The organism is uncultured Veillonella sp., from assembly GCF_963551295.1.
Classification (GTDB): Bacteria; Bacillota; Negativicutes; order Veillonellales; family Veillonellaceae; genus Veillonella.
Genome location: NZ_CAUVFT010000006.1, coordinates 1 through 57671 on the forward strand (window position 1 = coordinate 1; position 57671 = coordinate 57671).

Genomic DNA, 57671 nt, shown 5'->3' on the forward strand with positions numbered 1-57671 from the left:
TTCTGAAAAAAATAGAAAATAAAATGTTACAAGTCATAACATTCACATTCTACTCAGTTCTTCAGATTAAGAATCTTTGGGAGTGTCCACGTTTCCTCGCCACATTCTGCATCGAAGTTCTTCGTTTCATGTGTTTGCTACTTCTCGTACGGTGATATTAGCACAACCACTTTTTCGTGTAAACCCTTTTTTCTCAATTGTGTTCTCATTATCTTGTTTTTATAACTTAAAATGCTTGCTAAGTTAGATTTTATCTAGTTTTATAGGATATAATTTTTTTCATAAAAAAATTTAATTTTATATCCCTTTCTATTAATTGAGAATTTTTATTATATTTTTCATTAAGTTAAACTTATTAATATATATATAATTAATAAGAAATTTATCTCTCTATACAGAAAGATTTTATAAATATATCCTACAATATAAGGGATATAATTCTTGATAACCACTAAATTATTCGATTACTTTTAATATTATGTATTTATAAAACATTTTACTATATATATACTATTATATATAAAATAATTCATAATACTTTTATGCAACAAAAAAAAGACTTCCGAAGAAGTCTTTTTTTGTTTGTGAGGAAATTAGAATTTGTAATTTAATTCTGCACGATAGAAATCGGAAAGATCATTACCGCTTTGGTCTTTAGAGTTGAAACCATAACCTGCGGATAAACCTACGTTATCTTGTACTGCGTAGTCTACGCTAGCCATGTAACCTTTGTAACCATTAGATGTATTTGTTAAATCATATGCTTGATCCCAAGTGGAACTTACGATTGGTGCATTAGCTTTTTGGTTGAAGTATTGACCTTTCACATCCCATGTACCTTTTTTAGCGATGTCGTAGTTACCATAGCCAAGACCTGCTGTCCAAGCTTGAGAATTATCTACGTTAGAAGCTTTCAACCATTCACCGCCAGCCCACAATTTATTTTTACGGAAGTCCGCATTGAAACCGTAAACATCTTGTTTATCAGAGTTAACTGTTACACCATTATGGTTCAAGTTACCGCTAGATAATCTGGAGTAGAAACCACCAACGGAGGATTCTTTACCAACTTTACCTTTTAAGCCCACATAGGATACAGATGGGTTATCAGATTTGGAGTTGCCATCAGCAGCACCATCAATCATATAACCATACGCACCTTGTACTTGAACTTTATCATTACCTACGTTCAATTGTGCACCATCAAATGTATCATCGTACATCAAACCGCCACCAATTGTTTGTTGGAAACGACCAGCTTTAGCAGATACGTTGCTACCAAATTTGTGATCTACGTAAGCACGATCGATTGTTGCTTGAGAACCTTTAGTAGAGTCACCAAATTCGTAATTACCTTTTACACGAACAACTGCTTGTGTTTTATCATTTACATTAGCATTGAATTGTACACGTGCACGGCCGTCAGTTAAAGATTTACTATTAGCTTTGTAAACACCTTTGTCTTCAGAACCTTGATAACGGATACGAGCATCACCAGTTACCTTTACATTACCTACACGGTCTTCTAAGCGAGATACTCGAACGCCGAGGTTGTTCAACTCATTAGAGAACTCATCTGCCAAGCGGTTAATCATAGCTTGTTGTTCAGCGTTAGCACGATCTTGGTTAGCCATAGCTTTAGCTACCATTTGAGCCATTTCATAACGAGTGATATTGTTTTGGCCTTTGAAAGTGCCATCTGGATAACCATTAACGATACCAGCTTGTGCTAATTGGGATACTGCTTGGTATGCCCAACTATCTGGAGTTACATCGGAGAATGGATTTGCAGCAAATGCTGTTGTTACACCTAACACTGCTGTTGCTGCTAACATTGTTGCGAATTGTTTTTTCATAATGAATTCCTTCTTTCTTATAAATAAGAATTTATATTTGCAGAAGACATTCACTACATAAGTAGTATCACTATGAAAGATGTATTAGGAGTGTCCATGTTTCCTCAACTAAATTATCTATCTTAGCTCCACTTCTTTGTAGCGTAGCCTTTCTGTTGATGTGAATATACCACCACCCCAAAACTTTGTAAAGCATTTTACACAACTAAATTTTATGAAATTTCTTTCATGAATAAAAATTATACCAAAAACATAGATTATTACTGCATTTTTAAAAATTTAATTTTACAAAATTTCATTTTATAGTCTAAAAAAATAGATAATTTTATTATCTATAACCACAAATTTAATAATTATCACTTATTAAATTCAGCTATGCTTATAATTTATATTAATTCATTTGTTTGAATTATTTATTTTCTATAAGATTGATAAGTGATATATCTAGATTCGACCTAGCCGTCTTGCTAAATTTTATTTAGTATACATTTCACAAGATACAACATAACTTAATCCTTCTTAACTTATAAAAAGCCTATCTACGATGAAATTTATCGTAGATAGGCTTTCACGATTATTAAATTGCGTAAGAAACAAATCCTAGAATATGATCAACAGGAACTGGGCCGATAAAACGACTATCACTAGAGTGATTGCGATTATCCCCCATTACAAATACATGACCTTCAGGAACTGTTACAGGTGTAGACCGAGTATAATTCATTTTTGTATCTTTTGTATATGGTTCTTGTAATTTTTCTCCATTACGCCATACATAACCATCTTTAAACTCTAGTACATCACCAGGTCTACCTATTACACGTTTTACCCATACATCATTTGTTTGAGCGGATTTATTAAAAACAGATGCATAGTTCATCAGTGGTTCTTTTACATCATCCACCCATGTACGAACACGATTAACACGACTATCAATAATAACGATTTGTCCATATTCGGGCATATCATTCATAATATGATGCCATTTGGTAACAATCAAATATTGTCCATTGTGTAATGTATCATCCATTGATTCCCCAGACACTCTAGTAGGTTGAATCAAGAAAATATGAATTACCATAGCAATGATTAATGCCAATGCAATAGCATAAATCCAATCTAATATTTCTTTTACTATTGTACTACCTAATTTATTACTCATAGTTTCCTCTTAATGACCACCTTTCGTAAATCTCCCACCAAAGACATCATGTACGTCTTGGATCGTAATAAATGCTGTAGGATCTACTTCATAAACGGTATCCTTTAATCTTGTAATTTCTAGCCGCGTTACTACAGAATATAATACATGTTTCGGTTGTTTTAAATACCCGCCTTCTCCATACATAATAGTAACACCACGATTAAGATTAGCATTTAATGCATCAGCAATAATCTTGGAATTATCTGCATCGGTAATAATCATAACCCCTTTAGATTCTTCAAGTCCAGTGATGGTCACATCAATCATCTTATAAGCAATAAAATAAGCAATTAAGGAATACATGGCACTATTCCAACTATATACAAAGCCCGCTGCTCCAAGAATAACTAAATTCATGGCCATTACAATTTCGCCTACAGAAAAGGTGGACCGTTTATCAAAGATAATAGCTACGATTTCAGATCCATCTAATGAGCCACCATTACGAATAATAAGCCCTACTCCAATACCTAAGATTATACCACCAAAGATTGCCCCTAAAAATGGGTCAGTTGTAATAGGTGTAAAGCGGTGTGCAATGGTAGAAAATATTGCCATCCATATAATAGAGAACAAAGTAGACAAGGTAAATCCTTTACCAATTACTTTATAGCCTAAATATAAAAAGGGTAAGTTGAAAAGTACTACGAAAATACTAAAGGAAATACCTGATAGTTCCGCAGCCATCAAAGAGATACCAACTATACCGCCGTCGATGATGCTATTTGGTACTAAAAACAAATCTAAGCCCACCGTATATATTAGGGCGCCTAGAATCATCATTACACAGCGCATAATAAGATTTGACCAGTTACGCGTTGAAGTTTCACTTGTCATGATTATCTCCTTTTCCGTATAACTGCTCCATAGCATGTAATCTTTTCTCTTCTAACTCACTTGAACTCATAGTTTCTTCTTTGATTGCCGCTTCGTTCTGAGCTAACTGCTTCGTATAGCGCAATCCAATAACGAGAGCCGTCAAATCATCTACAGGTTCTGGTGGAAATTGCATAGATGTAGGAATAATCTTGCGCCACCCTGTAGGAGGATTATATTGCCAATATAATTTACGGGCCTCCTCTGTACTATGAGATTCGTCGATTAAACTAGTTGTAATTTTATGATTACGTCCAATTTGTTGAAGAGAAGGATACAAATGTTTATGATTTGTACCATTTCCACAAACAATATGAACAATACCATAATATTCAGTTAAAATACGCTCAATATCTTTATTGAAAGTATTTGAAGAAATAATTTTACGGCATATCATCTCACCGGAAGGTGAGAGTATAGCTACGCCAGTTTTCTCATTTCCTGGATCCACTGCTAAAATATATGTATTTTCAGTCATTTGATTATCCCCTTTGTAAGTACAGTAGTTATATTTTAACATAAAAAGAAGGTCTTATGTTGAAAATTACATAAGACCTTCTTTTATAATGTATGAAAACAGCATACCTTCATTATATTAATTAGTTTGCATTTTTGCCTTATCATTGAAATCTGGCATTTGAGTAATACGCAACTTGAGGTGAACAGGACCAGATGAATATGTATCTCCATCAGTATAAGCTTCCACATGAACCTTGCCACGCATAGTACTTATTCTTTTAATAGCTGTAAACAAATCATCACCAGGTATCGTTCCAATATCACCTGATAAGGAATCAGGAATAATCCCCTTTGCCTTAGCACGCTCATTTACTTGTTTCAAGAATTGAAGCATAGACGATTGAGCATTAGTACCCCCATCAATTACCGTAGAGTGAATTACCTCTCCATTTTTATAGATAAATTGTTGTGGATATACTTGAATAACTGCAACTGCAGGTTCACCTGAAATAATATTTCCGGCTGCCACAACTTGAACCACCATAGGAGTCTTGGAATTGATTAGCTTTTGAGTAGCTACCTCAACATTTTGTCGATCTACATACACAACGGATTGACCATTATCTTCTATACCTAAGCGACGTAAAACAAGTTTATTTGTATCATCGATAATATGTTTAATAGCATTATTACTATCTTCTTCACTTAAACCAGGTCGTACAACAGCTTGTGCTAATAGCTGATCTACTTGGAAGAGAATGGTTCCTTCCCGTAAATGAATGATGCCATTCTGCAATTGTTCTTGTGTATTTTGTAGATTCTTAATATGCGCTTCCATCTTAGCACGTGTTGCTTCAAGCTCAGCTACCTTTTGAGACACCTCTGCATAAGAGGCTTGTAAAGATGCCAATTCGGCTTCTGTTGCGTCTTTAGCAGCTTGTGCACTCGCCAATTCAGCTTTTGTAGCCTCTACTTCACGGCGAATTTGTTCGATCTCAGCCATCCGTTCTTCAAGCTCTTGTTTATTTTGTTCTAACAAAGCCTGCCCACGAATCAGTTCTTGCGTCTTTGCAGCAACCTCATTATTCAGCTGCTTTATATCAGCTCGCAACTGATCCATACCGAACAATGCGGTTCGCACACTTTGAGACGTAAAGGTTAATACCCCAACTGTAGCTGCTGCAACCAAAAGGCCTGTCACAATAGTAACTATAATAGATGTGTGCTTAGGTCGTAATCCAAAGAGGGACATACGACGTTTACCAATTTTAGTGCCTAGCTTATCCCCCATGTAAGCAATGAGACCACCCATAAGAGCGATAATTATTAAGATTTTGACACCTACTAACATCATGTCCCTCCTTTCTCCTAAGAATACAATCTGTTATTTCGATACGCGCCAATTCAAATACAACCCTGCAATAATACCTAATGTATCCGGTATTAATGCAGCTAATACGGTTGGCAATGCTCCACCTTTCCCTAAGGCACCAGCAAAGGTCATCACCCCATAATAAATAAAGATGATAAGAATACTAATACCAAAGCCGATAGATGAACTAGAACGTTGTTTTTGAAGGCCTAAAGGTGCACCTACAAGAGCAAATACAAAACTTGCCAACGGAATTGTAAAACGTTGGTACATTTCCATTTCAAGTTTATTAGCATTAGTATAAGCAGCCTTATAAGCTCTGATTTGATGACGTAACTCCTTAATCGTTAATTCCTCAGGTTTACGTTGATCTTGTTGAATATCTTTTGGGGCAGACTTAATCGGCAAGGATTGCTCCTTAAATTTCATGGTACGTTCAACACCATTACCAGCTGATAGATCATAGATGATACCATTCTGCATCACCCAATATTGACCATTCCAGATAGCTGTATCAGCATTTTCAACTTGTTGTAACTTGCCGCCCTCCCCAAATTGTTGAACCGTAATCATGGACAACTGTTTGGTTTCAGCATCATAGCTCTTAGCATACAGCAATGTGCCTAGCTCGTCACCATTCATCGTTTTTAACACAATATGATTTTGTGTTTGAGGTGATGCATTTTTCATAATTTGTTCGCGCACAATCGTTTGATACATATGATTTGTACGAGGTACAACAAATTCATTAAATGCTACTGCCCCAATGGAAATGATGAGGGCAATAATATATACAGGCATGGCCAAGCGTAAAAAGCTTAGACCACCAGCACGCATAACAACGATTTCACTAGTACTACTCAAACGACTAAAAGTCATAAGAGAAGCCAATAGTACTGACATTGGGAATGTTAAAATAACAATACTTGGTAAAGCCAAGACAAATGCTTGCATAACAAGCAACAATGGTGCTCCATATTCAGTAATATATTGAGCAATCCTAAACAATGTGCCTGTACCAATAAAAATACTAGTAAAAGCAAAAACCCCAAATAGGAATGGGCCTACAAAAGCTTTTAAAATATATTTATCTAATAATCGCATAGCCCCTCCTATAATTTAAAGTTATCCCCTAAATAATGTTCACGAGCGATTGGATCATTCGCAATTTCATCAGGGGTACCCTCTAGGAGGATTTTACCATTACTCAAAATATAAGCCTTATCTACAATCCCCAATGTTTCGCGAACATTATGGTCTGTAATCAAGATACCAATACCGCGGTTCTTAACGTGTAAGATAATTTGCTGAATATCAGCAACCGCAATTGGATCGACACCTGCAAAAGGTTCATCAAGAAGGATGAAATTAGGTTCTAAGGCGAGACAACGCGCAATTTCTACACGGCGTCGTTCACCACCAGATAATTGCATCCCCATACGGTCACGGACATGTCCAATATGAAATTCTTCAATCAATGATTCCACGATAGCTTCAATCTCATCAGGCTTTTTTGCCGTAGTCTGTAGCATGGCACGAATATTGTCCTCTACAGACATGGAACGAAAGATTGATGCCTCTTGCGGTAAGTATCCAATACCTTCAGCCGCCCGCTTATACATAGGAATATTTGTTATATCCTTGCCATCAACGGTAATGATACCAGAACTTGGTCTTTCAATGCCTACAATCATATAAAATGACGTAGTTTTACCGGCCCCATTAGGCCCTAATAGACCTACAACTTGGCCTTTATCAACGCGTAGACTTACACCATCTACCACATTGCGTCCGCTAAAGGTTTTAACTAAGTTTTTGGTTTCTATATACATATATTATCCTTATTTATTCGGAACAATGACGAGTGTACTACGTCCACCTAATGTTTCAGCAGAATCATCAGCTAAACGAATTTTCAGTTCCGGTGCATTCAGTACATTACCATTTTGAACGGCATGCGCAGAACCAGATAAGAGTACCACTCCATCATTTTGGTTTGGCGTTTGTGTATATGTAGCTCGGTCAGCAGAACCAGACACGTTTCGTTCGGGATTAGAGAAAGTAACATTACCTTGCGCTACAGCACGAACTTCCTTCATCCATCCTTCTACCTTATCACCGGTTAAGGTTGTCCCTTCAGCAATCAAACGGGCATTGCCTGTAACAAGACCGTATTCAGAGTCAGTATTATACTCAACACTGTCACCAAAGATTTGGCGATCAGCACGTTGTAAATGAACGCTACCATTAGCAGTGAATTTATTATTATTGTAACTGTGAACCGCTTGAGCAGACATGGCCATATCAGAACCAATCATAGATACACCACCATCAAGATTTGCTTCTTGAGTTTTTGTATTGTACCAACCCTTGGCACCAGTCATAGTTTTATCCGCTTGGGTAATAACAACATTACCTGTTGCATCTGCACGACCTGAATTGCCATCATAAGACAATGTATCAGCGCTGATAGTCAACGGATCATTTGCAGCCCAAACTGTAACAGATGCGGTCATGAGTACAGCTAATATAGCCATACCAATCTGTTTTTTCTTATTCATCATATTTCCTCTCAATTACTTCTTTGTTAATTTCGCATGTCCAATGGCTTTAATAATTTTTAAAGACATGTTGCCCTCAAGCTTGTCACCTGTGAGGGTTACATCCTTACTGTTATAAGTGAAAGCCGTTTTAGATGTCAATGTTTTCGTTTTGTTATCAAAATGAAGGGCCTCAGTTTTAAATTCTGCACCTTCCGTATTGGTAGCAGTAACGCCTTGATCAATATCAAGAGAGTTTCGATCACCCGTCAGTACAGCATGAGGAGCTGTAATCGTAGTAGTCACATCATCTTGATAGAACAGACCTTTCAAATTGGTCAGAACGATAGCTTTTGTACGCGGGTCATATTCAATCTTCTCAGCTGATAATGCCCATACTAACTTGCCATCCTTTTCCTCTTGCAAGTCCGCACCTTGGAAATTAACGAGTTGTCCACTTTGATTTTGAGTGGAATTAGCCTCATTAGAGTCTTTCATAATAAATACAATAAGACCGATTAGAGCTAATACTATAGCGACCACAATGGCAATTAACTTTTTATTGTTTTTCATGCGCTCTCTCCCGTATAGCTATCTTCTTATCGTAATCAATAATTTGATCCATCTTAGTCATCCAACGGTGTTGGAACCAAAGCCACTCATCTGGATGTTCACGAATAAATTCTTCCGTAACACGTACACAGGCTTCAGTTAGACGATACATATCAACATCTTCATCGCCAGTTTCCTCATAATGTAATGCTGGCAAGATATGAACGATATGTCCTCCTTCAGGCTTACGAGATGCAAAAATAGGTACTACAGGAGAGCCAAATTTCTTTGCAAATGTTGCTGGTCCCATAACAGCTGATGAATCTTGTCCCAAAAACGGAACTGGTAAACCATTTATATATCCATCTTGGTCAGCTAAGAATCCAAGAAGTTTTTTCTTTTTTAAAGCCTTAGCAGCAGAAACGATTTCGTTGCCACCACTAGCAAATACGTCAAGCCCCACCATCTCACGATATTCATTCATAAGGCGTGTAAATTGAGCATTAGGTTGTTTCTTAACAATTGTAGTGGAAGGATATCCATGAGCTGCCATAGCAGCCCCCATCCATTCCCAGTTGCCTACATGGCCAGTAAGAACGATAACTCCCTTATCTTCAGCAATGGCCTTTTCTAAATGTTCAACACCACGCATCTCTATGTGTTTATTGATAAAGGATTTCGTCAGGTTTGGCATGTATAATACTTCCATAACACTGCGACCAAGATTCTTGAACAACTTATTAATTAATTGTTCCGCCTCTTGATCGTTCATATTCATGCCAATTTTAATATTATTTATGCCTCTAAGCTTTTGCTTCTTCGCTATTAGCCCATATACAGGACCTAAACAAGCGCCTATGAGCAAAATGAGCTTGTATGGTAGTCGACAAACAAGCCAACTAATGCCTTTAACTAAATGGTATTGCCATTCGTTATTCATTCTGCCCACCTCCTTTATTGTCCATGAGCATGGGCCTCTCGCGCATAATCTGCAACAACAGAATCCCATAAACCTTGATTCTTCAAGATATATTCTACAGCCTCTCTAACAGCACCATGTCCACCATTGACGGTAGAAATAAATTTAGCTATTGATTTAACCTCTAATACCGCATTATTTGGTGCCATTGGCAAACCTACGAGTTGAAGAGCTCCTAAATCATTAAGATCATCCCCCATGTAAGCAACCGAATCTAAGTCGATTTGATGTTTTTTACAAAGAGTTCTTAATGCTTCAGTTTTATTAGCATACCCCATAAGAAGTTCATCAAAGTGTAACTCCTTCGCACGATGCTCTACCATCGGAGATACGCGAGCCGTGATAATTGCTAACTTTATCCCTGATTTACGAGCCGCAGTCAAGCCTAAACCATCTTTTACAGAAAAAGCTTTGAGCTCTTCTCCAGTCGATGTGTAAATTAGAGTTCCATCTGATAAAACTCCATCAACATCAAGAACAATCCATTGAATATTCATTATACAATGCCTCTACGCAATAAATCCGTGATGTGAACAATGCCAAGACATACATTATTAGTATCAACCACTGGTAATACGGTGATAGGGCGGGGTTGATTTTTCTCCATCAAATGAAGCGCTTCTGCGGCCAGTTTATCCTTTGTAATCGTACGCGGCATAGACGTCATCATATCCTCTACGGGCCATTCTAAAAAATTGCTGCCAGAATCAAGTCCACGACGCACATCACCATCAGTAACTAGGCCTAACAAATGTCCTTCTTCATCAATAACATTTGTAGCACCTAACCCTTTTTCTGTCATTACAAAGAGTGCATCACGAACAATAGCCCCTTTAAATACTGTTGGATTATCTTCGCCACCATGCATAATATTTTCTACAGTCAACAATAATTTACGACCTAAGGAACCTCCTGGATGGAATACAGCAAAGTTTTCTGGAGTAAAATGATGGCGTTCCAATAAACATACTGCTAACGCATCACCTAGTGCTAGAGCAACAGTAGTACTTGTAGTAGGTGCTAGACCCAATGGACAAGCTTCTCGTTCTACCTCTGCCAACAATACAATATCAGAATTTTTTGCTAATGTAGACTCTGGTTTCCCTACAACACAGATTAATTTAGCTCCTATGCGGCGCAGAGACGGCAAAATACTAATGATTTCTCCTGTTTCACCACTATTAGAAAATGCTAACACTACATCATCTTGAGTAATCATACCGAGATCACCATGCACGCCTTCACCAGGATGCATAAAAAGTGCCGGTGTCCCTGTACTAGCCAAGGTAGCCGCAATTTTACGACCAATATGACCAGATTTTCCCATTCCTGTACATACTACACGGCCCTTACAAGCCAAAATCATATTTACAGCATTTACAAAATTGTGATCCAAACGAGAACTTAATTCTTCAATAGCACGAGCTTCCTCATGAAGCACCTGTGCCGCTTGTTCTAAAATAGTCACAAATACCGCCCCTAACCTTTTACGATTTTATCAATAGCTACTAAATCACGAAGCACAGCTTCAAACTGATCTAAATACAACATATTAGGACCATCAGACAATGCTTCCTCAGGATTATCGTGTACTTCAAAGAATAACCCATCTACGCCACTAGCCACAGCCGCACGTGCCAAATTTGGTACAAATTCACGATTACCACTAGATTTAGTTCCTGCACCACCTGGCAATTGAACGCTATGAGTAGCATCAAAGATTACTGGATAGTCGAAAGAACGCATAATTGGGAAGGATCTCATGTCAACTACGAGGTTGTTATAACCAAAGCTAAAACCACGTTCGGTAAGCATAAGATTTTCATTACCTGTTTCTTTCATTTTATTTAGAACATTTTCCATGTCCTTAGGAGCCATGAATTGACCTTTTTTAACATTTACGCATTTACCAGTTTTAGCAGCGCCGTATACGAGATCAGTTTGACGGCATAAGAAAGCAGGAATTTGTAGAATATCTAATACTTCAGCAGCAGGTTCAATTTGCTCGATAGAGTGAATGTCACTGACAACGGGCACGTTGAGTTCCTTCTTAATAGAAGCAAGCATTTTTAATCCTTCCTCAAGACCTGGTCCGCGGAAAGAACTAAAGCTAGAGCGATTAGCTTTATCAAAGGAAGCTTTAAAAATATAAGGAACACCTAAACGTTCGCATATCTCTTTTGCTCGTTTACCGATAGCCAATGTGCGGTCATAGTCCTCAATAACACATGGACCTGCAAGGACAAATAACCCTTTGCCACCACCCACTGTAATATCTTTAATTTGAACTGTTTTCATTTATTTCTCCTCTTGCTCGTAAATTGCATTAACACGAGCTAAGTCTTCAGGTGTATCAACACCGATAAAGCGTTTATTCGTTAGAATAACACGAATTGTATAACCATTCTCCAAAGCACGTAATTGTTCTAGAGATTCTGTTTGCTCCGCCGGAGTTGGTTCCATCTTGGCGTAGTTCAATAAGAATTCTCTACGATATGCATAGATGCCAATATGTTTTAGTGGCGGACGCACAAAGTCATGGCGAGGATATGGGATTAAAGATCTAGAAAAATACATCGCATCATTACGATTATTTAAAATGACCTTTACCGCTGATGGCTCCTCATACTCTTCCTCTAATAAAGGAGTAGCTACTGTGGCCATCTGTAAGTTTGGATCTTCCTCAAATAGATGTGCCAAGTCATCAATAAGATTTGGATCAATCATCGGTTCATCACCTTGGACATTGATAACAACATCTAAGTCTGTATAATGACTAGCAACCTCTGCTAATCGATCCGTTCCTGTAGGGTGATTAGGATCTGTCATCATAACAGTTCCCCCAAACTGTTGTACTGCAGAATATACGCGGTTATCATCAGTGGCTACAATTGTACATACTGTCTTTGTAGCTTGTGATACCCTTGCATAAACCCGTTCAATCATAGGTTTACCTGCAATATCAGCTAATGGTTTGCCTGGTAATCTTGTAGAACCATAACGCGCAGGAATAACACATCCAAACTTCACGATAAAACCCCATTTCTGTTATTCGTGTATCTTATTATTATACACTAAATCTCTAAATTTTCTATGAATTCTTGTTTCCCAGAAATAAATTCAATCCCTATAGATAGCACCAGAATCGGTATTTTCAAGTCTTCAATTGCATGCAACTGACTCAACTTAACTGCATCCTTTTCTGTAATACAAATAGCATCAGCTTGATGAGCAAATGCTTCTTTCCAAATCTCAACTACATCATCATTTGAAAAGTCATGATGATCCCCAAATGGCACAGTATGGACAACATTATACCCTACATCAGTCAACGTTTGTGTAAAGGATTGAGGGTTTCCGATTCCACTTACAGCCATAATGCGTTGTTCCTTATAAGCATCTACAGAAGCCCCAACAGAGCCATTAGCCCACTCATCTAAGGTATACATAAATTGCGGTTTATGTGTTGTTTCATAAACAGGTACATTGGGAATCATCTGAGTTAATCGCTTTCGAATGCCAGATACAATACCTGGTGCTACTTGATCAACCTTCGTAAGAACGATAATATTAGCGCGCTGTAAACCACTAAGTGGTTCACGTAATAGTCCCCGTGGCAATACATGTTCATAGCCAAACGGATTGGATGCATCGATTAGTACAATATCAATATCTCTTGCTAGTGCACGATGTTGAAAGCCATCATCCATAATAAGACAATCGGCACCTAACTCATTAGTAGCGATTTCTGCAGATTTGGAACGTTCACGTCCAATGATTACATTAGATTTTTGTAAAACCTTAGCCAGTAACCAAGCCTCATCACCACTGATAGATGGCTCGACAAGCATTGTTCCGTCTTTAGAAATAATAATATTTTTGTTATTATCTTCTGCACGGTACCCACGACTAAGAACAGTAGGATGAAGCCCCTTTTGAGTAAGCACATCACAAATAAATCGCACCATCGGTGTTTTTCCAGTACCACCAGCCGTAATGTTGCCAACGCTGATTACAGGCACTGTAACTTTTGTAACGCCTTTACCCTCATCAAATCGAGCATTGCGTATTGATACAGCCTTCTCATAACCTTTACTCAAAAGGCCTAAACTGGAACGAGCTATATCACCTAATACGGATTGATCTTCACCACTAACGATGGATTTGAATAATGCTTCCCCACTCATAGGTGACTCCTCCTATTATGTAATACAGTAGACTAATCTAACAAATTTAGTCTTACTACGGAATAATGTGATGTTTCTCAAATAGCAAGCGCAACTCTTGTGTATTACGCCGCGTAGCACCACGATTTTCTTTAATGATATCTAGACAGTTTTGCCCCATCTCGTTAGCCAAGTCTCTATCCTTACACAAATGCAAGACCATAGCGGTTAGCTCTTTGCCATTCTTCACTTGCTCACAAGCATTTCGAGAATTTAATAAGGCGAAAATTTCTTTAAAGTTAAACATATGAGGACCAACCAAAATTGGCTTACCATGTGCAGCTGGTTCCAAAATATTATGACCTCCAGTTTTAACAAGAGAGCCACCAACAAAGATAATATCGCCTAAGCTATACAGTCGTCCAAGTTCACCAATGGTATCTAAAACGACAACGGGAATACCTTCATGAACGGGCTCTTTCATATCACTACGACAAATAGCACTCAATTCATAACGCTTTGCAATATTTTGTACATCATGACCGCGATAAATCTCGCGAGGTGCAATCAATAAACGGGCTTGTGGATACTCTTTCAATACTTGCTTAAAAGTTTCAAAAATAGCCTCTTCTTCACCTTTGTGAGTACTACCTGCAATAATGATAGGATGATTATTCCCAAAGCCAAACTCATCGAGAAGAGCTTGTTTTTCTTCATATGATACGGTGGCATATGTTTGATCGTATTTCATATTACCTGTTACGGTAATATCAGGTGTATGAGCACCTAAACTTTCAATATACGCCGCATCAAATTTGGACTGCATGCAGAAACGCTCAATAGAGCGTAACATTTCACGCGTAAAAGCACTGATATACTTATAACGTTTCATACTGCGATCTGAAATGCGTCCATTAACCATCATAACTGGAATGTTTTCCGATTCGGCAATACGCAAGAAGTTTGGCCAAATTTCAGTTTCTACGAGTAAAATAGTAATCGGCTTAATAATATGTAAAATTTTACGAGTTAAATACGGCAGATCAAGGGGAAAGAATATAATTCCTTCTGCTTCAGGAATGATACGATGAGCCATAGCATGACCAGTAGCAGTAACTACGGACACAACCACAACAGCTTCAGGAAATTCCTTTTTAACCTCTTTTACCAATGGACTGGTAGCCACAATTTCCCCTACGGAAGCGGCGTGAATCCAAATAGCACGACGCCCTTCAATTTTCTTTAATAGCGAAGCGGGCATATAGCCTGCACTTTGTTTGATACGCTCATAAAAGCCATCTTCAAAGGCAAGTCGGTATAAAATAACCGGAATCAAGCCTATCCAATAAAATATGAGCAATACGTTATATATCCAGTACATGGTTATCCTTTATTGGAGAATTGAACGGAATAAAGATGATTGTACAATCCGCCGTCAACAGCTAATAGCTCTTGGTGAGTCCCCTGCTCTACCAAGCGACCTTGATTAAGTACAACAATTTGATGAGCATTTTGAACAGTGCTCAATCTATGGGCAATGACAAATGCCGTACGTCCTTTCATGAGACGATCTAACGCCTCTTGTACAAGCTTTTCACTCTCAGTATCTAAAGCAGATGTAGCTTCATCTAAAATTAGAATTCGAGGATCTTTTAAAATAGCACGTGCGATAGCAACCCGTTGACGTTGTCCACCAGATAGCGAACTGCCTCGTTCACCTACAATCGTATCGAGACCATCAGGCATTTTTTCAACGAACTCAAGTACGTTAGCCGCTTTAGCCGCTTCATACACTTCTTCATCGGAGGCATCTAAACGACCATACAAGATGTTCTCTTTGATAGTAGCATTGAATAAAACTGTTTCTTGTGGTACAAGACCAATTTGTTCACGCAAGGATTTAAAAGTAACATCTTTCACGTCATAACCATCAATTGTAATAGAACCACCGGTTACATCATAAAAACGAGGTAATAGGTTAGCGAGAGTTGTCTTACCTGCACCGGATGGACCAACAAGGGCCACACTTTCACCAGCCTTAACAGACAAGGTGAAGTTTTCCAATGCAGCCTTTTCACCACCATAGGAGAAGGAAACATTGTTGAATTCTACATTACCTGTAATATTAGGCAATATAACAGCATCGGTTTTCTCCACAACATCTGTTTTAGTATCTAAAATCTCAAATACGCGGTCAGCAGCAGCCAATGCTTTTTGAATATTACCATACACTTGGCTCAAACGTTTTACAGGATTGGACAAGTTAATCGCATAAATCAAGAAGGCAATCAAAGAACCAGCCGTGATGGCACCTGTTACTACGGAGTAACCACCGTACCAAAGGATGACCGCTACAGCGATTGCCGCAGAAAACTCAACCATTGGACTTAACAAACTAGTCAATTTAGTAGCTTTAATAACCGCTTTAAAGTTGCGATCATTTTCATCTTCAAAACGCTTACGCTCAAAATCTTCACGAGCAAAGGATTTTACAACGCGAACTGCACTAATTACCTCTTGTAAAAGTGCCGTAATATCAGCTACACGCCCTTGGACATCATGCCCCGCCACGCGAAGCTTCTTACCAAAAACATTGATAATCACTAAAACTACGGGAACCGTAATAAAAGTAACTAACGTCAATTTCCAGTCAATGAGAAGCATGGACACCAAGGAACCGATAAGTGTTACAGATTCAGTGATAAAAGAAATCAAGTTATCTACCACGGCCGTTTGCAATGCAGCTACATCATTTGTAAGATTACTCATGATAACGCCCGTTTTGCGGCGATCAAAGTAAGATAAACTTAATCTTTGTAAGTGATTAAAAATAGCCTCACGGACATCGATAATCACGCGCTGTCCGATGTAGGACATGTTATAGGTTTGACCATAGGTAGCAAAGCCACGAATTAAGAAGATGAGTATGATAGCACCTACAATGAGGTTCAACATAAACATATTCTTTTCATCTAACACTTGGTCTACTACATTCTTAATCAGCCAAGGTACTACCAAATAAGCTGCAGCGGCGACAATCATGCAGAACACTGCAAAAAGCATCCGCTTATAATAAGGCTTTACAAAATATAAGAGCCTAGAATAACTATTCATTACATTTCTCCTTACCGAGATTATATACAAGATGTGCTACCCGTTTTACTGCACCAGGCTCACCTAATTTATGACGTACTTCGCGCAATTCACTGCGCATAGCTTCATTTTTGTCTACATCGCTGAGCAATGGTTCTATCAAAGACACAATTGCGTCTGGAGTGACAGCATCTTGTAATAATTCGGGAATGACTTCTTTACCCGCTACAATATTAGGCAAGCCCACATGTGTTACATTCACAACCATCTTACCAATACCATACGTAATTGGAGATACACGATACAATAATACCGTTGGCAATTCCATCATAGCCGTTTCTAATGTAGCGGTTCCTGATGCGGCAAGGCACACATCACAAATCTGCATCAAGTCATATGTATGGTCTTCCGTAATCGTAACAGGCACCTTATGAACATCGATAAACTCTTCTAGCTCACTTCGATCAATTGTATGTGCTCGAGGCAAGAAGAATTGAACATCTTCATGCTTCGCCATCAATTGCTCACCACTTTTTAACATCGTATCAAGTAAGGATAAAACCTCTTGTTTACGACTGCCAGGCATGAGCAATACCTTTTTAGCCTCTTTGCGAGCCCCAAAGTATTCTTCGGCCGCATCCTTGGTCATCGTAGGATGTACGATATCGAGTAAAGGATGACCCACAAAATCTACATCACATTTATACTTGCGATACGCTTCAGCTTCAAATGGAAAAATAGATGCGACCTTAGTTACATACTTACGGATTGTATTACCTCGACTACTATGCCACGCCCAAATCGTTGGAGCAATATAATACAAAACAGGAATCCCCAGTTCATGAGCCACCGCAGCTAATTTCATATTAAAACCTGGATAATCTACACAAACGAGAATATCTGGTTTTTCCTTCATCATGACACGTTTCAAGTACGTGCGCAGCTTAAAGAATTTTGGCAATGATTTCACAATCTCTACAATACCAATGACACCAAGATTCTTAATGTCATACACGATACGAACACCAGCGCGTTCCATCAGGGTGCCACCCATACCAAACATCTCTACAGAAGGATCTATTTCTCTCAATGCATTGGCTACACTTGCCGCATGAGTATCGCCGGAAGCTTCACCGGCGGAAAACATGACTTTCATTATGCATCCTTTCTGGAATTTACAAATTCTTGGTCTACAGCACAGATAACAATACCATGACGATCTGCCATATTAAGCACGTCTTGTTGTTGTACGAAAATAGTCTTTTCCGCTTCTACAGCTAGCACCTTACAACCGCTATCAATCATAGACATGAGAGTTTTTATGCCTACTGCTGGCACATCAAAGCGTACGTCTTGATTTGGTTTTTCTGTTTTAACAACAATCGCATCTCCGCGCCCCAGTTCTCCACCTCTCAAGATACACTTGTCAGTCCCTTCAATGGCTTCAATTGCCATGACCGCCTTATGTTTAACAACAACGGTTTGACCAATATCAAGGCCCCCCATTTGTTTAGCTAATTCAAAACCAAAACAAATGTCAGCCCATTGCTCATCTGTAGGTTGTGCTTTTGAAAGCACTCCTACCTTTGGCATAAAAGGTTTCAAGTATGCTGTTTGATCTAATACTTTAAAGCCTTCCCGTTCGATTTCATCAACGATGGCAAGCATAATCGTATCATCTTTACGATTTTTGAGCCGCTTTAAAACGCCTAATGTTTTTAAATCAGGAAATGTAAGGCCTTTAAAGAGAATCTCTTTAGTGACTTTTCCAAGCATAGTTAACTCTTGAACCTCTTCTTTTTTCAAGGTTTTAAAGATTTTACCTAGTTTAGCAACACCAATATCATAGAAAGCATCAGCCTCAGCCTTTAGAGCTGGGTCAATATCAGGTACTACACCGATAACAACCACCTCGTGGCCCAATACATGAGCGGCACGCATGAATTCTACAGGCAAAACACCAATGCCCGCAATTAATCCTACCTTTGCCAAGACTATACCTCCTAGATGGCCTCACGGCCTATATATCAATTAGTAATTTCAAGTTCACTATGAAAATACCTAAAAATAGACATAATCATATACAATATATTTTACTATAAATAGCTACTTTTTACCATTAAAAAGCCAAGGTTTATGCCCTTTTCTTCATCATTTTATTAAAATTTCCTTATTACTTTTAACTACTAAAACATCTATAAATATATCTATCAAAACTTTTTATAATTATGAAAATATAATGCAAATTATCATTAATATAAAACTCAACCAGTTATAATGTACACAAAAAGACCTCGTACATTGTACGAGGTCCTCATAATTAGTCGCGACGAGTACGCATAATTCCCCTATCGGCATTGCGTAAGAAGCGTAATAAATTTTCAATTTCTACGGAAGAGTCCAATTGTAATTCCATTTCTTCAATTGCTTTGGATAAGCTGAATCCAGAACGATAAATAATGCGGAATGCCTGTTTCAAATCACGTCGTACATCTTCGGAAATCCCTGCACGAGATAATCCTACAGAGTTAAGACCGATAACACGTGCCGGTTGACCATCAGCAATTACGTAAGGCGGGATATCTTGTACCACCTTAGCCATTCCGCCAACCATAGCGTTACGACCGATTTTAACAAATTGATGAATACCAGCAAGACCGCCAATAACTACACGATCTTCAACGATAGCGTGACCTGCAAGGCCTGCACAGTTACTCATTATTACATTATTACCAACGATACAGTTGTGAGCCACATGTGTACATGCTTGAAGTAAGCAATTATTGCCTACACGTGTTTCTTCACCCTCACCAGTAGCGCGGCTAATAGTTACGAACTCACGAATAACCGTTTCATCACCAATATTACAATAGCTTTTTTCGCCTTTAAATTTTAAATCTTGCGGTTCCAACCCAATAGATGCGTTAGGATAAATTTCACAACGCTTACCAATGGTTGTCCAACCACCAATTACAACATGTGCACCGATTTGTGTGCCATCGCCAATCTCGACATGTTCGCCGATAACAGCGCCAGGACCTACGATTACATCTTTGCCCAATTTAGCATTTGGATGGACTATGGCTGTACTATGGATGTTGGATTCCGCATTTTCCATGCCTACAACTATCACTACAATCACTCCTCATTCTATTATACAAGGGCAAACATGTATTCACCGCTAGCGCACAATTTGTCGCCAACATAGGCACGGCCTTCAACCTTGCCCATTTTACCTTTAATTTTAACAATATCTACCTCCATGCGAACTTGATCGCCAGGTTTTACAGGATGGCGGAAACGCACTTTATCAATACCTGTAAACATAGGAGTAAGCCCACGATTTTCCTCAGGGTACAATAATGCAATACCACCAACTTGAGCAATAGCCTCAGTCAATAATACGCCCGGCATAACTGGGTTACCTGGGAAATGACCTTGGAAGAATAATTCGTTGAATGTAGCATTTTTAATGCCCACAGCACGTTTCATAGGTTCTAACTCAACAATGCGATCCACTAAAAGCATTGGATAACGATGAGGTAAAATTTCTAAAATATCTTCGTGATTAAGAATCATGGCTGTGTCTCCCTTATTTCTTCCATTATACTGCGAGCCAATCTTGAATTTAGTTCATGACTCGATTTCAAAGCAATTACATGGCCTTCAATTGGTCCTAATAAGAATAAATCTCCTATAACATCTAATGCTTTGTGGCGAACTAATTCGTCATCAAAGCGTGGTACAGATAGACATTTCTCATCATCATAGACTAATGCATTATCTAGGCTACCGCCTTTTGCAAGGCCCATGGCCTGTAATTGTTCTAATTCTTTCATAAATCCGATAGTCCTAGCAGACCCAATATGCTCTTTAAAGTATTCTGGTGATACTTCAAAATCACATTGTTGAGTGCCCAGCAACGGATGACTGTTAATAGATGTGAACGTCATACGATAACCATCATATGGCAAGATCACAACAAAACGGTCTCCATCATAAACAGCATGGGATCGAGTCACTTTATATACCTGACGCGGTGCTGTTTGTTCTTTAATACCAGCCTCTTCAATAAGATTGACAAAAATAGCACTACTGCCATCACCTACAGGAGGTTCTGGAGAATCCATTTCAATATAACAGTTATCAATATTCATAGCACTGAACGCGGCCATCACATGCTCTACAGTGAATACCTTTGCCTCACCATTTTCCAATGTGGTAGCGCGCATAGTGTTCGTCACATTATCAATGTGTGCTCGCACAGAAGGATTCCCTTCAATGTCCGTGCGGACAAACACAATTCCTGTATCTTCAGGTGCAGGTTTGAAAACCATATGTACTGGTTCACCGCTATGAAGGCCAATCCCTTGATATGAAATAGCCTTTTCTATTGTTTGTTGTGGCTTACTCATAAGAATGTCCTTTCATAATCTGAATTCACGTTTACTATACACCAATATGTATTATACCCTATTTGCATAGGCGTTACAAGAAATTTACCATATATTACGCTAATTGGAAAGACTATTCTTAGTCTTTAAAATTTTAATAGATTATTTTTAAACACTAAATTATATGTTATAAAATAAAAAGAGATTTCATCCATGCTAATAGGAATCAGTTTCATCTTGGATATTCCACAATCGCATAAACAAAATCTCTTTAAAATTATTAACTATTGAAAAACATCAGGTGGTGTATCTATTTGTTCACCATAAAAACGACGAGTCCATTTCCAACGGTTATGAAGCCAAAACCAATCTTCAGGATATCGCCGAATATAATCTTCAATAAACTCATTTAGACGAGTTGTTGTTACCGCTATATCACGCTTTTTATCATCTGTGCGTTCCACATAAATTGGTGAATGCGCTTCAATCTCATATTTCTCAGAAAACGGACTATAATGTATGGTTACAAAAATAATGGGCACATCTTGCATACGAGCCAATACAGCTGGTCCCGCAGCCGTCAATGTTTCATAACCAAAGAATGGTGCAAGAACGCCATCATCACCAGGGTCCTGATCCATAATAAGGCCTAAAAATGCACCTTTTTTTAGTTCATTAATCATTTCACGAACACCTGTTTTATAGGTCACATGTTGATGCATAATCCGACGATATTCATTGATAAACTTATCGGCATCACCATTCTGTTTCATAGCCACAGAAATCAACGGATACCCTTCAGAAGCAAGAACGGCACCTAGGAGTTCCCAGTTACCACTATGAACAGCGGCTAAGATTGCACCTCGACCATTTTCTAAGGCATCATCTAAGTACTCTCGATTAATAAACTCCACCATATCTTTGTATGCACCATCTTTAATTTCAGGATAGCGCAATACATCAATAATCATACGGCCAAAGCGTGTAGTGCTAGCTTTCGCAATACGTCGAGCTTCTTTAGGATCATCTGTAATATTACAGAATAAAATTTGGCCTATCGCTAGGCACTTACGTTTAGGTGGCACCACTAACCACGCAATTTCACCTAGCAATGTACCAATAGCATATTGCAAACCTTTAGGTAATAAGCAAATAAAGGCACTAAAGATTTTCATAAACCTATACATGGATTATTAGCTCTCCTTAAGCTGTGCTTTCAAAGCGTCAATTTCTTTTTGTAATTGTTTTACAGTTTTCACCATTTCTGGCAAACGATTCTCGTAAGCAGCCAATTTCAACCACTCTTTATGAGGTCTCATTGGATACCCAGCCATAACAGAATTAGATGGTACATTGCCAGTAATTCCTGTTTTACCTGCAAATTGTACATTATCTCCAATTGTAATATGACCAGTACAGCCTGTTTGTCCTGCAAAGATTACATGGTTACCACATTTTGTACTACCTGCAATCCCAACCTGTGCAATCAAGAAACAATCTTCTCCAATCTCAACATTGTGGCCAAGGTGAACAAGATTGTCAATTTTTGTACCGCGACGTACCAAGGTAGATCCCATTGTAGCATTATCAACAGTAGTGCAAGAGCCAATTTCTACATCATCTTCAAGAATAACATTGCCTACTTGAGGAATATGCGTATGAATACCATTTTCTGTGGCAAAGCCAAAACCTTCACCACCGATAACTGCTTTAGCACGCAATACAACGCGTTTACCCAAAATACAGTTCTCATGTACGATAGCACCTGCATAGATATCAGAATCTTCCCCAATTCGTACATTATGACCAATATATACATAAGGTCGAATCGTTACATTATCACCGATAACAGCATTATCATTAATAACACAATAGGCACCAATAGCTACATTTTTACCAAGTGTAACATTCTTGCCAATAATAGCTGTACTATGCACTTCACGGGGAACTACAACAGGTGGATGGAATACTTCTAGCACTTGGGCGAATGCGGCTTTTGCATTATCAACTACGATTTGCGCCATCGGTGCATTTTTTACTTCCGATTCAACGATAACAGCACCCGCTTGGCATAATGCAATATGTTCAACATATTCACCTATTGCAAAAGTTATGGATTGTTTTACTGCTTGCTCAAAGCTACGTGTCTCAGTAATGACAATAGACTCATCCCCTATAAGTTGACCGCCTACTAAATTTGCGAGTTCCTGTAAAGTTTTTTCCAAGGCAAACTCCTCCCCCGTGGTAATCCTCAATTATTGTGCAGCTTCAGTTGTACTTGTTGCAGCTTGATCTGCTTGTTGTGCATTTTGCTGAGCATCTTGTTGCTCTTGGGCTTTAGCTGCATTTTCAACTTCTTTGATTTGGTCGTCAGAAGCTTTACCCATTTTTGTAATCAAATCATCAGTTACATCAGAGCCACCACCAACAACAGCGCCTTTCTCAATAATAACATCAAGTTTTTTTTCTTTCACAAGTTCATTGATTTTTTGTTCTTGATATTGACGATATTCTTGCGCTTTTGCATTCGCAAAGGCATTTAATTCTTGATTCGCTTGATTAAATACATTTTGTTTAGATGCTTCATCGGCAGCAGCAATTTTAGCATCTAATTCCGCTTTTTTAGCATTGATTTCTTTAGTAATTTCAATGCCTTTTTCAGTACTGTTTGCCACTTTCACGCTATCAACATAACCAACATTATTAGAACCACAACCACCTAAGATAGCCATAGAAGCTACTAAAGATGCACCTAATACTAAAGATTTAATACGTTTATTCATAATATAACTCCTTATTGAACTCGATAGGACGCCTTCACTGCATCAGTAATATCAAGCCCTTTAATATTACCACCATCATCGATGATAACTAAATCCAAATGTTGTTCCTCAGCAATAATTGCTACGCGCATACGAACATCTTCTAAAATGGCCTCATGAAGTGCACTCACTTCAGCTTCCTTATCTGAAAGCTTTTTTGCCCATGTATCATTCCACTCTTGCGCCACAGGCAGGTTATTATTAGCAATGATGGATTGTGCTTGTTGTTGTACCATGGAGTCTCGTTTCTCAGCTAATTCCTTCTGTAGGGATGCAGCGTATTGATTGAGCTCTTCCTGCCCTTTTTGTTGCATTGGAGCAAGCTCAGCCTGTACCTTTGCTTTAATTGAATCTACATCGAAATCCGATGGTTTTCTCTTAGCTAATAAGTCCTTTAATCTTTCTTCTTTTTTAGCTTTTTCAGCCATAGCCGCTGCTCTTTGTGCATCATCTATATATACACGTGCATCATAGGCATATAAGGCTAGTTGAAGGTTTACGATTTCCAGATCATATTCATTAGTACTAACCTTTAACTCAGCTAAATACTTTTGAGTTAATTCATTGCGCTTTGCATTTAATTGCTGATTTAGTTCATTTTCTTTTGTTGCAATACGAGTTTGCAATTCTACCGTAAGAGCATCTGACAAGGTTGAATCCAGTGCAAGCGTTTTCAACTGTTTATCTTGTGTCTCTGACTTGGCATTTAAGGCTTGTTGTTCAAGTTCATATTGCCGTTGTAAAAGTTCCAGTTCATTTTTGGCTTGTTTATAATCCGCATAGGATGGATTAAACTCTAGTACATCATCAATGCGTACAACACCTATTGACATGCCATCAGGACCCTGTTGGTGATTTGTTACAAAACCATAGGCCCAAACCATAGCACTTATTGCAGCAACGAGAAATATGACTAGTCCTATATATCGTTGTTTCCCGTTCATTGTCGTTCTCCCTTACATAGAACTACAGTTTATTTTTTTGCATCAGTAGCTAGTTTTTTCAATACTTGATCTGTAATATCAACACCACCGTATAGTACAGTGTCTTTAGTCATAACAACGCTAAGACCTTTAGCATCACCAACCGCTTTTGCAGCCTCCATAGCTTTATCTTGAACGGATTTAGCAATTTCTTGATCTTTTTTAGCTAGGTTTTGACGAGCTTCTTCAGCAATTTTTTGTTTAGTAGCATCATCTTGTGCTGCATCAATTTTAGCTTGCGTTTCTTGTTGTAATTGGCTTTGATAGCTCATATATTCTTGAGCTGCAGAGATATAAATTGGATTATCTTGAGACAACATACGAGATGTATCGATAACCCCAATAGTACTAGTCCCACTATTACTACTAGGCGAAGCCATTTGCGTATAAGCTAACGCACCAATACCAACAATAAAAATAGCAGCAATGACGATGGAAAAAATCTTTACATTCGCCTTGTTGTTCATCATTCGCATCATAATAGAGTGCCCTCATTTCTTTAAATCACTGCATCAAAGGATGCCATATAGAGATATTGGTGAAAGCCTCTTTAAAAAGAGGCCTTCACCATATACATTTACTATATTAGAATTGTGTACCGAAGCTGAAGTGGAATTTATTTTTGTGTTTACCCACACCATAGTCAAGTTTAACAGGGCCAATTGGTGTTGTAATACGAACACCAGCACCAACGCCATAGTTAAAGGATTTTTTGCTGTTATACCATGTAACATTTGGTGCATCCCATGCATCACCAATATCACCGAATAACACACCGCTAACTTTCTTAACAATTGGGAAACGGAATTCCAATGTAGCATTGTACATCTTTTTACCACGGAATTGATCATCTTCATAACCACGTAAGGAATCAGCCCCGCCCAACGTGAACAATTGGCTATAAGGAGCATCACCTTGGATGAAACCAGCACGTGCACGGAATGCCAATACATTCTTAGCGCCCAATTTCTTGTACATACGAGTTTCAGCTGTGAATTTATAGAAGTCAAAGTCACCGCCCAAGCCATGGCCAGCCCATTGTGTAGTATAGGAAATACGACGACCACGAGTTGGTTCATAGATATTATCACGGGAATCGTATACTTTTTGCCATGTTACGGAGTTAATGCGACCGAAGTTATTTTTTACATAGTTGTCAGATGCGAAGTTATAGGAACCATTATCCCAGTTTGTACCTTTACCCGCATTTTTATCATAACGGAAGCCAGAGCTATCATCATCATCCCATTTATAAGAATCTTTACGGGATTCTAATGTCAAGTAATCACGAGTATATTCCCCAGTTTGACGGCCGAAGGAAATATTGAAACCACGAGATTTCTTATTGTATTCTGCTACTTCATTACCATCTTCATTGTAATCTGTATATTCATCTTCGCGGTTGAAGAAGGAGAAACCAAGGGATGTACCTTTGCTATCGATCCAAGGTTTCAAGTAGGAGATTTGGTAGTTCTTATATTTTTTCTTACCACCGATTTCCCAGTGAACTTTAAATTTATCGCCAGTACCACGGAAGTTATCTTCACCAAACTCAACGATCCCCATCAATCCATCAGATTTAGAGTACCCAGCACCTAATGTAATGGTACCTGTCTTATGTTCCAATACGTCGATTTCAATAATTACATTATTTGGATCTTGTTCACCTGGCAACATACGAACGTTTACGTCATCAAAAAAGCCTAAGTTGTATACGCGTTCTACAGAACGACGTACCAAGAATTTATTGAAAGGTTTTCCTTTCTTTTGAACAAATTCACGAGTAATAACTTTATCGCGAGTTTTCTTGTTACCTGCTGGAATGATATCTTCTACAATACCTTCAACAATGTGTATATGAAGTACGCCTTGGTCATCTACACGGATACCATCAACGTGCGCTAACATATAGCCATCACGAGCATATGCAGCATTAATACCTTGAACTTTTTGACCTACGGATACAGAGTTAAGAACTTGACCTGGTTGAATGTCCATGAACTTAGTCAATACTTCGGAAGAATATACAGTATTACCTTCAAAAGAAACCCCAGTAGTAATTGGATTTACTGTTACGGCAAAGTCCAATTTTACGCCTTCAGGCACTGAAGTAAATACAGGATTTACTTCAGAGAAGTAACCAGTATTACCAAGATTAGTTACATCTTTAAATACGCCATCAACAGATACAGCATCGCCAACTTTTTCAGTTAAAATCGGCAATAAATTTGCTTGTTGTTCAGCTGTAACGCCAGATATAGATAAACCGGTAATCAATTTACCTACGTATGGATTAACAGATTCTGCACTAGCAGATGTGACATATTGTGCTTCTACTGTTGTAACAGCTTGAGTTTGGCCATTTTCAGCAGCCTTATCAAGGTCAGTACCACCAGTAGTTTTAGATACCATTTTTACTTGTTTATCATCAGTTTTTAAAGCAGCATTATTTACTGTAACAGTTCCATCAGAACCTTTTACTACAGTGCCGTCACTAGATATAGTCGTATCACCACGAGCAGCTAAGATAGCCGCATCAGTTTCATCTTGTATAGTTGTAGTAGTTGCATCAGCATTATAAACAGCTTGTGTAATAGCTGCATCATTTGCTTTAGCAGCATTAGTCGTTGTTGTGCTATTTAAATCTGGAGTATAGCCAGCTTGTACCTCAGCAGCAAATACACTGCCTGTCCCCATGACAGCGGTCAACACGGACGCTGCAAGCATACTTTTATAAGCTTTTGGTTTAAACATAAATTCCTCCTAGAACTCATCCCCATAAAGAGTTTACATCTTATTTATAAAGACTAATAAATCTTTATCATTATAGCATAAATTGCTTGGAATGAGTACTATATTAAACAAATTTTATGAAATTAATATGACTAGAATGTGCATACCTAAGGGGTTTACACATTCTAGCCACACTCTTAAAAGCTACGTGTCCAACGACCACCTATATAATTGTTCCCTTTTGATGTATGCCATCCCGTGAACTTAAGGTTTCGTTTAACAGAATATTCTATACCATATTTATTTTGTTTGTTATTAATGCCTTGAGAATAAGTCAACATGACTCTCGGTAATACATATTTACCGATTTCAATATTATAATTACTTGCCGTATCCCTATTGGTTGGCTCATCGGGATCAATTGACCCTGTTGTAATATTGATGCGGTCTAACCCAAGTGTATTTTGTAATGCATCTTGTACATAGCCAAAAGCAAACATTTGAAGCCCTGCTGTAGCCACAGCATTCACATCTTCATTTGTCAAAGTACTACTATTTGAATCTGCACCGCGGCCGAAGGTCAACATGGAAATGATTTGCTTTCTAGACAATGTAGGATTAGAGGACAATGATAAGTCCATATGATCCACTGTCCCTTTTACGCCAAGCATAATAGTGTAATTACTTACATTTGTTTCAGCCTCTAATTGTAAGTTTGGTAAATAAGAGCCACCTACGAAATGGGCATTCCCTTTTGTAATATTAAATACATGGCTCAAATACTTAAACGTGCCATTTCTAACATCGAATTGACCACTAGCAGTTGGATTTTGTAAGGATCCACCAAAATGAACATCGCCACTGATAAACATGTTGTATAAGGTGCGATCATATAAGCGTACACCTTTACCCGCATGAACAGTAACATCCACCCCCATATCTTTGGTACTTTCACTAGATTGTAAGGAAAGAGGAATTTTGAATTGAATCTTTTCAAGATTTAAAGTACCAATAAGGGTCGGCAATCCATCTCGGTCAGCAATATAAAGTTCACCATTCAACGGTCCTCTTACATATTCACTGCGAACCTCTAAGTCTTCTAGCTGAACTGCCGCCTTGTAATTAGTAAGAGTATGTCCAGACCAATTTACTTTAGCAGCCAAACCAGCTGAGCCTTTGCCCATATTAATACGGGATTGGAAATCACCTTGTTGACCAGAGAAAATTAAGTCACCATCAATACCAGTAATTTGATTTTCTACACTTGCCAATTTCATCGTACCATTACGTACCGATACAGTACCATATGCTTCAGGCTGATCAATAGTGCCTGTAATGTGAACCGTGCCTTTTAACGGACCTGTTGCCTCCTTAACACTAGTTGTAAGAAGAGGGATAACAGCCATATTGGCTTCGTTAAAATCAATAGTTACATCCATAGATTTGCTATCATTTGCTGGAATATACCCAGATGTAAAGATTGCCGCTAATGGAATCTTACCATAGACACTTAGCTTATACCCACTTTTGGCACCTTGAATTCGTTGAATCTGAATAACTTGATCTTGCATTGTAGCCAATACAAAACCTTCATCAATACCAACACCATTAAAGGCCCCCGACTCTATAGCACTGGATAATTCTACTTTAGGATTCTTAGTTTCTCCAGTGATATTCACAACACCAGTCACCCAACCAGTAGCTTGAATATCCTTACCCATAAGTGGCAAGAACGGTACTATATCAACATCCTTTAATGCAACCTGTAAATCTGCTTGACCATCAAGATCCATCGTACCGCCTATTGCAATAAGACCATCCCCAACAGGTAGTTTCAAAGTTGTAACTTTGAATTTACGATTAGCAAAACTTGCATTGATAGTTGCATCACCAACAATTTTTTCATCAATACTTACATCATTAATCTTGCCTGTTACATTAACACTTGGATTGTCGCGTGTACCTCCAATTTCAACAGAACCATTTAATTTACCATCAATATGTTCGTTGGACCGGTCTAGCAAGGTTAGCAAATTCTTTACGCTACCATTAGTAACATCTAATACACCAAATAGTTGTCTACTGTCATCAAACTTCATACCACCTTTAACAGCATAGCGACCACCATCGGCTTCAGCAAAGGTGAAATCTTGTACATTTACAACCGATTTATCTGCATAAACACGACCATGAATATCGTTCAATAATTCTCCATTAACTGATAAGGCATCAGATGAAATATAGCCATTGAATTGAGGGTTATCCATAGATCCAGTAATTTGCCCTCGACCAGATACCAACCCATCAACTTTGTAACCCGTATTAATGAGCAATCTGCCCATATCAATATTTTTACCTTCAAAATCAACATTAATTACTTCTTTAGATACTGTACCTCCACCTGTGATAGTTGCACCATAACCTTCAATATCAAATCTATAAAGCTCTAATGTATCATTCTGATAGTTATATTTTGCAAATGCATTGGTCACGAGTTTTCCATAAGCAGAACCATCCCACAAATGAGCACGACCTTCTATAATCGGATTTGCAGCCGTTCCTGTAATATGATTGTCCGTTTCAAACCAACCCGTAATAGGAACATCTGTAACAGTACGAATCACATTTTCAATACGAGCAGCCCGAGCCCTAGCATTTAAATCTAACGCATCCGTATCAAGATTATACCAACCATTAACATCATAGCCCCCATCGCCATCACCAATATGTCCGTTGATAATAGTGAGAATATGGTTATCTAGCTTAATATCACCATGGATATTATTGAATCGAGCCCCTTTATAATGTACCTCTTGACCCCATACAGTGCCCGTTACATTTGGATTATCTACTATGCCTTTTATCGCAAAAGAAGTATTTAAGGTGCCATCAACATCTTGACCAATAATAGGACTTAATGCGGTCAACGGCAATGCATTACCTGAAATAGTGGCATCTACGTTACCATTCTGGATATAGCCATACCCGCTAAGCGTCCCATCCCCCATAGTACCTACAACGGTTATATTTGTACGATTATCAGCATGCGTAAAGTTAGCTTTTACAGTATCAACCACAACACCGTGAATACCTATTTGGCGACCTTCAACAGCGCCTACGGCATCTGTAACTTGATTATTTTTTCCTAAAATACGAATCTCACCATCGATATTGCCTGTAATCGGTGTGGTCATATCTTTTGTGAAAGTGCCTAAAGGTAAATCTTGAGTATTTATAATAGCATCAAAATCCCCTGTATCAGCTACATATTGACCCTTAACCTTTGCGCTACCTTCACCTATAGACAGGCGCGCATCATCAGTACGAACTAAACCGTTATCATATACGATATTCCCTTGTAAACGATCAATATAGTAACCTTTATAAGAAATACCATCACTAGCAATCGTTGCATCTACACGAGGGGCTACTGTCGTACCACCAATATGTGCACGTCCACCTACAATGCCAGTAACACCGACATCTGTTATCGCTTCTAAAGCTACTTTATCGGCCACAACATTAAGATTTAAATACTCTTCCTCTTTACCCAGTGTAACTAATCCATTGATCTTTGCTACTTGATCATTTACCCGCCAAGAACTACGACTAATAACGATTTGATCATTATTAAGCATAATACGCCCCGTGCCATCGGTAATATTATAAATTGTATTACCCCGTTTATAAGTGCCTGTTAAGCCTTTAAAGCCTACATTACCACTCATGATGTATTTGCCATCTTCACTTTTAAGATTCAAATGTACATCTTGTAATTTACCACTCGTTACAGATAATTCCTTACGAAGTGGAACAAAACTCATAATACCAGCAGTATCAATTTCATCAACTTGTACAAAGAGATCAAAATTAGATACATTGTTCATATCAATTTTGCCATTCATGGTAATTGCGGAACCGTCTACATCAGCAGTAAAGGCGCCTTTAGACATGCCACTCATATTAAGCACCATCGTCCCATCAAGATTTTCTACATTTCTCTTTATTCCATCTTTAGTACGTAGAGCTACGCGACCATCATTAATAGTCACAGAACCATCAAAAGTACCCGACCTATTTGGATCGGATGGTTTTACTAACTTAGTTATACTCCACGACCCATCAGCTAATTGCCATATATGAAAGTCTGGAGCCTCAACGATTACACTTGAAATAGCCGTAGCCCCTGATGTGTTGCCACCAATAATATTCGGTAAAGAAGATAGTTTAACTCCTACAGCTACCTCTTGAGCAGTTCCAACTAAATGTCTATCTCTATCTTTGATAGTTACATCTGTTAGAACAACATCACCATTCCAATTAATTCGGAGAGAATCATAGTCTATAGATCCGTTTATGACATTATTTAGTTGTTCTTTAACTATAGGTGCTATGTAAGTTTGAGCCATAGGATTGATGCTGGCGCCAACAATACCAGATAAACCTAAAATCGCTGCACCGATAAGGAGCCACTTTTTACGGGTCATAATGATACTCCCATACACATTATGAATAATATAAATATATATACTAATCTTACCACAGACACAGTAATAACTATAGTATTTTCAGGGTAAATTTTATAAAACATATCAATAACACACATTATCTATAATGCCCACTACAAGAAAAAAGACGACCGAAGTCGTCTTTTTAAGGATCATATTATTGATTGCCGCCTAGTTTTGCCAATTGTTCAACAGCGCCACTATTAGCGATAACTTCAGCACCTTGACCTACAGATGTAGACAATGGAACGCCTGTTAATTGTTCAAGAGCCGCAATGCTAATATTGTAATTGTAAAGAGCTTCTACATAGTTATTACGAGCTGTTGTCAACTTAGTTTCTGCATCAAGTACATCAAGGTTCGTACCAACACCTGCACGGTAACGAAGCGTAGCAATACGGAAACTTTCTTGACCTTGTGCGACTGCAGTTTGTGTACTTTGAATTGTTTGTTCTGCAGATCGTAAATTCAAGTATGCTTTTTGTACGGCTAACAATACAGCATCAACAGTTGCCAAATTAGCTTCTTTTGCTTGTTCAAGTTGTGCATTTGCTTTTTTAATAGCATTTTGTGTTGCACCACCATCCCATAAGTTCCAAGTAGCACTAGCACCAACACTCCAGGACTTTGTGCTTGTACCAAAGTATCCATCTTGATCACCATAGCCACGACCAGCTTTTACAGCTACAGTCGGCAAATAACCCGCCTTAGCAGATTTTACAGCTTCTTCTGCAGATTTTACATCAAGAGCCGATTTAACAAGAGCGGAACGATGAAGCATAGCATATGCTTTCGCTTGCTCCAAGGTTACATTATATGGTTTATATTGTAAATCACGCTCTGCTGTAGTGATAGCTGTTTGTGCAGGGTATGCAATAACTTGATTTAAGTTCGCCTCTGCTAAATTTGCAGCATTTTGCGCTTTTACAAGAGATGTTTGAGAATCATCAAGATTTGTTTTAGCGGCCAATACATCAGAGCTCGCCACTAAACCAACATTATACTGTGCCTCTACATTGGTTACATGACCTTGATAATCTTTAACAGCTTGTTGTGCTACATCTACCATATTGCGGCTCATAATCAATGTATAATAACCGTTAAGAGCATCATATTTTGCTTGTTGTAAAGCCTCTTCATAGCTAGCACCAGTACCTTCACGAGTATAACGTGCAGAATCAATGCTCGCATCAAGTTGTGGATTGAATACAGGCGCACTAATGGAGAAGTTATGACTACCAGATTTGCCACTACCTGTGTCACCGCCCGTTTTTTGAGCACTCCAACCATAACTAACACTTGGATTCTTACCAGCTGCTACTTGGCTTACTGCAGATTTGGCAGCTTCATAACCCCATTTAGTTTGCTTAGCTGTACGATTATTAGCTAACGCTAAATCAACCGTACGGGCTTCGTTTAAAGCTAATGTACGTTCATAGGTTTTACTATCTAAAACAGATTTTTCTGCTAATTGCTTTTGTGTTAATTGAATAGCTTCTTTTTGATATTTGCTTAATTGGTCTCCGTTGTTAACGGATGTAGTTACTACATCAGCGGCGAATGCACCAGTAGTAACTAAAGAAAGCATTACACCTAAGGAAAGAACCTTTTTATTCATAATATGTACCTCCATACTCATATAGAGTAAATGTGTTAGTCATTAGAATACTTGTTTAATACCGAAATAGGTACCTCCATTCGTAGAACTGAACGGTCTGGTCATTTGAATAACGCCATAGGTATCTTTATGCAAACGTATATCACTACGAATACGATATTTACGATGATTAAGGTCATATAGCGCGGCTGATAAGGACACAGGACCACGGAGGTTATAATCCACCCCGAGACCCAATTCACTTTCAAAAATACCACCACGCACCAACCATTTAGAACTAATAAATCGACCTGCATTCAGATCAAAAGTAGTATCATCACCCATATTAGAAAGGCCAATTTCAGCCAGCCCTTTATTGTTAAAGGCACGTACTCTACCATTAACACGGAATTCATTATCCGTTGTGTTATACAACAAATCTACAGATGGTTCAATCTTGGTAAATGACTTTTTTTCAGTCATACCAACCTCTACACTATTTCCATTTACATCCGTTTGGTACGCCTTTCCGCCCATCAGTTTATTGATGCGAGCTGAAATCTGTGCCGTATTATGTAAAGTCTCTTTAATATTTTCTTGTGCCTTAGGATCTATTACAGTTGATTCCATGGTACGAGCCATATTATCTACACGATCAGTAGTTTGTTTTAAATTAGTTAAAATAGCACGCATATCATTGCCTGCATTACCATCAGCATTAAATTGCTGTGCTGCTTGATTTAGTTGAGCCGTTACATCCGCCATATTTTGTGTAATAGCTACCGCATTATCAGCCATCACCGCTGTAGATTGCAAGGAATATTTAAGTGCACTTTGAGTTGCAGGATCACCAATAATACTATTAATAGACTGTAGCATCTTCTCAGTGCCATCCATTAACTTTTGCGCACTCTGCATGGCCTTATCTACAGCATCAACACCTTCACCTTTAACGGAGTCACCATCCTGTAAATATACTTTAGACTGTCCTGGTGAAATTTGAATAAATTTATCACCTAAAAAACCATCTGACCCCAGGGAAAACATCGAGTCGCTTGGAATCTGCGTTTTTTCATCAAGCTTCATCTTAACCACAACGCCACGCGGTGTGATTTCAATATCAGAAACAGTCCCGATGGCCACGCCGGAAAATTTAACCTGATTCCCATTTTTTAGGCCATTTACTTGAGTGAAATCACCTGTAATTGTCATTTGCGGTTTAGCCCAAATATCGATACGACCTACAAATAGTATGCCTGCAATAAATAGAACTATACCTATTATCGTAAAAGCCCCTACCTTGGCCTCCGTCGTCCACTTCATTATATATCTCCCATCGCAGATTCGTTAATCGGCTCTGCTTCACCATGAATAAATTGTTGTACCTTCTTATTTGTAGAATTCTTAAAATCTATTGTATCAGAAATTTCTACAAAATGCCCCTGATCGAGTAAAGCTATGCGGTCAGCAACATAAAATGCTGACTGCATATCATGTGTTACCACGATAGAAGTACAACCAAGCCGATTCTGCATCCCCTTAATTAGCATACTAATCGTACCTGATGTAATAGGATCTAACCCTGATGAAGGTTCATCATAAAGAATTAAACTCGGATCTAGTGCTATAGCACGAGCTAAGCTAACCCGCTTTTTCATACCACCAGATAACTCATTAGGCATATACGACTCATATCCCTTTAAACCAACCCAATCAAGTCTTTCTGCCACAATGCGTTTGATTTCATCATCCTTTAACTTCGTATGTTGACGCAAACCAAAAGCTACGTTTTCACCTACCGACATAGAATCAAACAAAGCTGAATATTGGAATACCATCCCCATCTTTCTTCGTACTGTATTAAATTCATCTTCAGATAATGTAGTTATATCTGTGCCATCTACGATAATCTGCCCTGATGTAGGACGTTGTAAACCTATTAATAAGCGAAGCAGTGTACTTTTACCACTACCACTGCCACCTAATATAACTAACGTCTCCCCATCATTAATAGTGAGATTAACAGAGTCTAAAATCACACGTGACTCATAGGCAACTACAACATTGCGCAGTTCAATCATAAATCCCTCTAAAAATATCTACTAAAATAACAATGTAGATAAAAAGTAATTTAATACAAATACTAAAATAATACTAGTTACTACAGAACTAGTAGTGGAAAAACCCACAGCTTCTGCGCCCATTTTAGTTTCCATGCCCTTATAAGCACCTACCAATGCAATGACAGCACCAAACACACTAGACTTTATAAGACCTAAAGTGAAGTCTGAAATGGTAGAAAACATTTGAATAGAGTCTAAATATGTACTAGGCGCCAAACCCTTGATAACAGTAGCTACAAAGTAACCACCGGCAATGCCGATAACAACACCATAAAATGCCAAAATCGGCACCATAATCATACACGCTACTACACGTGGTACCACGAGGTAACCAACAGGGTCAACAGCCATAACACGTAGGGCATCAATTTGTTCTGTTACCTTCATTGTACCAATTTCAGCCGTGATAGCTGCGCCAACACGGCCGGCTAATACTACACCAACTAAGATAGGGCCCAATTCACGGCCCATAGCTACAGCCATAAGGCCACCTACTGTACTTTGAGCACCATAGGTAATGAGTACATCTGTAATCTGTAAAGTCATAACGGCACCAGCAAAGAGCAAAGTTAAGCTAATAATAGGCAAAGAGTCTACCCCTAGGTGAGCCATCTGCTGAAATACATGCCACAGATTAATCATTTTTAATTGTTTTATTGTTTGCCACACTAATAATGTAGCACTACCCATCTGTGATAGGCCGTTTATGACGACTCGACCTATCGATTCTAGCCAACTCAACAGTGTCTCCCTTTCCCTTACAGTTTCAACTTATTCAGGTGTATTTGTTCCACCAGCATTAGCCTCATCTTTTTTATTAGTTTCTTTCGACTCTTTTTTAGGGTCCTTTTTAGACTCAGCTTTATCCGTTTTATCTTTTTTAGATTGATCTTCCAATTCTAACTTGCGCTCCATCTTAATCTGATGTTTCGCTTCTTTGACACGTTTTGCTAATTCTTTATCACGATCAGCGGGCTTCATTACATGAATCGTAAATTGACCATCACCTTGCACGATGTACTCAGTATCAACGGCAGTCTTTTCAGGTTTCTTTTCATCATCCTTACTAGAACTCAAATCTTCTTGACCTGTTTTTTTCTTTACATCCCCAGGCATAGGTTTTGATTCCACATCTTTAAGTTTAGCCTTTTTAACAGATTGAGAGCCATCTTCATCAACTAAGCTAATGCCATCTTCCAAAAATTCAACAACGATTTGATTATTTGTATCAGTCTTTTGAATTTCATCATAAAGCTCATCAAAATCTTTATGAACTTTCAAACGGCGTAAAATTTCGTCTGTTAAATTATACTTTTGTTTTTCCAATACGTATGGCAATGGAATCTCACCACCGCCACGTACTTCTAAGGTATATTTACCAATAGCTTGATCTTCTGGGACCTTAAAGAAGATTTGTTTAATAACCTTTTCGCCACGGAACGGTTCTAATGTTACATCTACTACGATAGTATCCCCAGGAGAAACTACAGTAGACGAAGCAGAAGCATCTATAAGCTTGGCTGTTTTCTTATCTTGCGTTACGTTTGTTTCAACCGAAATATCCGAAATTTCATAGTTGATGAATCGATTGTTCATAAGAACATCAATGACATTATAAAATTCATCAACTGCTTTTTCGCTAATGGAATCAGAGCTGTAGAACATATTTGTCCGCGTTAATGGCTTATGTTCTTTCCCTTTTGGCGTAATAGTATAAGAAATTGTAGCCGTACCAGAACCACTGCGATCCAATGTTTTATTCAACATATTGTATAAGGCTGTAGCTGCTAAAGTTGGTGTCATTTCACCATCTTCAATAACCTTAACGGAACTAGTTCTATCACGTCCCATATCAATATCCTTTAAATGGAATCGCAATGGAATACCAGGAGAAATCACGCCAGATACACCAGCAATGCCTGCGCCTCTATCTTCAGTAACTGAGCCTATTTCTTTCCCCATGGAGCCAAGTTTAAAAGCAGCATTATAGCTTTTTACAACGGTAAAGATACTTGCATTGTGCATGAAGTAATTAGATGAACCATGTTTTAAGAATGGATGACCAAAAGCAACAACCTTTTCACCATCTACATGAGTCACAGTACCAATAGCGCCCAATTTGAGGTCACCATCAACTAACAAAGCAGCTACAGAGCCACCAGCCTCTAGTGGTTTTGCAATTTCATCACCACTAGCACTTGCGGTATCATATGTTTCATATTTATATTGTGGTAGCTTGGATTTAAAGTAATCCATTGATGCCGCATCGAAGCCATACGCCATAAGTGGAGTACCTAAAGGAATCAATTGTGTATCATCCCAAGGTTTAGATAAGTTTTTCTCATATGGTATATTCCATAGTTTGACCATATCCTCAATAGGAGTAATCATACCTATCGTACCATCCGCAAACCCCCAGCCATAAGCAACAGCCCCAACAAGTTTACCATTTATATATACAGGGCTACCACTCATACCATGCGCAATGCCACCAGTTTGATCCATAACGGGTCCGGAAAACTTGGCTAAAATAAGATGACCAGATGGTCCCTTATCCTTCATGACACCCAATACCTTTACATCAAAGGTGGAAATAGTATCCCCTACGATTACAGTTTTTGCAATACCTTCCATACCTGTTGTTACATCATTGACAGGCATAAAATCAATAGCCTGTGCAGTTGTAAGTGAAGTACAGAAGAAAAGCGCCAGTATCGCTTTTCTATACCGACGCCAAGAATGAGAAAACTTCATTCCTTCTCTCCTTTATTTACTTTCTACAGTGACAACGATTTGATCACGAGAAACGTCTGAACCCACTGTAACATTAACCGCCGTTACAGTACCAGTTACAGTAGATTTAGCAGCAGCCATAGGACCAGCCAATGTCTCTACAGTCACCAATGTTTGGCCTTCTGTTACAGAAGTACCAACAGAAACTGTAGAAGCAACTTTACCTGTTAATACACTTTGGTATGATACAGGGGCCGCCATTACAGAGCTAACACTTAAAATGCCTAATGCAGCTAAAGCTAACGCTACTCTTTTCATAACGATCCCTCCTTTTACAAAATTAGTTATGTATGTATAGTATACTAAATTATTAGTAATATTTCAAACAAAATTGTATGCAACGAATTCATTTTATAATTACAATATCCTCATAGCTTATAGGCCTAGAAGAGGATTTATGTACATAATCATCATTGATAACTAAATCAATACTACCTTGATTTGATAATTCAGCTCCATCAACAACGCCTAATTTAGACAATAACTGAGCTCCTTCTTTTTGAGTAATCCCTACAGATTGAAGCTCTGATTTATCAACTGTTAATACAACTAAATCATGTTCCTTCGTGGCACCAATAAAGCTACGAGCTTTGTTATTAGATGCATCAGCGCCCACATAGCGACCATTCTTCATCACCATAGTTCCCACGTCTAAACTAGCTCCACCGGTAGTGCTGACTTGAGCAAGTTCTTCCCTATTTTGAATTGTAATAGGTGTCCCTACTTTTAACTTACGTAAAGCATCACTAGATTCACCGTGACCAGATAATACATATTGGTTCTCTCCAATCTTGGAGTTTCCCTTTTGTTTACTAATCACCTTGCCATTAGCTACAGTCACTTCATAACCATAGTCATTGGTCTTTGTAGATGAACCATATGCTGATGTATATAAGGTCATAGCATTCTCTTTGCGAGCCGTATCAATAGAGGTAATCACAAAACTTTCCTTTTGTGTTTTAGCTTGAAGCAAAGGTTTTTTCTCTTCGATAAAATATCCTCGATTTGGTGTATATCGCAAAGTGCCACGATTAGAAATGCGTTCTAAATCAATAGCTCCATCACCAGCTACTGAATAAGGTCGTTCAAAACTGCCACCTTTTACCTTCGCCCCAATCAAAACCGTATGAGCTTGAGAGACAGAAAATAATGTTTTACCTTCTGGAACATGCGCCACCGCCATAGGAGAGTCATTATCTACGGTCAATGCAAAGGCTTGAATTTTCCCTTCCGCTACAGTGTTATTGATTTTGCTATATCTTACAGATTTATTTACATCTTTTGTGGTCTGTTGCGCATAACCAGAAAATAAATCTACCACTATACGCGATGGCTTAGCTAATGCAAATTCATGATGTTGTACATCTTTATTTGCGGTTAGGGTTACTTGTAAGCCCCCATTAACCGGCTGTAAACCAATGCCTTTAAGCACTCCGGTTTTTTTGTCATTTTGCGATATAGGTCCAGTTAAACCATTTGTAGTGCCCCCTAAATTAAGCGTAAGGGCATGTGTTTCTTCATTATAAGATCGAGTCCAAGATACAGGCATTTCAGATACATCTAAAACAATTCGGCTTGTGCCTTCATGATTAGATACGCGTACTCCTGTTAAATTACCTGCCTCAGCATAAGGAACGGTACTGCCTAGTAGACCTAAAACAGCAAAAGTCATATACAGATAACGTTTCATATTTAATTCCTCTATAGCTACAAACCATATTATTGGTCTTATATTGTTACATCAATTTTACACAATATACTTTTACTATAGTATACAGCATAAAGATGAAAAATTCAAAATAATAAACGAAAAACGAGGTTACAGTCTAAAGATACCCCATACATAAAATAGAATAACTGTAGACTATAACCTCGTCAATTTAAGCTTACATCATCATGATATATTATTGTAACTATATTATTGTAACTCGTCTAATGTATCACGAAGCTGTGACATTTCATCTAGAGCCTTTGCAACACCTTTAATTACTGCGTATCTTGGAGATTCTACAAGGTATGCAGCAATCCCTATGGAGCGCGTAATAACACGATCTAATCCATCGATAAGCGCACCGCCACCAGTAAGAATAATACCATGATCGTTGATAGCAGCCACAAGTTCAGGTGGGGTTTTTTCCAGAATGGACTTAACACCTTCTAAAATATTCATTACTTGTGCCTCTAAAGCACGTTGAATCTCTAAAGAATTCACAGCAACCATCTTTGGTAATCCAGAACTTGCATCTCGTCCCCGTACCTCAATCGTGCGCTCCTTTGCACGGCGATCCACAGTCCCTACAGAAATTTTAATTTTCTCTGCTGTTAGGGAACCAATAACGAGGCGCTTCTTACGACGAATGTAACGAATAATAGATTCGTTAAAAGAATCTCCTCCAATGCGAAGCGATTCACTTACAACGACGCCCGTATCACAAAGAACGGCAATATCCGTGGTACCACCACCAACATCGACAACCATCGCCCCTACATGTTTAGCATCATTGAGGCCAGTCCCCATAGCCGCAGCTAGCGGTTCTTCAATGAGAACAGTCTTTTTAGCACCAGTTCTGAGTAAAGCTTCCAAAATAGCGCGTTTTTCAACTGGTGTAATTCCAGACGGAACACATACGATAATACGCGTCTTCATCAATCTAGAAGCAGGTACAACGGAGCGAATAAAGTACTTTAACATGAATTCTGTCATATCATAATCTGCAATAACGCCGGCTTGAACTGGACGAATGACGGAAATCCCTTTTGGAGTCCGACCTACCATAGAACGTGCAGCTTCACCTAAGGCAAGAATATCACCGGTTTTATCATCCCGTGCGATATACGCAGGTTCGTCTAATACTAACCCCTTGCCCTTCGCAAAAATGAGGATATTTGCAGTACCTAAATCAATTCCCAAATCAAAGTTTAAAGATCGATTTAAACGACTCATTAAATTCCCGACTTGCTCAGGTCGAACTAAACGTTTTAATGTCATGGCTGGCGTTGTTTTAGCAATTGCTACAGTCTCACGACTACGTCGTTCAGCACGGCGCATTTTTGTAACTTTAATCATGGTCTCACGCATATTGGAGGCTAAATGATTAGCTTGTTTTGCCACGCCATTTGAAAGCTTAGTAGACTTACGTTTTGTCCTTCTCAATGGTTTGCGTGTAGTACTCGCTTTCGAATTTTCAACCTTTGCAACACCTAAGTTCTGTTGCTCGTTGTATAAAGCCGGCCCTTTAGAGCGCCGGCTTCTTTTCTTTTTATTTTGTTTTGGCTGTGTACTCTTATTCGTCAACCCGAACAATATCAGCACCTAACCTTTGCAATTTACCTACAAAATCATCATAACCTCGGTCAATATGATGTAAACGACCGACTTCTGTTCTACCTTCCGCAGTCAATGCAGCACATACAAGCGCCGCTCCAGCACGCAAATCAGTAGCATTTACTATAGCCCCATGTAAGCTTGGCATACCTTCGACAATAGCTTGACGATTATCAATGTCGATATGCGCTCCCATTTTACGAAGTTCAGCAACATGCATAAATCGGTTTTCAAAAACAGTTTCTGTTACTGTACTAGTGCCTTCCGCAATCGTAGTAAGAGCCATAAATTGAGCTTGCATATCTGTTGGAAATCCAGGGTATGGCAATGTTTTAATGTCCACAGCTTTAATGCCTTTACCACTACTGATAACGCGAATACCGTCGATTTCTTCCTCTACTGTTACACCAGCTTCCTTTAATTTAGCCACTACTGGTTTTAGATGTTCTGGCAATGCATTTTCCACGAATACATCACCACCTGCCATAGCAGCTGCGATTAAATATGTACCAGCTTCAATGCGGTCAGGAATTACTGTATGAATAGCACCGTTTAATTGAGGTACACCTTCAATACGAATCACATTTGTACCAGCTCCGCGAATATTAGCCCCCATAGCATTTAAGAATGTAGCCAAATCAACAATTTCAGGTTCTTCTGCAGCATTTTCGATAACAGTTTTACCTTCCGCCATAGAAGCAGCCATAATTACATTCTCTGTAGCCCCCACACTTGGAAAATCCAAATAAATTTGAGTGCCTTTAAGTCCTTCCGGAGCATGAGCATATACATAATCTTCAGTAATTTCAATTTTTGCACCTAATGCTTCAAATGCTTTTAAGTGAAGATCAATAGGACGTGCACCGATAGCACATCCGCCAGGCATTGAGATTTTAGCCTCCCCTTTACGAGCCAAAAGTGGACCCATGACAAGAAAGGATGCACGCATTTTACGTACAAGTTCATAAGGAGCTTCCGTAGCAGTCAATGTAGAAGCATCAAAAACAATTTCACCATCTGCATTATTACGAGCGATTTTAACCCCCAAAGACTCGATAACTTGGCAAATCGTGCCTACATCTTCTAAATTTGGAATTTCAAGCAATTTACTAGGCGTTGATGCTAGCAAAGTACCGGCAATAATAGGGAGCACTGCATTTTTAGCACTACTAACACGTACACGTCCTTCCAACCGATTGCCACCTTGAATGATTAACTTTTCCAACAGAATTCCTCCTACACTTTATATCGTTCATCTTGTATAAGCTACAAGGCCTTGTATTTATAACGTCATATACTAAATGTTATTATACTATTTTTCGATATATCTCATCAAGAGAATGAGAGAAAATACAAAGAAAAAAAAGCCCTGAATATACATCAAAAACTGATGTACAATTTTTGAGTACATTTCAGGGCTTTCTTCTTATTTTGCTTTTAATGTTTTAAGTTTATGATCCATATGCACGGTATCAAGGAAGCGAACCGTACCAGTTTTAGACCGCATTACAATAGTATGCGTACGCGCACCACCTGGAAAATATTGAATTGGATTTAATAAGTTACCACGTGTAATGGCAGTAGCCGCAAAGATAACATCATCAGTACGAACTAAATCATTTAATGTGAGCACTTGATTTACATCGGCAATACCCATTTCATGGCAACGACGAATTTCTTCTTCCGTTTCTGGCTTTAAGCGAGCTTGCATATCGCCGCCTACACATTTCAAGGCTGCAGCCGCTAGTACACCTTCAGGTGCACCACCAGTACCTACAACCATGTGTACCCCAGAACCTTCGATACAACATTCCATAGCTGGATTAACATCACCATCAGAGATAAGCATAATGCGAGCCCCTACTTCACGAGCTTCTTTCATCAAGCCTTGATGACGCTCACGATCAAGCATAACCAACGTGATTTCATCTACATTACGTTCCATTTTAGCCGCTACATTTTTGATATTTTCGGTCAAAGATTTCGTAATATCGATAGCACCCGCACCGCGAGGACCAACACAAAGTTTCTCCATGTACATATCTGGTGCATGTAACAAGCCACCTTTTTCTGCAATCGCCATAACTGCAATAGCACCATTTTGACCTTTAGCAATCAAGTTTGTTCCTTCGATAGGATCAACTGCGATATCTACTTCTGGTCCGCCAGCGCCTACGTGTTCTCCGATATAAAGCATAGGAGCTTCATCAATTTCACCTTCTCCGATAACCACAGTACCAGAAATGCGAACAGAATCAAACGCTTGACGCATAGCATCTACAGCAAGACCATCGGCTGCATCCTTTTGCCCACGGCCAAGCAAACGACCACTACGCAAAGCTGCGGCTTCAACGACACGAGCAAATTCCAAAGATAATGTACGATCCATAATGGGCCTCCTTATAAGTCCTCTATGTATTGATATGACTCTTACCTAGAGCCTCTAACTTATTGATTAGCTTGTTTCCAATCTTCCATAAATTTTGCAAGTCCTGCATCAGTCAACGGATGTTGCATTGCTTGCATAAGTACTTTAAATGGAACAGTTGCAATATGAGCGCCTGCTTTAGCACATTGAATAATATGCAACGGTGTTCTCACACTAGCAGCAATAATTTCAGTTTCAATTTCATGAATAGCGAAAATATCTGCAATATCTTGAATTAATATAAGGCCATCCATGCTGATATCATCAATGCGCCCAACAAATGGACTCACATAACTTGCACCTGCACGAGCAGCTAATAAGGCTTGGTTTGCAGAAAAAATCAAAGTCACATTCGTTTTAATGCCTTCTTTGCTCAAAACAGCAACAGCTTTAAGGCCTTCTGGAGTCATAGGAACTTTAATAACCACGTTAGATCCTAATTTCACAAGGTCATGTGCCTCCGCCACCATGCCTTCAGCATCAGAGGAAATAACCTCTGCACTAACAGGTCCATCAACAAGGTTTGCAATTTCAGAAATAACTTGTTTCAGATCGCGTTTAGCTTTCACGATAAGTGATGGATTTGTAGTTACACCATCAATAAAACCAAAGTCATAAGCCTCTTTAATCTCATCAAATTCTGCTGTATCAATAAAGAATCTCATAAAATGCCCCCCTCTTATTTAGCCGGTGAAATCACTTCAACGCCACCCATGTATGGCACGAGAACTTTTGGAATTACAACGGATCCATCAGCTTGTTGATAGTTTTCCAAGATAGCGGCTACTGTACGACCTACTGCAAGGCCAGATCCATTTAATGTATGAACGAATTCCGGTTTTCCTTTAGGTCCACGACGGAATTTAATATTAGCACGACGGGCTTGGAAATCGGTCATATTGGAGCAGGAAGAGATTTCTCGATACTTACCTTGTGCAGGCATCCACACCTCTACATCATAGGTTTTAGCAGAACCAAAGCCCATATCACCTGTGCACAGAGTGATAACACGGAACGGCAATTCTAATAAACGTAACACTTCTTCTGCATTATCTGTTAATGTTTCTAATTCTTTGAAAGAATCTTCAGGTTTAGCCAGTTTAACCATTTCAACTTTATTGAATTGATGTTGGCGAATAAGACCACGAGTATCACGACCTGCAGAGCCTGCTTCGGCGCGGAAACATGCGGTGAACGCAGTATAGTATTTAGGCAATTCTTCTTCGCTTAAAATTTCACCACCATGATAATTAGTCAATGTAACCTCAGCGGTCGGAATCAAGAAATACTCCGTATCCTCTACATGATACATATCTTCAGCAAATTTAGGCAATTGCCCAGTACCCGTCAAAGTTTCACGAGTTACCATATATGGAGTCATCATTTCAGTATAGCCATGTTTGTCTACATGAAGATCTACCATGAAGTTGATAAGGGCGCGTTCCAAGCGAGCACCTAACCCCTTATACACAGTAAAGCGAGCTCCACTCATTTTACCTGCACGGTTAAAATCAAGGATATCAAGGCTTTCACCTAAATCCCAATGAGCCTGTATATCAAAATCAAATTGACGTGGTTCGCCCCATTTACGTTGCTCCACATTTTCATCTTCATCAGCACCTACAGGAACAGATGCATCACACATATTCGGCAACATCAATGCCGCATCACGCAATTTTGTTTCCACTTCGCGAATACGGTTATCAAGCTCAGCAATCTCATCGCCTACTTTTTTCATTTCTCCGATTTTTTCATCAGCATTTTCTTTATTGCGTTTTAATTTGCTAATTTCTTCTGTTACGGAATTGCGAAGCGCTTTTAATTCTTCTACTTGACCGATCAATTGACGACGTTCATCATAAGCGGATACAAAGGTTTTCAGATCGCCTTTTGTATGACGATTATCTAAATTTTGTTGCACTAAATCAATATTTTCACGGACAAATTTTAAATCTAACATACTATAAACCTCATTTTCCAACTATGTTACGCACAATATATTCAATACGTTTAAGTATACCATATATTGGTGTATTTATCATTAAATTATGTGCTATATACTAGTCTTCACACTAATAATTTATATTATTCATCATCTTCTTCATCTAGCAAATAATCTTTTGCCATCCATTTACGCGTGCCTGTAAAAGAAATGGTTACCCATTTTTCCGTTGGGTTACCACCAATTTCTTGGTCAATTTCATTGCGAATAGCATCAATTTCAGCAATAGTTTGATAGGGAAAGCTTTTACGAACTAAAATATCAATTTCAATAATTCGAGTATTGCCGTATACTTGCACACTCGTCACATAATCTTTAAAATTATACTTTTCCATAAAGCGATCCATAATTTCTTGCACTTCATTATGCAATGAAGTTGGTGCCCACCCCAATATTTGTTTCATGGATGGCACAATAATACGAAATGCAGACGGTATCATCTGTACAGCTAAAATAATTAATACAATAGGGTCAATATAAGTAGCCCATCTAGCATATTCAGTACTTTCTAGCATAGTAGCCACAATGAAACTAATCAAGATAGCCGCTTCTAATAAAGCATCGACATACCAACTTACATTATCAAATTTAATCAAGTTAGACTGTAAACTTTTATTAATACGACGTACATAAAGATAGTAAGCAGTATCTGCAATAGTAAAGAATATAGCATAGAAAATAGCTGGTCCGAAGTCTACGTGACGTCCACCAGACAAAAGATCTGTAATCCCACTAGATAAGGCATAAATTACTATGAGAAGAATAAAAAAGCCTTCCACGGCCAGCACCAGAGGTTCGAATTGCCAAAAACCGAATTGGAATCGCTTACTCGTTTCTCTAGCAACTAACTTGGCTGTCATAAGCATCATAATCTTAATAACAACATCAACGAAGGAAAATACCCCATCTAACAACACTGCGCTAGACCCTGTCACAATCCCCATTACAGTACCGCTCACCGCAACAAGCGCCATCAAAGCAACAGATTGCATTAGTAGCTTTTGTTCAATAGAGCGCCTTGCTCCTAATATATCCATTAAGACCCCCACTTTCTTAATTTGTACATTTTTTTATTATACACCAAGTGAATTGATGAGCAAAATCACTGCTATTACGAGCATTAAAAAAAATGCTATAAAAAAGGATAAAACTCATATTAAAAGACTCTTCTCATGCTCCAAGCACAAGCTATGAGACACAATAAAAAGCAGCTGGTTTGAATGATATACAAACCAGCTGCTTTAAATACATCGATATTCTTTTCTGTAAAATATAAACTTTATCCTTTTGGACTCGGAACTACGCGACCAGCCACATAGCGTTCAATGATATGACGATCATCCCCTACGTATAACCACCGCTCTAATCGTTCTTCCAAAGAACGTTCATTTGGATCGAATAATGAAGTATCATCAATGATAAGAGCATCTAATTCACAGCCATTTTCAAAGCTTCCAACGTGACCAAAGAATTGTCCCCCTCCCTTTGTAGCCATATAGAAGGTTTCACTCAAGGTGAGAGGTGCATAATTTTGATCTACTTCAGCCCATTTCATTTTCGATAGTCCAATGGCGTTGGTAAGAACCTTTGCCATCGACACAATATGTCCACCAGAAATGTCGGAACCTAAACCAATTGGTATATTCCGTTCAAACAACTTACGAATCGGTGCAATTCCGCTAGAGAGATTTACATTTGAATATGGACAATGAGATACCATAGTCTGCGTATCGGCCATGCGGTCCATTTCTACACCACTCAAATGAATGCAATGAGCCATTACAGTTGGCACAGTGCCCATCAAATGATGTTCATAGTACACATCTGTATAGTTTGACGACTCAGGATGTAATGATGCGACCCAATCAATTTCGCCGTGATTTTCCGACAAATGAGATTGAACAGGGACATTGTATTCTTTCGCTAATTTAGCAAGTCCTGTCATGAGTTCACTCGTACAAGATGGTACAAAGCGAGGTGTAATGATAGGTTTAACCAAAGGATCAAACTGAGCTGCCTCATCTAACCAAGCCTTTGTATCGAGCAAAGACTGTTTCGTTTCCTCTATAAGAAACTCTGGGCTGTTTCGGTCCATATTTACCTTGCCTACATAGGCTGACAATCCTGCTTTTTGTAAAAGCTCCATCAACACTAATGTGCTGTCTTTATGGATTGTGCCAAACAAAATACTTCTCGTCGTACCATTGCGCCATAAATCGTGAACAAAGGCACCATATACCAGGCGAGCATAATCTGGATCACTAAACTTTGCCTCTTCAGGAAATGTATAGGTTTCAAGCCATGGTAAAAGTTCCTTATCCATGCCAAGTCCACGATTACAATATTGTGGTGCATGTGCATGGGTATCAACAAAGCCAGGAATGATGAGATTATTTCCGTAATCAACAACATCATATTCTGCATAAACTGTAGGAATACTTTCACCACAATGAACAACCACCCCGTCTACAGCAATAATATAACCCTGTTGAATGGATACAAATGCCGAGGGATCAGGTGTATATAAGATATTTCCTTTTAAAATAAGTGCCGAATTCATATAACCTCCTCGCGTAATCAGAACTCTAAAGTATTGCGCCCATATAATACGCTAGATTTTTCTTTAATAGACTATGCTATATGATTCATAGTATATGCTATTTAAATAGCAAAGTGAATAATGAACGCTACAGTCATGATGTACATAATAGGATGAATTTCGTGACGACGACCTGTAGCTAATTTAATTAATGTATAAGAAACAAATCCAAAGGATAAACCTTGAGCAATACTAAATGTTAATGGCATAAGAAGAATTGTTAAAAAAGCTGGCAACGCTTCTGTGAAATCAGTAAAATCAATATGCGTTACTTCACTCATCATAAATACGCCAATAGTAATCAGTACAGGCGCGGTCGCTTGTACCGGCACCAATAAGAACAATGGTGCAAAAAACAAGGATACCAAGTATAAAAGACCAGTTACTACTGCCGTAAGACCTGTACGACCACCGTCAGCAACGGCTGCCGCACTTTCAATATAAGAAGTAACTGTAGAAGTACCTACAACAGCACCTGCTGCGGCACCAATAGATGTACATAGCAACGCTTTGTTCAAACCTTCGAACTTACCATTTTTATCTACCAAGTTAGCTTTTCTCGTTACACCAATTAATGTACCGATATTATCAAACATATCTACAATGGTAATAGAGAAAATAATAGAAAAGATACCATATTTAATAGCACCCATTACATCTAGTTGAGCGAATGTATCAACCGGAACCGGTGGTATCAAATTAAAGATATCCGCGCTTGTAGCAGGCATCTTAGTTAAACCTAACCCCATTGCTGCAATTGTAGTGAACACCATGCCAATGAGCAAACCGCCTTTAACTTGTTTTGCTAGCAGAATACTAGTAATAAATAAGCCTAACAAAGTCAATAATACTGCTGGATCTTGCATATTACCTAACGTTACAAAGGTAGCATTATTAGGGACGATAATGTGAGCATTTTTAAAGCCAATGAAGGCAACGAATAGACCAATACCTACACCAATAGAGGTCTTCAGTACTTGTGGAATACCATCAACAATTTTATTAAGAACTTTGGTAACTGTTAAAATAACAAATACTGTACCGGAAATAAAAACGGCACCGAGTGCAGTTTGCCAACTAAGGCCCATAGCACCACAAATGGTATACGAAAAAAACGCACTAAGGCCAAGACCAGGGGCTACAATAACGGGGACATTGGCTACTAAGCCAATAAGCATAGTTGCAAAAGCAGTTGTTAAAATTACAGCCGCTACAGCACTAGCATGAGGCATTCCTGATACAGATAATAAATTTGGTATTACCGCCAGTATATACACGGATGCAATAAACATTGTAATACCTGCAAAGAACTCAGTTTTTACTGATGTTCCATGTTTGGTCAACTTGAAAAATCGATCAAGAAAACCATTAAGATAATTAGCTCTTTCATACTCCATTGAACTCATCGCACTTACCTCCTAAACTTTTAGATATATAAATTTAGATAAACAAAAAACGACTACAAGAGCATCATAAATAAGCTCTTGTAGTCGTAAATCTCGGTTCACGCTAGAGAGCCTTGACCCATCACGTCAAGGTTATACAAGGAATGTTATGTTACTATAAAATTTAATATCATTATCTTATTTATAGGTATTAAAACTAAATAAGCATCAATCAATGATTTTTTATCATTTATATTATGTATTTAACACATTTCACAAGCTTAGTATAAAATCATTTTTATACACTGTCAATAATTATTAATAAAAAAAAAGGCTCCCTACTCAAAGAATAGGGAGCCTTTATAGTTTAGATCATTCAGCTGCGTCTTCTTCAGCTTCTGTTTCAACGTGCTTATGCACTTCTGGTTTCATCAATGGGAACAACAATACATCGCGGATGGATGCAGAGTCTGTTAAGAACATAACGAGACGGTCGATACCAACACCTAAACCAGCTGTTGGAGGCAAGCCGTACTCAAGAGCTGTAACGAAGTCCTCATCCATACGATGAGCTTCATCGTCGCCCGCTTCACGTTCTTTTAATTGATCCAAGAAACGTTGTTTTTGATCGATTGGATCATTTAACTCGGAGAAGCCATTTGCCAATTCACGACCATAGATGAAGGCTTCAAAACGTTCTGTAGCCAATGGATTTTCACGACTTGCTTTAGCAAGTGGAGAAATCTCTTTCGGATGACCATATACGATAGTTGGCTGAATCAAGTTTTCTTCTACATAATCTTCAAAGCAAAGATTTAAGATTTTACCAATACCATCATTTTCTGTGTATTCTACATTTAAGCGATCAGCAATAGCACGAGCTTCTTCTACAGTTGTGACTGCATCAAAATCTTCACCAGTGTATTTTTTTACACCTTCAGCCATTGTGATACGATTCCAAGGAGGAGTCAAATTAATTTCTGTACCTTGGTATGTAATTTCTTGCGTACCAAGTACTTCTTGAGCACAGTAGGACACAAGATTTTCTGTTAAGCGAATGGCATCCTCTACATCGCCATAAGCTTGATAAGATTCAATAGTAGTAAATTCTGGATTATGACGATTATCGATACCTTCGTTACGGAAGCAACGATTCATTTCGAACACGCGGTCCATACCACCAACGATTAAACGTTTTAGGTACAATTCTGGTGCAATACGCATATAAATATCTATATCAAGCGCATTATGGTGAGTGATGAATGGACGTGCAGCAGCACCACCAGGGATAGCATGCATCATCGGTGTTTCCACTTCCATGAAGCCATCACGCATCATGTATTCACGAATTTTAGCAACGATTTGAGAGCGTTTTACAAATGTATCACGTACTTCAGGATTTACAATCAAATCAACATAACGTTGACGGTAACGAAGTTCTGTATCCTTTAATCCATGCCATTTTTCTGGTAATGGACGTAAAGACTTAGATAACAATGTTAATTTGTTAACTTTAATGGTAACTTCACCAGTATGAGTTTTAAATACGTGACCTTCTACGCCGATGATATCACCTATATCAAGCATTTTAACGTATTTATAAGCCTCTTCGCCCAAAACATCTTTACGGAAGTATACTTGAATATCACCAGATTTATCACGGATATTCGCAAATGCCGTTTTACCATGGGAACGGATTGTCATCAAACGACCTGCAATAACTACAGGCTGACCATCATATTTCAAGAAGAAGTCTTCTTTAATGTCTTTTGCGTAATCTTTTACGACAAAACGTTGACCAAATGGGTAAATACCATCAGCTTCATATTCGGCTAATTTATCGCGGCGAATTTGCATTTGCTCATTCAGCTCTTCTTGTATATTTTTAATTTCTTCACTCATGTTATCGCCTCTTTGTCGGTAATTGTAAATTATTGGATTGCTAACACTTTGAATGTTACAGGACCATCTGGTGTGGAAACCTCTACTTCATCACCCTTACGTTTACCCAAAATAGCTTTACCTACAGGAGATTCATTAGAGATACGATTGTTAAATGGATCCGCTTCAGAGGAACCAACGATAACATATTCCAATTCATCGTTGTACATAGTGTCAAGTACAGTAACTTTACTACCTACAGATACAACGTCACCTTTAACAGATTCATCGATGATCTTCGCAGTGTTAATTTTATTCTCTAACTCTACAATATGACCTTCAATAAAAGCTTGTTCATTTTTTGCATCATCATATTCAGAGTTTTCACTGATATCGCCATATTCAATAGCAGTTTTAATACGTTCAGATACTTCAATACGGCGTACAGATTTATAGTACGCTAATTCTTCTTCTAACTTCTTTAAACCTTCGGCGGTAAGTAATGTTTCTTTTACGTCTGCCATGGGTACCCCACTCTTTCTACATATAAATAATAAGAAAAAGTGTCATAGTAAGATGACACCTTATCTTTTGTTTCTAAATTATCTCAACCATTATATAAAAATACTATTCATTTGTCAATCTGACTAACCTTCGGACAATATTTTGCGATATGATTCTAGCTCATTGTGAAAGCTCGTTACAGTATGAATTGTATTCACGCGATTGCGCCAATATGCAGATTCTGGTAATCCCTTCATATACCACCCCGCATGAGTCCGTATCTCCTTAACGGCCATACCTTCACCCTTGTATTGGCATAACAAGTCAAAATGCTTTAATAACATATCTAGACGCTCTATATCGGTCGGTTCTGGTAACACTTCACCAGTAGCTAAATAGTGGTGAATGCGACCAAATATCCAAGGGTTTCCTTGTGCCCCACGACCTACCATTACGGCGTCACAGCCTGTTTCATCAAGCATTTGCTTAGCATCTTCAGGCTCCACAATATCACCATTGCCAAGTACAGGTATAGATACAGCTTCTTTCACAGCCTTAATATAAGACCAATCCGCATTCCCACTATACATTTGCTCCTTTGTACGACCATGTACGGCAATAGCAGCTACACCTGTAGACTCAATGCGCTTTGCAAAATCCACTACATTAATAGAGTCACTATCCCAACCGATGCGCATTTTTACAGTAACAGGTACATCGACAGCCTCAACAGCTGCTTCTGCAACACGCGCCGCTAGATCAGGATTTTTCATAAGTGCTGAACCATCGCCAGAGGTAACTACCTTTTTTACAGGACAGCCCATGTTTATATCTACAATATCGGCGCCCGCATTGGCCACAACCTTAGCCCCCAAAGCGATTGCTTCTGGATCAGAGCCAAAAATTTGCATAGATACAGGACGTTCTACATCTTCAATGCGCAATAATTCATGAGTCCGCTCATTCTTATATTTAATGCCCATAGCACTGACCATTTCGGTACACACCAAGGCTGCACCATGTTCTTTGGCCAATAGTCGATACGCAATATCGCTAACCCCTGCCATAGGCGCTAATATGGCTTGACCATCAATTTTGACAGTCCCAATTTGCCACAGTTTATTATTCATATAATTCTATTTCCCTTAATAAAAAAGGTACAGCATAAGCTGTACCCGAATGTACACTACTTCGTTACATATACGTAACTATATTATAGTAGCATTATTTATTTCTTTCGTAAATAAGGCGTAAGCCTTCTAATGTAAGCATTGGTTCTACATGGTCAATGCAGTCTGTAGCACTGCTAATAAGCTGTGCCAAACCACCTGTAGCCACTACAGTTACATGATCTCCCATTTCCGCTTTCATACGAGACACGAGTCCCTCTACTTGACCTACATAACCGTAGAACATACCAGATTGCATAGAAGACACCGTATTTCGGCAAATGACTTGTCCTGGGTCTCTCACATCGATACGAGGTAATTTGGCTGCCCGTTGGAATAAAGCTTCTGCAGAAATTGTTACCCCTGGAGTAATAACTCCGCCCACATAATCGCCATTACCTTGTACCGCACAATAAGTAGTAGCGGTACCAAAATCGATGATAATTAAATCACCTTTATAAAGTTCATGTGCCGCTACGGCATTTACGATACGATCAGCCCCTACTTCACGAGGATTATCATACTTAATAGCGATGCCAGTTTTAGTGCCTGGACCTACAATAAGAGGATTTACATTAAAGTAGCGCAAACACACGCGCTCTAATGTAGGCATCAATGGTGGTACAACCGAGGAAATAATGATAGCATTAATATCTTTTACATCAACCTTACGATCGTGGAAGAATAAGTTCATCATCAGCATGCCATATTCATCGGTGGTACGGACCCGATCTGTGGAAATACGCCAGTGCCCCACAAGTTCTGTCTTGTCGTATACACCGAGAACAATATTGGTGTTTCCCACATCAATTACTAATAACATTAATGCCTCCTATTTACGCGGACGAATTGATACGTCCCCTGCCACAATACGTTTAATTGTCCCATCCGGGATTCTTACTAATAAATTACCATCTTCATCAATATCTGTAGCTACCCCTTCATAGGTATTGCCAGGAGCACGCACTTCAATTTCTTCACCGAGAGTAACAGATAATTGACGCCATTCATTAAGGGTTTCGTCAAAACCACTATCGAGCACTTCATAGTATTGATGTTCTAATTCTTCTAATATAAGTCTAAATGCTTCTGTGCGCTCAATATCAATATCTTCCATCGCAAGAGATGTCGCAATTAATTTTAACTCTTCTGGTAGTTCTTCTTGTTTTGTTTTTACGTTGACCCCAATACCCATTACAATATGAGAAATTTCTTCCATAGAACCAGACATTTCTGTCAAAATACCTACCAGCTTACGACCATTCACAAGGATATCATTAGGCCACTTTATCCCCGCATCAGTTAGCCCCATCTTATGAAAGGCCTTTGTCAAAGCTACGGCGGCCATCAAAGTACACTTAGGAGCCTCTACAGGTGGAAAATCAGGACGCAAAATCAAGCTAAACCACAAGCCCTTGCCAAATGGAGAATACCAACCACGAGATAAGCGCCCACGACCAGCAGCCTGTTCCTCGGTAACCACAACCGTACCTTCTTCTGCACCTTGTTGAGCTAAACGACGAGCTTCTAGGTTTGTGGACTCCGTGGTATCCATATAGACATACCGTTTACCAAATATATCTGTTTTTAGAATTTGCTTCATTGCCAAGGGGCTCAATAAATCAGGTTCTTCCAATAATCGATACCCTCTCTTGGTATAAGATTCAATTTTGTAGCCTTTTTGACGTAACGCCTTGATATGTTTCCAAATAGCTGTGCGCGAAACATGGCAGGCTTCGGACATATCTTGTCCCGATACGAAACTACCTTGGTTTTGTCTCAAGAATTCTAGCACTTCATCACGCATAGTTTAGAGCCCCTTTCTTTGTCAACCTAGGTTTACAATTCGATTGTACAAGTGTCCCCTTCAAAATGCAAGGATTATTTAAAATAATTAATGGTATAATGTATATAGTATAAAGGTATATATATAAGAATAGATAACAATAATTCTGCCTATTATCCTCTGGAGAGATATATGAAACAGTTTACATTAGAAGAAAAAAATCAAGTATTAGAGAACCCTTTTATCCATATTCATCGAAAACTAGATGTACTCCTCAACATAGGGAAGTTACTAATGGAATGTGGGGCAAATACAAATCGAATCATTGAGGAAATGCTAAAAGCCGCAACATTTATGGGAATACCTCACGATTACTTAAATATCCATATCTCTTATACCACTATTATGGTCAATCTATTACACAAAGAACGATCCATAACTGTATTTAGAAAAACACCAGTTCACATTCCGAATATGGCTATGATTAACGCCGTATCAAAGCTCACATGGCGCGCCTTTGAGCGACATTACTCACTAACAACCTATGAACGACTAATTGCCAAACTAGATACAACTATACCGACATATCCAAACTGGATAAAAGGACTAGCTTGTGCACTAGGATCGGCAGGTCTTGCATACCTTTACAGTGGCGATATTATCGCATTCATTGTTACTATCATATGTTCTAGTATTGGTTATTTTACGCGCACCCTATCATGTAGATTAGGGCTTAATGAATATGTAGGAATCGCATTAGGCGGATTTGCTGCCATGATATCGGCTTATGCTTTTTATAGTCATGTAAATAATGAATCCTTACTATATGTACTCGTTTGCTGCACCTTGTTCATGATTCCTGGGGTACCATTGATCAATTGTGTCATCGATATCATTAATAATCATATTTTATCGGGCATGACACGAGCCATTAGAACGTTACTCATCGTGGGTAGCATGACTTTAGGTATGGCCATGGCACTCTATTTTAGCCCTGCACCGGCATTTAATTTCGTTGATATTAAACCTCATGTTATTTCCATAGAGCAAGTTATCGGTTCTTTTACAGCTGCAGCCGCTTTTGCGGTTCTTTTTAATGCTCCTGTCAGACTATTAGTATCCATTGGTATTGGTGGGGTACTATGTGTATGTATTCGCAATATACTATCCGTAGAATTAGGATTTTCTACACCAGGTGCTACCTTTATTGGTGCTGCCATAATGAGTATTATTTTTGTAAAAGTTTCTACTTGGCTAAAAACATCTAGCACTATCATTATTGTACCATCTGCCATCGCATTAATGCCCGGTATACTGTACTACCGATTTCTCTTCGATATGTTACATATCAATGCATTAAATGATGCTAGTCTAATCCTTATGATACAAAATGGTGTAACTGGCACATTTACAACTATAGCTATAGCAATCGGTGTAGCTATACCAAATGTTTTGGCACAAAAATATTTGCAAAAACTAAAAGAACAGCGCATGACAGAGCTTCTTGCCACACGTCATATAAACGATGGACAGTAAAAAAGA

Annotated in this window: 50 protein-coding genes and 1 riboswitch; of the genes, 1 reads left to right on the forward strand and 49 read right to left on the reverse strand. The window is 38.6% G+C overall.

Annotated elements, in window-relative coordinates; all coding sequences use genetic code 11:
- Positions 1-593: 593 nt before the first annotated feature.
- The 49 genes from RYO55_RS02420 to RYO55_RS02660 all read right to left on the reverse strand — a co-directional run bounded on the left by RYO55_RS02420 (position 594) and on the right by RYO55_RS02660 (position 56150).
- On the reverse strand, positions 594-1856 hold the full coding sequence (locus tag RYO55_RS02420) for an S-layer homology domain-containing protein (protein ID WP_004695518.1): 1263 nt from the start codon (positions 1854-1856) through the stop codon (positions 594-596).
- Between the two features lie 577 nt (positions 1857-2433).
- Positions 2434-3018, reverse strand: a complete 585-nt coding sequence (gene lepB, locus RYO55_RS02425; RefSeq protein WP_008603428.1) for a signal peptidase I — start codon at positions 3016-3018, stop codon at positions 2434-2436.
- Positions 3019-3027: 9 nt separating this feature from the next.
- A complete protein-coding gene (locus RYO55_RS02430; protein ID WP_039965494.1) occupies positions 3028-3897 on the reverse strand; it encodes a YitT family protein in 870 nt (289 codons plus the stop codon).
- Positions 3887-4414 carry a hypothetical protein gene (locus RYO55_RS02435; RefSeq protein WP_008603431.1) on the reverse strand — a complete coding sequence of 176 codons (528 nt, stop codon included), beginning with the start codon at positions 4412-4414 and terminating at the stop codon, positions 3887-3889. The genes RYO55_RS02430 and RYO55_RS02435 overlap by 11 nt, the downstream gene beginning before the upstream one ends.
- Before the next feature lie 117 nt (positions 4415-4531).
- A complete protein-coding gene (locus tag RYO55_RS02440; protein ID WP_039965495.1) occupies positions 4532-5746 on the reverse strand; it encodes a DUF3084 domain-containing protein in 1215 nt (404 codons plus the stop codon).
- Positions 5747-5779: 33 nt separating this feature from the next.
- A complete protein-coding gene (locus tag RYO55_RS02445; RefSeq protein WP_008603435.1) occupies positions 5780-6871 on the reverse strand; it encodes an LptF/LptG family permease in 1092 nt (363 codons plus the stop codon).
- Positions 6872-6879: 8 nt separating this feature from the next.
- Positions 6880-7599: an LPS export ABC transporter ATP-binding protein gene (gene lptB / locus RYO55_RS02450; protein WP_008603437.1), complete on the reverse strand. Its 720-nt coding sequence runs from the start codon at positions 7597-7599 to the stop codon at positions 6880-6882.
- A 9-nt stretch (positions 7600-7608) separates the two neighbouring features.
- Complete coding sequence (locus RYO55_RS02455; RefSeq protein WP_008603439.1) at positions 7609-8331, reverse strand: LptA/OstA family protein; 723 nt, start codon at positions 8329-8331, stop codon at positions 7609-7611.
- Between the two features lie 12 nt (positions 8332-8343).
- A complete protein-coding gene (gene lptC, locus RYO55_RS02460) occupies positions 8344-8880 on the reverse strand; it encodes an LPS export ABC transporter periplasmic protein LptC (RefSeq protein ID WP_004698432.1) in 537 nt (178 codons plus the stop codon).
- Positions 8867-9799, reverse strand: a complete 933-nt coding sequence (locus RYO55_RS02465) for a lysophospholipid acyltransferase family protein (RefSeq protein ID WP_004698446.1) — start codon at positions 9797-9799, stop codon at positions 8867-8869. The genes lptC and RYO55_RS02465 overlap by 14 nt, the downstream gene beginning before the upstream one ends.
- Positions 9800-9813: 14 nt before the next feature.
- The gene (locus tag RYO55_RS02470) at positions 9814-10335 is read right to left on the reverse strand and encodes an HAD family hydrolase (RefSeq protein ID WP_227037939.1); all 522 of its coding nucleotides are present in this window, start codon (positions 10333-10335) and stop codon (positions 9814-9816) included.
- Positions 10335-11306 carry a KpsF/GutQ family sugar-phosphate isomerase gene (locus tag RYO55_RS02475; protein ID WP_314984027.1) on the reverse strand — a complete coding sequence of 324 codons (972 nt, stop codon included), beginning with the start codon at positions 11304-11306 and terminating at the stop codon, positions 10335-10337. Before RYO55_RS02475 ends, RYO55_RS02470 begins: the two co-directional genes overlap by 1 nt.
- Positions 11307-11317: 11 nt before the next feature.
- Positions 11318-12136: a 3-deoxy-8-phosphooctulonate synthase gene (kdsA, locus tag RYO55_RS02480; protein ID WP_004698452.1), complete on the reverse strand. Its 819-nt coding sequence runs from the start codon at positions 12134-12136 to the stop codon at positions 11318-11320.
- Positions 12137-12868, reverse strand: coding sequence for a 3-deoxy-manno-octulosonate cytidylyltransferase (kdsB, locus tag RYO55_RS02485; RefSeq protein WP_295815531.1), 732 nt, complete (start codon positions 12866-12868; stop codon positions 12137-12139). It abuts the gene before it with no gap.
- Between the two features lie 44 nt (positions 12869-12912).
- Positions 12913-14025 carry a tetraacyldisaccharide 4'-kinase gene (lpxK, locus tag RYO55_RS02490; RefSeq protein ID WP_314984028.1) on the reverse strand — a complete coding sequence of 371 codons (1113 nt, stop codon included), beginning with the start codon at positions 14023-14025 and terminating at the stop codon, positions 12913-12915.
- 55 nt (positions 14026-14080) lie between these two features.
- Positions 14081-15385, reverse strand: coding sequence for a 3-deoxy-D-manno-octulosonic acid transferase (locus RYO55_RS02495; protein ID WP_302498358.1), 1305 nt, complete (start codon positions 15383-15385; stop codon positions 14081-14083).
- A gap of 2 nt (positions 15386-15387) precedes the next feature.
- The gene (locus RYO55_RS02500; protein WP_302498359.1) at positions 15388-17118 is read right to left on the reverse strand and encodes an ABC transporter ATP-binding protein; all 1731 of its coding nucleotides are present in this window, start codon (positions 17116-17118) and stop codon (positions 15388-15390) included.
- Positions 17111-18253, reverse strand: a complete 1143-nt coding sequence (gene lpxB, locus RYO55_RS02505) for a lipid-A-disaccharide synthase (RefSeq protein ID WP_295815523.1) — start codon at positions 18251-18253, stop codon at positions 17111-17113. The genes RYO55_RS02500 and lpxB overlap by 8 nt, the downstream gene beginning before the upstream one ends.
- Entirely contained in the window at positions 18253-19089 is an 837-nt protein-coding gene (locus tag RYO55_RS02510; protein ID WP_295815521.1) for an LpxI family protein, read from the reverse strand. The genes lpxB and RYO55_RS02510 overlap by 1 nt, the downstream gene beginning before the upstream one ends.
- Before the next feature lie 328 nt (positions 19090-19417).
- The gene (gene lpxA, locus RYO55_RS02515) at positions 19418-20230 is read right to left on the reverse strand and encodes an acyl-ACP--UDP-N-acetylglucosamine O-acyltransferase (protein WP_004695481.1); all 813 of its coding nucleotides are present in this window, start codon (positions 20228-20230) and stop codon (positions 19418-19420) included.
- A gap of 20 nt (positions 20231-20250) precedes the next feature.
- Positions 20251-20676 carry a 3-hydroxyacyl-ACP dehydratase FabZ gene (fabZ, locus tag RYO55_RS02520; RefSeq protein ID WP_004695477.1) on the reverse strand — a complete coding sequence of 142 codons (426 nt, stop codon included), beginning with the start codon at positions 20674-20676 and terminating at the stop codon, positions 20251-20253.
- Positions 20673-21512: a UDP-3-O-acyl-N-acetylglucosamine deacetylase gene (gene lpxC / locus RYO55_RS02525; RefSeq protein WP_295815520.1), complete on the reverse strand. Its 840-nt coding sequence runs from the start codon at positions 21510-21512 to the stop codon at positions 20673-20675. The genes fabZ and lpxC overlap by 4 nt, the downstream gene beginning before the upstream one ends.
- Before the next feature lie 263 nt (positions 21513-21775).
- Positions 21776-22678, reverse strand: coding sequence for a lysophospholipid acyltransferase family protein (locus RYO55_RS02530; protein ID WP_314984030.1), 903 nt, complete (start codon positions 22676-22678; stop codon positions 21776-21778).
- A gap of 6 nt (positions 22679-22684) precedes the next feature.
- Positions 22685-23716 carry a UDP-3-O-(3-hydroxymyristoyl)glucosamine N-acyltransferase gene (gene lpxD, locus RYO55_RS02535; RefSeq protein WP_012864065.1) on the reverse strand — a complete coding sequence of 344 codons (1032 nt, stop codon included), beginning with the start codon at positions 23714-23716 and terminating at the stop codon, positions 22685-22687.
- Positions 23717-23746: 30 nt separating this feature from the next.
- Positions 23747-24274 carry an OmpH family outer membrane protein gene (locus RYO55_RS02540; protein ID WP_012864064.1) on the reverse strand — a complete coding sequence of 176 codons (528 nt, stop codon included), beginning with the start codon at positions 24272-24274 and terminating at the stop codon, positions 23747-23749.
- 11 nt (positions 24275-24285) lie between these two features.
- Positions 24286-25257, reverse strand: coding sequence for a hypothetical protein (locus RYO55_RS02545; RefSeq protein ID WP_314984031.1), 972 nt, complete (start codon positions 25255-25257; stop codon positions 24286-24288).
- A 29-nt stretch (positions 25258-25286) separates the two neighbouring features.
- Positions 25287-25775, reverse strand: coding sequence for an OmpH family outer membrane protein (locus RYO55_RS02550; protein ID WP_004695463.1), 489 nt, complete (start codon positions 25773-25775; stop codon positions 25287-25289).
- A 106-nt stretch (positions 25776-25881) separates the two neighbouring features.
- Entirely contained in the window at positions 25882-28050 is a 2169-nt protein-coding gene (locus RYO55_RS02555; RefSeq protein WP_295815509.1) for an outer membrane protein assembly factor, read from the reverse strand.
- Positions 28051-28226: 176 nt separating this feature from the next.
- Positions 28227-32516, reverse strand: a complete 4290-nt coding sequence (locus RYO55_RS02560) for a translocation/assembly module TamB domain-containing protein (protein ID WP_314984032.1) — start codon at positions 32514-32516, stop codon at positions 28227-28229.
- Positions 32517-32694: 178 nt separating this feature from the next.
- Positions 32695-34155, reverse strand: a complete 1461-nt coding sequence (locus tag RYO55_RS02565; protein WP_314984033.1) for a TolC family protein — start codon at positions 34153-34155, stop codon at positions 32695-32697.
- A 42-nt stretch (positions 34156-34197) separates the two neighbouring features.
- Positions 34198-35457, reverse strand: a complete 1260-nt coding sequence (locus RYO55_RS02570) for an MlaD family protein (RefSeq protein ID WP_314984034.1) — start codon at positions 35455-35457, stop codon at positions 34198-34200.
- Positions 35457-36215 (reverse strand): ABC transporter ATP-binding protein, encoded by a 759-nt coding sequence (locus tag RYO55_RS02575; protein WP_314984035.1) that lies wholly within the window; start codon positions 36213-36215, stop codon positions 35457-35459. Before RYO55_RS02575 ends, RYO55_RS02570 begins: the two co-directional genes overlap by 1 nt.
- 21 nt (positions 36216-36236) lie before the next feature.
- Positions 36237-36998 carry an ABC transporter permease gene (locus RYO55_RS02580; RefSeq protein ID WP_004695453.1) on the reverse strand — a complete coding sequence of 254 codons (762 nt, stop codon included), beginning with the start codon at positions 36996-36998 and terminating at the stop codon, positions 36237-36239.
- A 30-nt stretch (positions 36999-37028) separates the two neighbouring features.
- Positions 37029-39011, reverse strand: a complete 1983-nt coding sequence (locus RYO55_RS02585; RefSeq protein WP_314984036.1) for a SpoIVB peptidase S55 domain-containing protein — start codon at positions 39009-39011, stop codon at positions 37029-37031.
- Positions 39012-39023: 12 nt separating this feature from the next.
- On the reverse strand, positions 39024-39308 hold the full coding sequence (locus tag RYO55_RS02590; protein ID WP_058948506.1) for a biotin/lipoyl-containing protein: 285 nt from the start codon (positions 39306-39308) through the stop codon (positions 39024-39026).
- An 88-nt stretch (positions 39309-39396) separates the two neighbouring features.
- Positions 39397-40740 (reverse strand): phosphodiester glycosidase family protein, encoded by a 1344-nt coding sequence (locus tag RYO55_RS02595; RefSeq protein ID WP_314984037.1) that lies wholly within the window; start codon positions 40738-40740, stop codon positions 39397-39399.
- Between the two features lie 228 nt (positions 40741-40968).
- Positions 40969-42354, reverse strand: a complete 1386-nt coding sequence (locus tag RYO55_RS02600) for a rod shape-determining protein (RefSeq protein ID WP_295815496.1) — start codon at positions 42352-42354, stop codon at positions 40969-40971.
- A complete protein-coding gene (gene murA, locus RYO55_RS02605; protein ID WP_195395017.1) occupies positions 42335-43600 on the reverse strand; it encodes a UDP-N-acetylglucosamine 1-carboxyvinyltransferase in 1266 nt (421 codons plus the stop codon). Before murA ends, RYO55_RS02600 begins: the two co-directional genes overlap by 20 nt.
- Before the next feature lie 201 nt (positions 43601-43801).
- Positions 43802-44764, reverse strand: a complete 963-nt coding sequence (gene glpX, locus RYO55_RS02610) for a class II fructose-bisphosphatase (protein ID WP_004695442.1) — start codon at positions 44762-44764, stop codon at positions 43802-43804.
- 59 nt (positions 44765-44823) lie between these two features.
- Positions 44824-45468 carry a fructose-6-phosphate aldolase gene (fsa, locus tag RYO55_RS02615; protein ID WP_295815491.1) on the reverse strand — a complete coding sequence of 215 codons (645 nt, stop codon included), beginning with the start codon at positions 45466-45468 and terminating at the stop codon, positions 44824-44826.
- Positions 45469-45482: 14 nt separating this feature from the next.
- Positions 45483-46763, reverse strand: a complete 1281-nt coding sequence (gene serS, locus RYO55_RS02620) for a serine--tRNA ligase (protein WP_314984040.1) — start codon at positions 46761-46763, stop codon at positions 45483-45485.
- A gap of 125 nt (positions 46764-46888) precedes the next feature.
- Positions 46889-47842: a cation diffusion facilitator family transporter gene (locus RYO55_RS02625; protein ID WP_302498369.1), complete on the reverse strand. Its 954-nt coding sequence runs from the start codon at positions 47840-47842 to the stop codon at positions 46889-46891.
- A 242-nt stretch (positions 47843-48084) separates the two neighbouring features.
- Positions 48085-49365, reverse strand: coding sequence for a guanine deaminase (gene guaD, locus RYO55_RS02630; RefSeq protein WP_314984041.1), 1281 nt, complete (start codon positions 49363-49365; stop codon positions 48085-48087).
- Positions 49366-49466: 101 nt separating this feature from the next.
- Complete coding sequence (locus RYO55_RS02635) at positions 49467-50810, reverse strand: NCS2 family permease (protein ID WP_314984043.1); 1344 nt, start codon at positions 50808-50810, stop codon at positions 49467-49469.
- Between the two features lie 61 nt (positions 50811-50871).
- Positions 50872-50970: riboswitch (purine riboswitch) on the reverse strand.
- Between the two features lie 191 nt (positions 50971-51161).
- Entirely contained in the window at positions 51162-52691 is a 1530-nt protein-coding gene (lysS, locus tag RYO55_RS02640; protein ID WP_308521208.1) for a lysine--tRNA ligase, read from the reverse strand.
- A 29-nt stretch (positions 52692-52720) separates the two neighbouring features.
- Entirely contained in the window at positions 52721-53194 is a 474-nt protein-coding gene (gene greA / locus RYO55_RS02645) for a transcription elongation factor GreA (RefSeq protein ID WP_004695428.1), read from the reverse strand.
- A 123-nt stretch (positions 53195-53317) separates the two neighbouring features.
- Positions 53318-54304, reverse strand: coding sequence for a tRNA dihydrouridine synthase DusB (gene dusB / locus RYO55_RS02650; RefSeq protein ID WP_314984044.1), 987 nt, complete (start codon positions 54302-54304; stop codon positions 53318-53320).
- Between the two features lie 94 nt (positions 54305-54398).
- The gene (locus RYO55_RS02655; RefSeq protein WP_012864046.1) at positions 54399-55166 is read right to left on the reverse strand and encodes a type III pantothenate kinase; all 768 of its coding nucleotides are present in this window, start codon (positions 55164-55166) and stop codon (positions 54399-54401) included.
- Between the two features lie 9 nt (positions 55167-55175).
- Complete coding sequence (locus tag RYO55_RS02660; protein ID WP_287507785.1) at positions 55176-56150, reverse strand: biotin--[acetyl-CoA-carboxylase] ligase; 975 nt, start codon at positions 56148-56150, stop codon at positions 55176-55178.
- A gap of 171 nt (positions 56151-56321) precedes the next feature.
- On the opposite strand from RYO55_RS02660, the gene RYO55_RS02665 reads away from it, so the two are divergent.
- Entirely contained in the window at positions 56322-57665 is a 1344-nt protein-coding gene (locus tag RYO55_RS02665; protein ID WP_118091604.1) for a threonine/serine exporter ThrE family protein, read from the forward strand.
- Positions 57666-57671 lie beyond the last annotated feature (6 nt).

Bases quoted from the DNA above. Each gene is read 5' to 3' on its own strand.
- RYO55_RS02590 (WP_058948506.1), bottom strand. From the start codon at position 39,308: ATGAAAAGAGTAGCGTTAGCTTTAGCTGCATTAGGCATTTTAAGTGTT.
- RYO55_RS02465 (WP_004698446.1), bottom strand. From the start codon at position 9,799: ATGAATAACGAATGGCAATACCATTTAGTTAAAGGCATTAGTTGGCTT.
- guaD (WP_314984041.1), bottom strand. From the start codon at position 49,365: ATGAATTCGGCACTTATTTTAAAAGGAAATATCTTATATACACCTGAT.
- RYO55_RS02565 (WP_314984033.1), bottom strand. From the start codon at position 34,155: ATGAATAAAAAGGTTCTTTCCTTAGGTGTAATGCTTTCTTTAGTTACT.
- serS (WP_314984040.1), bottom strand. From the start codon at position 46,763: ATGTTAGATTTAAAATTTGTCCGTGAAAATATTGATTTAGTGCAACAA.
- fsa (WP_295815491.1), bottom strand. From the start codon at position 45,468: ATGAGATTCTTTATTGATACAGCAGAATTTGATGAGATTAAAGAGGCT.
- kdsA (WP_004698452.1), bottom strand. From the start codon at position 12,136: ATGAAAACAGTTCAAATTAAAGATATTACAGTGGGTGGTGGCAAAGGG.
- RYO55_RS02665 (WP_118091604.1), top strand. From the start codon at position 56,322: ATGAAACAGTTTACATTAGAAGAAAAAAATCAAGTATTAGAGAACCCT.
- lptC (WP_004698432.1), bottom strand. From the start codon at position 8,880: ATGAAAAACAATAAAAAGTTAATTGCCATTGTGGTCGCTATAGTATTA.
- greA (WP_004695428.1), bottom strand. From the start codon at position 53,194: ATGGCAGACGTAAAAGAAACATTACTTACCGCCGAAGGTTTAAAGAAG.
- lysS (WP_308521208.1), bottom strand. From the start codon at position 52,691: ATGAGTGAAGAAATTAAAAATATACAAGAAGAGCTGAATGAGCAAATG.
- RYO55_RS02660 (WP_287507785.1), bottom strand. From the start codon at position 56,150: ATGCGTGATGAAGTGCTAGAATTCTTGAGACAAAACCAAGGTAGTTTC.
- lpxC (WP_295815520.1), bottom strand. From the start codon at position 21,512: ATGAGTAAGCCACAACAAACAATAGAAAAGGCTATTTCATATCAAGGG.
- RYO55_RS02560 (WP_314984032.1), bottom strand. From the start codon at position 32,516: ATGACCCGTAAAAAGTGGCTCCTTATCGGTGCAGCGATTTTAGGTTTA.
- RYO55_RS02575 (WP_314984035.1), bottom strand. From the start codon at position 36,215: ATGATTGAACTGCGCAATGTTGTAGTTGCCTATGAGTCACGTGTGATT.
- dusB (WP_314984044.1), bottom strand. From the start codon at position 54,304: ATGAATAATAAACTGTGGCAAATTGGGACTGTCAAAATTGATGGTCAA.
- fabZ (WP_004695477.1), bottom strand. From the start codon at position 20,676: ATGATTCTTAATCACGAAGATATTTTAGAAATTTTACCTCATCGTTAT.
- RYO55_RS02495 (WP_302498358.1), bottom strand. From the start codon at position 15,385: ATGTACTGGATATATAACGTATTGCTCATATTTTATTGGATAGGCTTG.
- RYO55_RS02455 (WP_008603439.1), bottom strand. From the start codon at position 8,331: ATGATGAATAAGAAAAAACAGATTGGTATGGCTATATTAGCTGTACTC.
- lepB (WP_008603428.1), bottom strand. From the start codon at position 3,018: ATGAGTAATAAATTAGGTAGTACAATAGTAAAAGAAATATTAGATTGG.
- RYO55_RS02550 (WP_004695463.1), bottom strand. From the start codon at position 25,775: ATGATGCGAATGATGAACAACAAGGCGAATGTAAAGATTTTTTCCATC.
- RYO55_RS02500 (WP_302498359.1), bottom strand. From the start codon at position 17,118: ATGAATAGTTATTCTAGGCTCTTATATTTTGTAAAGCCTTATTATAAG.
- RYO55_RS02435 (WP_008603431.1), bottom strand. From the start codon at position 4,414: ATGACTGAAAATACATATATTTTAGCAGTGGATCCAGGAAATGAGAAA.
- RYO55_RS02555 (WP_295815509.1), bottom strand. From the start codon at position 28,050: ATGTTTAAACCAAAAGCTTATAAAAGTATGCTTGCAGCGTCCGTGTTG.
- RYO55_RS02530 (WP_314984030.1), bottom strand. From the start codon at position 22,678: ATGTATAGGTTTATGAAAATCTTTAGTGCCTTTATTTGCTTATTACCT.
- RYO55_RS02635 (WP_314984043.1), bottom strand. From the start codon at position 50,810: ATGAGTTCAATGGAGTATGAAAGAGCTAATTATCTTAATGGTTTTCTT.
- RYO55_RS02445 (WP_008603435.1), bottom strand. From the start codon at position 6,871: ATGCGATTATTAGATAAATATATTTTAAAAGCTTTTGTAGGCCCATTC.
- RYO55_RS02470 (WP_227037939.1), bottom strand. From the start codon at position 10,335: ATGAATATTCAATGGATTGTTCTTGATGTTGATGGAGTTTTATCAGAT.
- lpxK (WP_314984028.1), bottom strand. From the start codon at position 14,025: ATGAGTGGGGAAGCATTATTCAAATCCATCGTTAGTGGTGAAGATCAA.
- RYO55_RS02440 (WP_039965495.1), bottom strand. From the start codon at position 5,746: ATGTTAGTAGGTGTCAAAATCTTAATAATTATCGCTCTTATGGGTGGT.
- RYO55_RS02655 (WP_012864046.1), bottom strand. From the start codon at position 55,166: ATGTTATTAGTAATTGATGTGGGAAACACCAATATTGTTCTCGGTGTA.
- RYO55_RS02430 (WP_039965494.1), bottom strand. From the start codon at position 3,897: ATGACAAGTGAAACTTCAACGCGTAACTGGTCAAATCTTATTATGCGC.
- lptB (WP_008603437.1), bottom strand. From the start codon at position 7,599: ATGTATATAGAAACCAAAAACTTAGTTAAAACCTTTAGCGGACGCAAT.
- glpX (WP_004695442.1), bottom strand. From the start codon at position 44,764: ATGGATCGTACATTATCTTTGGAATTTGCTCGTGTCGTTGAAGCCGCA.
- RYO55_RS02420 (WP_004695518.1), bottom strand. From the start codon at position 1,856: ATGAAAAAACAATTCGCAACAATGTTAGCAGCAACAGCAGTGTTAGGT.
- RYO55_RS02625 (WP_302498369.1), bottom strand. From the start codon at position 47,842: ATGGATATATTAGGAGCAAGGCGCTCTATTGAACAAAAGCTACTAATG.
- RYO55_RS02540 (WP_012864064.1), bottom strand. From the start codon at position 24,274: ATGAATAAACGTATTAAATCTTTAGTATTAGGTGCATCTTTAGTAGCT.
- lpxB (WP_295815523.1), bottom strand. From the start codon at position 18,253: ATGAAAGTCATGTTTTCCGCCGGTGAAGCTTCCGGCGATACTCATGCG.
- RYO55_RS02595 (WP_314984037.1), bottom strand. From the start codon at position 40,740: ATGAAACGTTATCTGTATATGACTTTTGCTGTTTTAGGTCTACTAGGC.
- RYO55_RS02585 (WP_314984036.1), bottom strand. From the start codon at position 39,011: ATGAAGTTTTCTCATTCTTGGCGTCGGTATAGAAAAGCGATACTGGCG.
- RYO55_RS02545 (WP_314984031.1), bottom strand. From the start codon at position 25,257: ATGAACGGGAAACAACGATATATAGGACTAGTCATATTTCTCGTTGCT.
- RYO55_RS02570 (WP_314984034.1), bottom strand. From the start codon at position 35,457: ATGAAGTGGACGACGGAGGCCAAGGTAGGGGCTTTTACGATAATAGGT.